The 57671-nt window shown below is 72.9% G+C and carries 44 protein-coding genes (2 of these 44 only partly in view); 13 read left to right on the top strand and 31 right to left on the bottom strand.

Annotation, left to right across the window (positions count from 1 at the left end; genetic code table 11):
* Positions 1-270: the 3' end of a Type-2Aa cytolytic delta-endotoxin gene (locus ACIBG6_RS09015; protein WP_399221900.1), read on the top strand. Its footprint begins 309 nt before the window's first position; the window shows 270 of its 579 coding nt (coding positions 310-579); its start codon lies off the left edge, out of view; the stop codon is at positions 268-270.
* 52 nt (positions 271-322) lie between these two features.
* Here ACIBG6_RS09015 and ACIBG6_RS09010 read toward each other — a convergent pair whose 3' ends face one another.
* The 3 genes from ACIBG6_RS09010 to ACIBG6_RS09000 all read right to left on the bottom strand — a co-directional run bounded on the left by ACIBG6_RS09010 (position 323) and on the right by ACIBG6_RS09000 (position 4970).
* The gene (locus ACIBG6_RS09010; RefSeq protein ID WP_399221899.1) at positions 323-2008 is read right to left on the bottom strand and encodes an FAD-dependent oxidoreductase; all 1686 of its coding nucleotides are present in this window, start codon (positions 2006-2008) and stop codon (positions 323-325) included.
* A 33-nt stretch (positions 2009-2041) separates the two neighbouring features.
* Positions 2042-2953, bottom strand: coding sequence for a diiron oxygenase (locus ACIBG6_RS09005; RefSeq protein ID WP_399221898.1), 912 nt, complete (start codon positions 2951-2953; stop codon positions 2042-2044).
* Positions 2954-3173: 220 nt separating this feature from the next.
* Entirely contained in the window at positions 3174-4970 is a 1797-nt protein-coding gene (locus ACIBG6_RS09000; protein WP_399221968.1) for a S8 family peptidase, read from the bottom strand.
* A gap of 267 nt (positions 4971-5237) precedes the next feature.
* Between ACIBG6_RS09000 and ACIBG6_RS08995 the strand changes: the two genes are divergently transcribed.
* Positions 5238-5600 carry a DUF1304 domain-containing protein gene (locus ACIBG6_RS08995; protein WP_317601598.1) on the top strand — a complete coding sequence of 121 codons (363 nt, stop codon included), beginning with the start codon at positions 5238-5240 and terminating at the stop codon, positions 5598-5600.
* A gap of 17 nt (positions 5601-5617) precedes the next feature.
* Positions 5618-6214 carry a TetR/AcrR family transcriptional regulator gene (locus ACIBG6_RS08990; RefSeq protein ID WP_399221897.1) on the top strand — a complete coding sequence of 199 codons (597 nt, stop codon included), beginning with the start codon at positions 5618-5620 and terminating at the stop codon, positions 6212-6214.
* A 67-nt stretch (positions 6215-6281) separates the two neighbouring features.
* Here ACIBG6_RS08990 and ACIBG6_RS08985 read toward each other — a convergent pair whose 3' ends face one another.
* Both ACIBG6_RS08985 and ACIBG6_RS08980 read right to left on the bottom strand, forming a co-directional pair.
* On the bottom strand, positions 6282-9293 hold the full coding sequence (locus tag ACIBG6_RS08985; protein WP_399221896.1) for a carbohydrate binding domain-containing protein: 3012 nt from the start codon (positions 9291-9293) through the stop codon (positions 6282-6284).
* 233 nt (positions 9294-9526) lie between these two features.
* Complete coding sequence (locus tag ACIBG6_RS08980) at positions 9527-9994, bottom strand: MarR family winged helix-turn-helix transcriptional regulator (protein WP_399221895.1); 468 nt, start codon at positions 9992-9994, stop codon at positions 9527-9529.
* Positions 9995-10105: 111 nt separating this feature from the next.
* Here ACIBG6_RS08980 and ACIBG6_RS08975 point away from each other — a divergent pair, with 111 nt between their 5' ends.
* Entirely contained in the window at positions 10106-11578 is a 1473-nt protein-coding gene (locus ACIBG6_RS08975; protein WP_399221894.1) for an MFS transporter, read from the top strand.
* On the opposite strand, the gene ACIBG6_RS08970 is transcribed toward ACIBG6_RS08975, so the two are convergent.
* On the bottom strand, positions 11575-12744 hold the full coding sequence (locus tag ACIBG6_RS08970; RefSeq protein WP_399221967.1) for a GDSL-type esterase/lipase family protein: 1170 nt from the start codon (positions 12742-12744) through the stop codon (positions 11575-11577). The two genes, ACIBG6_RS08975 and ACIBG6_RS08970, sit on opposite strands and share 4 nt — an antisense overlap.
* A 163-nt stretch (positions 12745-12907) precedes the next feature.
* Positions 12908-13720 carry a VOC family protein gene (locus ACIBG6_RS08965; protein WP_399221893.1) on the bottom strand — a complete coding sequence of 271 codons (813 nt, stop codon included), beginning with the start codon at positions 13718-13720 and terminating at the stop codon, positions 12908-12910.
* Positions 13721-13864: 144 nt separating this feature from the next.
* On the opposite strand from ACIBG6_RS08965, the gene ACIBG6_RS08960 reads away from it, so the two are divergent.
* The gene (locus tag ACIBG6_RS08960; protein ID WP_399221892.1) at positions 13865-14473 is read left to right on the top strand and encodes a GNAT family N-acetyltransferase; all 609 of its coding nucleotides are present in this window, start codon (positions 13865-13867) and stop codon (positions 14471-14473) included.
* Here ACIBG6_RS08960 and ACIBG6_RS08955 read toward each other — a convergent pair.
* From ACIBG6_RS08955 to ACIBG6_RS08925, 7 genes are all read right to left on the bottom strand, one after another.
* Complete coding sequence (locus ACIBG6_RS08955) at positions 14440-17238, bottom strand: fumarate reductase/succinate dehydrogenase flavoprotein subunit (RefSeq protein ID WP_399221891.1); 2799 nt, start codon at positions 17236-17238, stop codon at positions 14440-14442. The genes ACIBG6_RS08960 and ACIBG6_RS08955 overlap by 34 nt on opposite strands.
* Positions 17239-17264: 26 nt before the next feature.
* On the bottom strand, positions 17265-18083 hold the full coding sequence (locus tag ACIBG6_RS08950; RefSeq protein WP_399221890.1) for an ABC transporter ATP-binding protein: 819 nt from the start codon (positions 18081-18083) through the stop codon (positions 17265-17267).
* A complete protein-coding gene (locus ACIBG6_RS08945) occupies positions 18080-18952 on the bottom strand; it encodes an ABC transporter permease (RefSeq protein WP_399221889.1) in 873 nt (290 codons plus the stop codon). Before ACIBG6_RS08945 ends, ACIBG6_RS08950 begins: the two co-directional genes overlap by 4 nt.
* Positions 18949-20304 carry an ABC transporter substrate-binding protein gene (locus ACIBG6_RS08940; protein ID WP_399221888.1) on the bottom strand — a complete coding sequence of 452 codons (1356 nt, stop codon included), beginning with the start codon at positions 20302-20304 and terminating at the stop codon, positions 18949-18951. The genes ACIBG6_RS08945 and ACIBG6_RS08940 overlap by 4 nt, the downstream gene beginning before the upstream one ends.
* A 14-nt stretch (positions 20305-20318) precedes the next feature.
* Positions 20319-20546 (bottom strand): ferredoxin family protein, encoded by a 228-nt coding sequence (locus tag ACIBG6_RS08935; protein WP_125741086.1) that lies wholly within the window; start codon positions 20544-20546, stop codon positions 20319-20321.
* A gap of 41 nt (positions 20547-20587) precedes the next feature.
* On the bottom strand, positions 20588-21355 hold the full coding sequence (locus ACIBG6_RS08930) for a GntR family transcriptional regulator (RefSeq protein WP_399221887.1): 768 nt from the start codon (positions 21353-21355) through the stop codon (positions 20588-20590).
* 170 nt (positions 21356-21525) lie between these two features.
* Positions 21526-22434, bottom strand: coding sequence for a MerR family transcriptional regulator (locus ACIBG6_RS08925; RefSeq protein ID WP_399221966.1), 909 nt, complete (start codon positions 22432-22434; stop codon positions 21526-21528).
* A gap of 111 nt (positions 22435-22545) precedes the next feature.
* On the opposite strand from ACIBG6_RS08925, the gene ACIBG6_RS08920 reads away from it, so the two are divergent.
* Positions 22546-24072: an alpha/beta fold hydrolase gene (locus ACIBG6_RS08920; protein WP_399221886.1), complete on the top strand. Its 1527-nt coding sequence runs from the start codon at positions 22546-22548 to the stop codon at positions 24070-24072.
* Positions 24073-24105: 33 nt separating this feature from the next.
* Here ACIBG6_RS08920 and ACIBG6_RS08915 read toward each other — a convergent pair whose 3' ends face one another.
* The 5 genes from ACIBG6_RS08915 to ACIBG6_RS08895 are packed head-to-tail and all read right to left on the bottom strand — an operon-like array spanning position 24106 to position 29360.
* Positions 24106-24915, bottom strand: coding sequence for an ABC transporter ATP-binding protein (locus tag ACIBG6_RS08915; RefSeq protein WP_399221885.1), 810 nt, complete (start codon positions 24913-24915; stop codon positions 24106-24108).
* Positions 24912-25898 carry an ABC transporter ATP-binding protein gene (locus ACIBG6_RS08910; protein WP_399221884.1) on the bottom strand — a complete coding sequence of 329 codons (987 nt, stop codon included), beginning with the start codon at positions 25896-25898 and terminating at the stop codon, positions 24912-24914. Before ACIBG6_RS08910 ends, ACIBG6_RS08915 begins: the two co-directional genes overlap by 4 nt.
* 5 nt (positions 25899-25903) lie before the next feature.
* Complete coding sequence (locus ACIBG6_RS08905) at positions 25904-26773, bottom strand: ABC transporter permease (RefSeq protein WP_399221883.1); 870 nt, start codon at positions 26771-26773, stop codon at positions 25904-25906.
* Positions 26770-27723 (bottom strand): ABC transporter permease, encoded by a 954-nt coding sequence (locus ACIBG6_RS08900; protein ID WP_399221882.1) that lies wholly within the window; start codon positions 27721-27723, stop codon positions 26770-26772. The genes ACIBG6_RS08905 and ACIBG6_RS08900 overlap by 4 nt, the downstream gene beginning before the upstream one ends.
* Entirely contained in the window at positions 27723-29360 is a 1638-nt protein-coding gene (locus tag ACIBG6_RS08895) for an ABC transporter substrate-binding protein (protein ID WP_399221881.1), read from the bottom strand. Before ACIBG6_RS08895 ends, ACIBG6_RS08900 begins: the two co-directional genes overlap by 1 nt.
* Positions 29361-29491: 131 nt before the next feature.
* Here ACIBG6_RS08895 and ACIBG6_RS08890 point away from each other — a divergent pair, with 131 nt between their 5' ends.
* A complete protein-coding gene (locus ACIBG6_RS08890) occupies positions 29492-30559 on the top strand; it encodes a LacI family DNA-binding transcriptional regulator (protein ID WP_399221880.1) in 1068 nt (355 codons plus the stop codon).
* An 11-nt stretch (positions 30560-30570) separates the two neighbouring features.
* Here the strand turns inward: ACIBG6_RS08890 and ACIBG6_RS08885 are convergent, their stop codons facing one another.
* The gene (locus ACIBG6_RS08885) at positions 30571-32205 is read right to left on the bottom strand and encodes an amidohydrolase (RefSeq protein ID WP_399221879.1); all 1635 of its coding nucleotides are present in this window, start codon (positions 32203-32205) and stop codon (positions 30571-30573) included.
* A gap of 95 nt (positions 32206-32300) precedes the next feature.
* On the opposite strand from ACIBG6_RS08885, the gene ACIBG6_RS08880 reads away from it, so the two are divergent.
* Positions 32301-33017, top strand: coding sequence for a TetR/AcrR family transcriptional regulator (locus ACIBG6_RS08880; protein WP_399221878.1), 717 nt, complete (start codon positions 32301-32303; stop codon positions 33015-33017).
* Positions 33010-33903, top strand: a complete 894-nt coding sequence (locus ACIBG6_RS08875) for a DUF4232 domain-containing protein (RefSeq protein WP_399221877.1) — start codon at positions 33010-33012, stop codon at positions 33901-33903. Before ACIBG6_RS08880 ends, ACIBG6_RS08875 begins: the two co-directional genes overlap by 8 nt.
* Before the next feature lie 17 nt (positions 33904-33920).
* On the opposite strand, the gene ACIBG6_RS08870 is transcribed toward ACIBG6_RS08875, so the two are convergent.
* Together ACIBG6_RS08870 and ACIBG6_RS08865 are read right to left on the bottom strand one after the other, a co-directional pair.
* Complete coding sequence (locus ACIBG6_RS08870; protein ID WP_399221876.1) at positions 33921-35267, bottom strand: hypothetical protein; 1347 nt, start codon at positions 35265-35267, stop codon at positions 33921-33923.
* A gap of 136 nt (positions 35268-35403) precedes the next feature.
* The gene (locus tag ACIBG6_RS08865) at positions 35404-39105 is read right to left on the bottom strand and encodes a choice-of-anchor D domain-containing protein (RefSeq protein ID WP_399221875.1); all 3702 of its coding nucleotides are present in this window, start codon (positions 39103-39105) and stop codon (positions 35404-35406) included.
* Positions 39106-39328: 223 nt separating this feature from the next.
* On the opposite strand from ACIBG6_RS08865, the gene ACIBG6_RS08860 reads away from it, so the two are divergent.
* The gene (locus ACIBG6_RS08860) at positions 39329-40762 is read left to right on the top strand and encodes a chondroitinase-B domain-containing protein (protein WP_399221874.1); all 1434 of its coding nucleotides are present in this window, start codon (positions 39329-39331) and stop codon (positions 40760-40762) included.
* A gap of 44 nt (positions 40763-40806) precedes the next feature.
* On the opposite strand, the gene ACIBG6_RS08855 is transcribed toward ACIBG6_RS08860, so the two are convergent.
* Together ACIBG6_RS08855 and ACIBG6_RS08850 are read right to left on the bottom strand one after the other, a co-directional pair.
* Entirely contained in the window at positions 40807-41793 is a 987-nt protein-coding gene (locus tag ACIBG6_RS08855; protein WP_399221873.1) for a TIGR03564 family F420-dependent LLM class oxidoreductase, read from the bottom strand.
* Between the two features lie 122 nt (positions 41794-41915).
* Positions 41916-43490, bottom strand: a complete 1575-nt coding sequence (locus tag ACIBG6_RS08850; RefSeq protein ID WP_399221872.1) for a carbohydrate-binding protein — start codon at positions 43488-43490, stop codon at positions 41916-41918.
* A 362-nt stretch (positions 43491-43852) separates the two neighbouring features.
* Here ACIBG6_RS08850 and ACIBG6_RS08845 point away from each other — a divergent pair, with 362 nt between their 5' ends.
* Positions 43853-44803, top strand: coding sequence for a LysR substrate-binding domain-containing protein (locus ACIBG6_RS08845; protein WP_399221871.1), 951 nt, complete (start codon positions 43853-43855; stop codon positions 44801-44803).
* A 70-nt stretch (positions 44804-44873) separates the two neighbouring features.
* On the top strand, positions 44874-46229 hold the full coding sequence (locus ACIBG6_RS08840; protein ID WP_399221870.1) for a carbohydrate-binding protein: 1356 nt from the start codon (positions 44874-44876) through the stop codon (positions 46227-46229).
* Positions 46230-46306: 77 nt separating this feature from the next.
* Here ACIBG6_RS08840 and ACIBG6_RS08835 read toward each other — a convergent pair whose 3' ends face one another.
* The 4 genes from ACIBG6_RS08835 to ACIBG6_RS08820 all read right to left on the bottom strand — a co-directional run bounded on the left by ACIBG6_RS08835 (position 46307) and on the right by ACIBG6_RS08820 (position 51097).
* The gene (locus ACIBG6_RS08835) at positions 46307-47707 is read right to left on the bottom strand and encodes a GH1 family beta-glucosidase (RefSeq protein ID WP_399221869.1); all 1401 of its coding nucleotides are present in this window, start codon (positions 47705-47707) and stop codon (positions 46307-46309) included.
* A gap of 60 nt (positions 47708-47767) precedes the next feature.
* Entirely contained in the window at positions 47768-48697 is a 930-nt protein-coding gene (locus tag ACIBG6_RS08830; protein ID WP_399221868.1) for a carbohydrate ABC transporter permease, read from the bottom strand.
* A complete protein-coding gene (locus tag ACIBG6_RS08825) occupies positions 48694-49671 on the bottom strand; it encodes a carbohydrate ABC transporter permease (RefSeq protein ID WP_399221867.1) in 978 nt (325 codons plus the stop codon). The genes ACIBG6_RS08830 and ACIBG6_RS08825 overlap by 4 nt, the downstream gene beginning before the upstream one ends.
* Before the next feature lie 115 nt (positions 49672-49786).
* The gene (locus ACIBG6_RS08820; RefSeq protein ID WP_399221866.1) at positions 49787-51097 is read right to left on the bottom strand and encodes an ABC transporter substrate-binding protein; all 1311 of its coding nucleotides are present in this window, start codon (positions 51095-51097) and stop codon (positions 49787-49789) included.
* Positions 51098-51360: 263 nt separating this feature from the next.
* Between ACIBG6_RS08820 and ACIBG6_RS08815 the strand changes: the two genes are divergently transcribed.
* On the top strand, positions 51361-54195 hold the full coding sequence (locus ACIBG6_RS08815) for a glycosyl hydrolase (protein WP_399221865.1): 2835 nt from the start codon (positions 51361-51363) through the stop codon (positions 54193-54195).
* Between the two features lie 65 nt (positions 54196-54260).
* Here ACIBG6_RS08815 and ACIBG6_RS08810 read toward each other — a convergent pair whose 3' ends face one another.
* From ACIBG6_RS08810 to ACIBG6_RS08800, 3 genes are all read right to left on the bottom strand, one after another.
* A complete protein-coding gene (locus ACIBG6_RS08810) occupies positions 54261-55286 on the bottom strand; it encodes a LacI family DNA-binding transcriptional regulator (protein ID WP_399221864.1) in 1026 nt (341 codons plus the stop codon).
* Between the two features lie 137 nt (positions 55287-55423).
* Complete coding sequence (locus ACIBG6_RS08805) at positions 55424-56788, bottom strand: amidohydrolase family protein (RefSeq protein WP_399221863.1); 1365 nt, start codon at positions 56786-56788, stop codon at positions 55424-55426.
* A 158-nt stretch (positions 56789-56946) separates the two neighbouring features.
* Positions 56947-57671 carry the 3' portion of a GntR family transcriptional regulator gene (locus ACIBG6_RS08800; RefSeq protein WP_399221862.1) on the bottom strand. It continues 19 nt past the right edge of the window, so 725 of the gene's 744 nt are visible here — the last part of the coding sequence; its start codon lies beyond the right edge, outside the window — the gene reads right to left on this strand; the stop codon is at positions 56947-56949.

The following is a 57671-nucleotide window of genomic DNA, read 5'->3' as shown; positions in this document are numbered from 1 at the left end:
GCCTTCACCGGCCTCGCCGGGCAGGAGGGGCAGCCCGGACTCTCCTTCTACGAGGAGTCCGAGCAGCGCACCCGTTTCTACCGGGACCTGTTCTTCGCCCTCCAGGACGAGGAGACCGGAGAGGACATCTACGCCCTCGCCTTCTGCGTCGACGTGACCGTCGAGCTGCCGAAGGCCCAGGCCACCACCCTGGAGCTGACGGACGTCGTCCCCTTCGCCGTCCGGCTCAACGCGATCCTGGTCCGGCAGGCCCTGACCGTCGCCGTCTGAGCCGTGCCGGCCCGCCGTCCCGGGCCGGACACCGCAGACGGAACGTCGGACCTCAGCCCGGACGGCGCCACCGTCCGCCGCGTGCCGCCGCGACGAGTTCCTGCACCGTCGCCAGCTTGACCCGGGGGCGCCCGGCGTCCCGGCCCCGTGCCCGCTCGGCACGGTCGATGGCCGCGAGACCACGCGCGTCGACGAGACCGGCGCTGCGGCTCCGCACCAGCTTGCGGAAGGCCTGCGGGGTGCCCGTGGGGGAGGGCAGTGCGCCCGCGACCGCGTCCGCGAGCAGCGTCCCGACCGTCTCCTCCGCGCACGCCCGGTTGGCCCCGATGCCCCCGGAGGGCCCCCGCTTGATCCAGCCGACGACATAGCCGCCGGGCAGTCCGGCCACCCGACCGGCCTCGTGGGGCACGGTGCCGGTGGCCTCGTCGAAGGGCAGCCCCGCCAGGCGTACACCGCGGTAGCCGATCGCCCGGACGAGCAGGCCCGCCCCGATCTCCCTGGCCGTCGGCGATCCGTCCTCCGTCACCACCACCGCCCGCACCCGCTCCCTACCGCGTGCCTCGACCGGCGCCGAGTGGAAGCGCAGGACGATCCTGCGCCGGTCCCGCGCGGGCTCCCGCGTCCAGTCCACCGCCGCGCGGGGCACGTCCCGCAGGAGCGCGGCCTTGTCCCCGGGCGCGGCCGTGTCGATCGACTCCCCGGTCCGCGGGTCCCGATCGTCGACGAGCAGGTCCACCCCCGGCAGGTGCTTCAGGGCGAGCAGTTCGGACGACGTGTACGCCGCGTGCTCGGGGCCACGGCGGCCGAGCAGCACCACCTCCCGCATCCGCGTGCCGCGCAGGGCGGCGAGGGCGTGGTCGGCGATGTCGGTGGCGGCGAGGGAGTCGGGGTCCATGACGAGGACGCGGGCGACGTCGAGGGCCACGTTGCCGTTGCCCACGATCACGACCCGCCCGGCCGCCACGTCGACCGCGTCCGCGCCGGTCTCGGGGTGGGCGTTGTACCAGGAGACGACGGAGGTCGCGGCGACGCTGCCCGGCAGGTCCTCGCCGGGGATGCCGAGCCGCCGGTCGGCGGGCGCGCCCACCGCGTAGATCACCGCGTCGTGGTGTGCGGCGAGTTCCTCGACGGAGACGTCCCGGCCGATCTCCACGCCCAGCCGCAGCCGGACGCGAGGGTGCGAGTGGAAGCGGGCGAAGGTCTCGCCGGCGCCCTTCGTCGCCGGGTGGTCCGGCGCCACGCCGTAGCGGAGGAGACCGCCGGCGACCGGGAGCCGGTCGATCAGCGTCACCTCCGCGTTGGTGTGCAGCAGCAGGTCCTCGGCGGCGTACATGCCCGCGGGGCCCGTGCCGACGACCGCGATCCGCAGCGGGGCGAAGTCGGCGGGCAGCGAGCGGGGGAAGGAAGGGGCGCCCCAGGAGTGGAAGTTGGGCGAGGCGAGCGCCGGTGCGGGCGTCCCGTCCGCCGGGGCTGCCCGGGCTGCCCGGTCAGCGTAATACTCCGCGTTGATCGCCTCGTACTCCCGCAGCCGTCCGGTGAGGCGGTCCGCCGGGAAGATCGCGTCGACGGGGCAGGCGTCGGCGCAGGCGCCGCAGTCGATGCAGGCCTTGGGGTCGATGTACAGCATCTCGGTGGTGCCGAAGTCCGGTTCCCCGGGCGTCGGATGGATGCAGTTGACCGGGCAGACGGCGACGCACGTGGCGTCGTTGCAGCAGGTCTGGGTGATCGCGTAGGTCATGTCGTCGGCTCTGCTCTGCTCGGCTCGGAGGGGTCAGACGAGGTGGGCGCGCCGGTAGAAGAACAGCGCGGGCCGGGTCAGCATCCCGACGTCGGCCAGGAACTCCATCAGTCCGGAGCAACTGGCGCGCAGCTGTGCCTTGTAGTGCTCGTTGGCGGCAGCTTCGCGGCGGGCCCGCTCGGGGTCGAGTCCGGCCCGCACGTACACCTCCGGGTTCACCAGGCTGGTGATGATGTAGTACGCGGCGATGGCGACCACGAGGGCCTGGAAGCGGCGGCGCGCCCTGCTCGCGCGGGCGAGGTTGCGGCGCGTCTCGTCCCGGGCGAACTTCATGTGCCGGGATTCCTCGACGACATGGATATTGCTGATGGTGCGCACGAAGGGGACGACCCGCTCGTCGCGCATCCAGTCGCGCTGCATGACGTCGAGGACCTCCTCGGCGACGAGGATGCCGGCGTACGCGGCTTCGCCGAAGCCGACGGTCTTCATGAAGCGCCCGAGCTCCAGCACGGCCCGCTTCGGCCGGTACGCGGGCGCGCCGAGCTTCTCGGAGCCCCGGGCGAACATGATCGAGTGCCGGCACTCGTCGGCGATCTCGGTGAGGGCCCACTGGAACCGCGGATCGGTGTGATCCATGCGGTAGATGTCACGGAGCACCATCTGCTGGAGGATCATCTCGAACCAGATGCCGGTGCTGGCCACCGAGGCGGTCTCCTGCCGGGTCAGCTCCTTGCGCTGCTCCTCGGTCATCTCGTGCCAGTACGCGGTGCCGTAGAGGGAGTTCCACTCGGGGCTCTGTCCGTGGAAGTCCTTGTCGAGCGGGGTGTCCCAGTCGACGTCGACGGCGGGGTCGTACGACAGCTTCGCAGCGGACCGGAGCAGTCGCTCGGCCGTGGAGTCGTCGTACTGGTCCTCGGGCTCCGGGCGGACGGTGCTGCTTGCCATGGTGCGGCTCCTTGGATCGCGTGATCGGCGGATCGGGGGCTTAGCGGATCGGGGTTTATTAGACGCTGCGTCTAGCAAGCTTGTTAGACGGAACGTATAGCAAGGGTCCCGGGTGGGCCTACCCCTCGGTACGGACTTTTTCCCGCGGGCACGCGAACGGGGCCGGAGCCCAGGGGACTCCGGCCCCGTCAAGGGGTCACGCTCTGCCGGAACGGCAGTGTCAGAAGGTCAGGTTCCAGGCGTCGATCTTGCCCGTGTCCTGGCTCGCGTTGTCGTTCACGCGGAGCTTCCAGACGCCGTTGGCGACCTCCGCCGAGGCGTTGACCGTGAACGTCTGGACGATGTTGTCCGTACCGCTGCCGGTCCTGTTGTGGACGGTGTAGACGGTGCCGTCCGGAGCCACCAGGTCGACCTTCAGGTCACCGATGTACGTGTGCTTGACGTCCACGCCCACCTTGAGGGTCGCCGGGGCGTTGCCCGTCACCCCGCTGACCGTGATGGGGCTCTCGACCGTCGCGTTGTCGGCGATCGTGACATCGGTCAGGGACTCGAAGTACGCGCCGGGCGGCGGGGTGGTGCCCGCGACGGCCTTCAGGGCGTCGACCGCGCCTTCGCCGAAGAAGCCGTTCTTGGTCGTGGTGCCCTTGCAGCGGGTGTCCGAGGGGCACGCCCGGTCCGTGGCCTGCACGCCGAGCTGGTCCCGGATCTGCGCCGGGGTGAACGACGGGTTCACGCTCGCGATCAGCGCCGCGACGCCCGCCACGTGCGGGGATGCCATCGACGTGCCGTTCATGTTGCCGTACTTGCCGCCCGGGAGCGTCGAGTAGACACCGGAGGCGCCGTCGCCGCCGGGGGCCGCGATGTCGATGACGCCATTGCCGAAGTTCGAGTACGAGGCCTTGGCGCCGCCGTTGCCCTGTGCCGCGACGGTCACGACGCCCGGGAGCTCCGTCGGGATGTCGATGCAGGCATTGGTGATGGTGCGGGTGACCGGCGTCGAGTCGTTGGGGGACTCGGAGTCGGTCGTCTTGTTCGCCAGGTCGTAGTTGGAGTTGCCGGCGGCGGCCACCTGGAGCGAGCCCTTGCCCTCGGCGTACGCCTGGGCGCGGCGGACGCCCTCGATGATGGCGGCCTGGTCCACGTTGTCCGGGCAGTTGAACGCCCACGGGTCCGTGTAGTAGCTGTTGTTGGTGACCTTGAAGCCGTGGTCACCGGCCCACACGAAGCCGCAGATCGTGTTCTCCGCGAAGAACAGGCTGCTGGTCGGCTCCGCGATGCGGACCGAGGAGATCTTCACGCCAGGCGCGACGCCGATGACGCCCTTGCCGTTCTTCGCCGCCGCGATCGTGCCCGCGACGTGCGTGCCGTGGGTGCCGACGTCACGCCAGGCACCGGCGCGGGTGTCCGCCTTGCCGTAGGCGCAGGACGCCGAGTCGGCCGCGTTGAAGTTGGGCGCGATGTCCTGGTGCTGGTCGTCCACGCCGGTGTCGAGGACGCCGACCTTCACCGACGCCGCACCGGTGGTGACGGCCCAGGCCTGGTCGGCCTTGATCTGCGTCATGTCCCAGCGGTTGGACTCCGTCAGCGTCGTCGCGGACTGCGACGGGTTGGCCGGGAGGGCCGGGTTGTAGGCGTCGGCCGGGACGTCGGACGTACGGGTCGCGCCGACCTGCTGGACGCCGCCGACCGTACGCATCGACGAGGCGAACGACGCGGACGTCGAGTGCGCCACGATCACGCCGATCGCGTCGTACGTGGCGAAGACCGAACCGCCGTTGCTCGCCACGGCGCCGCTCACGGCGGAGGTGCCGCCCGGCGCGGTGATCACGAGGTAGGCGCGGGTGCCCGCGGCCCAGGCGGCGGATGCGGCGGCGGTCGAGGGGGCGGTCTGCGCCGTGGTGGCCTGTGTCGCCCCCGCCGAACGGGCCGCGACGGGCGCGGTGTCCGACGGTGCTGCCTGGGCGAATCCGGCGGGAGCGGCGAGCGCCACGGTCGTACCGAGGGTCGCGACGGCGATGGCCGAGAGTCTCAACCGGCTGGATATCTGGGAAAACAATGCGTCCTCCGATGACCCGGTGGCGCGTGTGGCGCCTGCCGGGCCCTGTGATGTGTGGGGTGGACGCAAGATCCCAGACTCGCGAGGCGGAAGGAAGCCTTCTGTCCGAGAAGCCCGTTCGCGTTACGCACTATTGACCGAACGGCGTCAAAAGCGAGGGATTTCCTGGACAGATGTCCATGTATGGTGGACACCTGTCCAGGAAGTGTGTGTGGTGAGGAGAGAGTGATGGAGACGACGGCGAACGTGCTGGTGGGCCTGGTGGCCGCCCTGCACGCGTACATCCTGGTTCTGGAGATGTTCCTGTGGGAGCGGAAGCCGGGCCGCGCGCTGTCGGGCTTCGATGCCGACATGGCCCGCGCCACCGCGCCGCTCGCCGCCAACCAGGGCCTCTACAACGGCTTCCTGTCCGCCGGCCTCGTCTGGGGACTGATCGCCGACGATCCGACGGGGTTCAGGGTCACGGTGTTCTTCCTGGGCTGCGTGGTCGTCGCGGGCCTGTACGGCGGCGCCACCGCCAACCGCCGCATCTTCGTCGCCCAGGCGCTGCCCGGTGCGCTGGCCCTCGCCGCCGTACTGCTGAGCCGGTGACCGCGAGGCCGGGAGGCGTGACACCGGGAGACGGGGCGGCGGGGGACGTGGCGCCGGGGGACCCCCGGGCCGCCCGCACGCGGGCCAAGCTGCGGCAGGCGCTCCTCGACGCGTGTGCGGAGCGTCCGCTGGCGGAGGTCACCACCGCCGCGCTGGTCCGCAGGGCCGGGGTCGGCCGTGCCACCTTCTACGTCCACTACGCCGACCTGGAGGCGCTGGCCGTCGACGCCTGCGCCGACGTCGTCCAGGACGCGGTGGATGCCCTGCACGCCTGGCGCGGCGTCCCCGATCCGGCGGTCCCGCCGCCCGCGCTGATCGCCTTCTTCGAGGGCCTCGCCCCGCACGCCCCCCTCTATCGAGCCCTGTTGAGCCCGGGCGGCGGCGGCCCGCTCGGCCGCGTACTCCATCACGACCTGCGAGCCCGCAGCCTCGCCGAGCGCACCCTGGTCGGCGCCCCTGAGCCCGAGCTGATCGCCTCGGCCGTGGCCGCGACCTTCGCGGGAGTCCTCGCCGACTGGCTGCACGGCCTCGTCGAGGGCACCCCCACCGCTGTCTCCGGGCAGGTCTGGCTCCTCCTCGTCACCCTGCACCGCACGCCCCTGCGCGCGGCGTGAGGCGGAGGGGACCGTACGGGGCGGGTGGCTCCCGCCCCGTACGGCGTCCGTCAGGTGAGGCGCGGGGCTACTTCAGGTACGGGCCCGCGGCGCCGATCTTGCCCGGGCCGTTCAGGACGTACACCCGGAGGTTGCCCTTGCCGGGCGCGCCGACCGAGAGTGTTCCGTCGGTGACGGTCTTCACGTCACCCGTGACGGCGTCGGTGTACGTGCCGTTCGGGATGCCCGCGTAGGTGGCGCCGCCGGAGATCGTGACGAGGGCGAAACTGTCCGTCGAACCGCTGGTGTAGCGGCGCTTGAACGCCATGCCGCCCTGGATGCCCTCGGTGGAGTACTGGCCCATCTGGAGGGCCGGGATCGCCCGGCGGATCTGGTTGAGCCGCTGCACGTGCTGCGCCAGGGGCTGATGGAGCGTGGTGGCCACGGCCCCGGAGGCCGACGAGACCTGGGAGAAGTCGGAGGCCGTGACGGAGCCGGCGACGTGGTCGCCGAAGTACGCGCGGCCGGTGGTGGCGAGCGGGCAGGACGGCCCGCAGTCGATCTTCTTCCCCTTCTGGAACTCGATCTCCGAGCCGTAGTACAGCGTCGGGATGCCGCGGAAGGTCCACATCAGCGACATGTTCTCGGCCCAGGCGTCGGTGCCGCCCGTGTACCGCTCGCTGGACTTGTTGGGGCCGTAGTCGTGGCTGTCGACGTAGACGACGTTGTAGGTGGCGTCGTTGTGACTGTCGTCCGAGTCCTTGCCGTTGGAGAAGGCGTTGTACGCGTCACCGAAGTTCATGTGCATGCGCATGTCGATGACGTTCATGCCGGAGAAGCGGCTGTGGTCGGGGGCGTGGTAGGCGTTCCCGTTCAGGAAGGCGTTGGTGGACGTGGGCTGGCTTCCCGTGCCCTGCTGCTGCTCGTAGTCGTACATCTCCAGGGCGGCCTTGGCGTCGTCGGCGTCGTACTCCTTGCGCTCCTTCCAGGTGAAGAACTGCGCCGAGTGGTTCACCGAGCCGCGGTTCCACTTGTCGTTGACGAAGGCGGCGACCTCGCCGAAGACGAAGAAGTTCCGTGCGGCCTCCGCGCCGTGACGCTGTGTCACCCGCTCCTGGATCGCGGGGAGAAAGCGGCGGTTCCAGGTGGTGCGGGGGATGTGCACGGCGGTGTCGACACGGAAGCCGTCGACCCCCATGTCGATGTACTTGTCATAGGCGCCGATCAAGTAGTTCTGCACGGAGGGGGATTCGGTGTTGAAGTCGGCGAGGTCCTCGTGCAGCCAGCAGGAACGCGAGTCCTCACCCTCCCAGTTGCCGATCCAGCACTGGTGGAAGAGGTCCTTCGGGAACATGCCGGACGTGGGGCTCGGCCACTGGCAGTTGTAGACGGTGTATCCCTCGGCGCTCTTGCCGCCGGTCGGCTTGCCCCAGTTCAGGCAGGTGTTGCCGGACGGCTCGGCCGTCGACCACAGGTCGCCGTTGTAGTACGACTTCCCGGACTTGGCGTCGACCGTCAGGCCGTCGTACTCGAAGCCGGGCTGCTTCTCGTCGTAGTACCAGCTCCACTGGCTGTCGCGGACGCCGTACACGGTGGGCACGAACAGGCCCTTGGCGCCCCAGCGGGAGGAGTGGTTGTAGACGACGTCCTGGTAGATCTTCATGCCCTTGGCGTGGGCGGCGTCGATCAGGTCCTGGTAGGAGGCTCCGGCGGACTCCAGGCGCGGGTCGACCTTGTAGAAGTCGTAGCCGTGGTAGCCGTGGTAGTCGTAGTCCGAGCGGTTGAGGACCACCGGGGTGACCCATATCGCCGAGAAGCCGAGGCCCTTGACGTAGTCCAGCTTCTGGATGAGGCCCTTGAAGTCGCCCCGGAACATGGGGTCGTCGTGGGCCGCGTTGCCGGACTTGGTGTGCTGGCTTCCGCCGCGGTTGTTCGACGGGTCGCCGTCGTTGAAGCGGGCGGTGAGGACGAAGTAGATCGGGTCCTTGCGCGGATCGGTGCCGAGCGGCTTCCCGGCGGCGGGGGTCTGCGGCGTGTCGCCCGTGGTCGCGGTCGCGGCGGCGGAGGCCGCGGAGACGTTCCCCGCGGCGTCCACGGCCTTCACCGTGTAGCTGTACGCGGTCCGTTCGGCGAGTCCGGTGTCGGAGAAGACGGTGGAGCCGACGTCGGTCACCACCGTGCCGCCGCTGCCGCCGGAACGGGTCACCTGGTACCTGGTCACCCCGCGGTCGTCCGTGGCGGGATCCCAGGTGAGCAGGACGGAGACGCCGTCCGCGGCGGCGGTGACCCGGGTGGGCGCCGTCGGGGCCTGGGTGTCGGGCACGGCGGCGGCGCACGGGTCGGACGCGTTCGCCGTCACCACGTTGTTCCGTACGGTGCTGACGCCCGTACCGATCGTGTAGTCCGAGCCGCGGTTGTTGTCCCAGGTGCCGTTGCCGTTGTTGAAGGCGGCCTTGAGGGAGGTGGCCGTCCCGAGGTCGACCTCCCGCTTCCACCAGCCGGCGCACGCCGCCTGCATGCCGACGCCGGGGGTCGTGGTCCAGGCGCCGCCCGCGGGCTGGTGGTGGACGTTGACGGTGGACCAGCCGAGGGCCTCGGTCGAGTAGTAGACCGTGGCCTTGGCGGAGGGCGACGGCGTGGGGGTGGGAGTGGGCGTCGGATTCGGCTCGGTTCCGGCGCAGGGGTCGGAGTGCGCGACGACCCCGTCCTTGACGGTGATGGCGCCGGTGCCGAGGGCGTAGTTCTTCCCGCCGTTGTTGTCCCAGGTGCCGCTGCCGTTGTTGAACGTGGCCTGGAGGCCCGCGGCCGTGCCGAGGGTGACGGTCTTCTTCACCCAGTCCGTACAGGCGGCCTCCATGGCGACGCCGGGGACCGTGGTCCAGGACCCGCCGTCGGCCGCGTAATGGAGGTTGGAGAGGGCCCAGTTCTTCGTCTTCGTCCAGTAGAAGACCGTGGCCGTGTTCTCGGCGGCGGCCGCGACCGGCGCGGTGCGGGGGGAGGTCGCGCCAGGGGGCGAGGCGACCACCAGGCCGAGAACGCCGGCGGCGGCCGCCAGTGCGGCGACCGGGCGGGCCGGCAGCCGTCTGCGGGTGCGTGTCATCTGAATCTCCAGGCAGGGCCGCCGCGTCACCGGTCGGAGCTCGCCCCCTGACGGGCTGTGAGGTCCTTTGGAAACACAGTCGGAAACTTTCAGAAACATCTTGCGTGGCCGGAAGTTACCGCTGCGCGGCCCGCCCGTAAAGGGATCCGACGGAAGCGGGGCCCGCGGCCGGATCGGCCACGGGCCCCGCGGGGGTGTTTCGTGATGGGTGGGGATCGGGAGGTGGTTCCCCGTCAGGGACGGGGCCAGGGACGGCCCTCCAGGTGCTCGATGTCCCGGTTGAAGCGTTCGAGGAAGCCGGCGAAACGGGCCACGTCCTCCGGCGACCAGTGCTCCATGACCCGCTCCAGGCCCTCGATGTTCGACGCCCGGTCGGCGTCGAGGCGGTGCTCGCCCTCCTCCGTGATGCGGAACTTGCGGGCGATGCCGCCGTCGGGGTCGGGGATGCGCTCGACGACCCCGGCGCGGAGCATGGCGGCGGTCTGTCGGTTGAGGGTGGAGGCGTCGAGGCCGAAGGCGTCGCTGAGCTGCCCGATGGACATCGGCCCGTGCATGCGGATGCGGCTCAGCAGGACGTACGCGCTGCGGTCGAGGTGGCCGCCGGCCGCGCGGGAGCGGGGCGCGTACAGGTGGGCGTGCCGGCCGAGCAGCATGGTCTCGAACTCGACCAGGTGAGTGGGCTTGTCCACGGGCTTGTCCATGGGGTCATTCTCTCTCGCGGCGACGTGATGTGCATCATGCACGACTTGTGTATAACGCAAGAGCTGTGCATGATGCACATCAATCATCGTGGAAAACCCGAGGGAGAACCCGTGGACGGCTCCAAGCCCGAAGCCCGCACCGGAGGCGTCGTCGGCGTCCTCGCCCTTGCGGGCATCGTGGCCGCACTCATGCAGACCCTGGTGGTGCCGCTCATCGGCGACCTGCCGAAGCTTCTCGACACCGCCCCGTCCAACGCCTCCTGGGTGATCACCGCCACCCTGCTCGCCGCGGCCGTCGCCACCCCCGTCGCCGGCCGCCTGGGCGACACCCTGGGCAAGCGCCGGGTCCTCCTTGCCTCGGTCGTTCCGCTGATCGCCGGATCCGTCGTCTGCGCGCTCGCCTCCTCCGTCGTCCCGATGATCGTCGGACGCGGCCTCCAGGGCCTCGGCATGGGCGTCGTGCCCGTCGGCATCAGCCTCCTCCGGGACGTCCTGCCGCCCGAGAAGCTCGGCGGCTCCATCGCCCTGATGAGCGCCTCCATGGGCGTCGGCGGCGCTCTCGGCCTGCCCTTCTCCGCCGCAGTCGCCGAGAACGCCAGCTGGCGCGTCCTCTTCTGGGTCGCCGCCGCCTTCAGCCTCCTCGTCGGCCTCCTGATCTGGCGCGTCGTGCCCGCGGGCCCCCGCAACCCCGCCCCCAGCCGCTTCGACGTGCCCGGCGCCCTCGGCCTCGGCGTCGGACTCGTCGCCCTGCTGCTCGCCGTCTCCAAGGGCGCGACCTGGGGCTGGGGCAGCGGCACCACCCTCGGCCTCTTCGCCGGCTCGGCCGTCGTCCTGCTCGCGTGGGGCGCGTGGGAGCTGCGGACCCGTGACCCGCTCGTCGACCTGCGCGTCACCGCCCGCCCCGTCGTCCTCCTGACCAACGCGGCCTCGGTGCTCGTCGGCTTCGCCATGTACGCGCAGTCCCTGGTCGTCCCGCAGCTGCTCCAGCTGCCCGAGGCCACCGGCTACGGCCTCGGCCAGTCGATGATGGCGATGGGCCTGTGGATGGCCCCGGCCGGCCTGATGATGATGGTCCTGGCCCCACTCGGCGCCAAGCTGTCGGCCGCCCGTGGCCCCAAGGTCACCCTCTCCCTCGGCGCCCTGGTCATCTCCGCCGGATACGCCTCCTCCCTCGCGCTGATGGGCTCCACCTGGGGCCTGCTCGTCGTGACGCTCATCTGCAACACGGGAGTGGGTCTGGCTTACGGGGCGATGCCGGCGCTGATCATGGGCGCGGTGCCGCAGGAGGAGACGGCGTCGGCCAACAGCTTCAACACCCTGATGCGGTCCATCGGCACGTCCGTATCGGCGGCCGTCATCGGCGTCGTCCTCGCCCAGATGACCACCACGCTCGGCGGCCACGTCCTGCCCTCCGAGGGCGGCTTCCGCGCCGCCATGATGATCGGAGCCGGGGTAGGCCTGGTCGCCGCGGTCGTCGCCGCACTCATCCCGGCCAATGCCCCGGCCAATGCCCCGGCAACGGTCGCGGCCGGCACCGGATCCGACAGCGAATCCGACGGCACTCCGCGCGCCGCCCTGCGCTAGGACCTGTCGAACTCTCCTCGGGAGCGGGCGCGGAACGGGCCCTCGTCGGCGAAGGCGTGGGCGGCGAAGCGTTCGCCCATCCGGCGGTACGCGGCGGGGGAGGGGTGCAGGCCGTCGGGAAGGTCGTCCACATCGGCCGGGCCGAGCAGTTCGCGTCCGTCGAGGTGGTGCAGGTGAGGATCGCGTGCCTGCCGGACCGCCACGATTCTCGCCAGCTCGTCACGGACCACCTGCAGCGACAACGCCCCACGGGCCAGATCGGCCGGGTCGCCCAGCGCCGTGATCCTCCCGTCCCGGCCGACCGCGGTCGGGCCGGGACGCGCGTCGAGTGCCGGGCAGCTCACCGGGGAGATCACCAGGAGCGGGGTGTCCGGGTGGCCGTCCCGGATCGTGTCCAGGAATCCGTGCACCGCCGGGCCGAACGTCCGCAGTCGGAAGGTGGCCATGCCCACGATGTTGACGCCCGCCTTGAGGCTGATCAGGTCGGCGGGCAGGTCGCGGATCGTCCGGGCGACATAGGGGTCCAGCATGTCGTTGCCCGGCTGGCTGAGGTTGGTCACCTCCACGCCCCCGAGCGACGCCGCCACCACCGGCCAGGTGCCGGTGGGGCCGTCGGCTTCGAGGCAGTGGCTGATGGAGCTTCCGTGGTGCACCCACCGGGGCCGACCGTCGGGCAGGGGCGCCAGGACCTCACCGTCGGCACGGAGCGCCACCAGTTCCGTGGGGGTCTGCTGCGGCAGCCACAACTCGACGTTCTTCATGCCGGCCGGCAGCCCGGCGAAACGTGCCGTTCCCGGCTTTCCCGGTATCACTCGCTGCGCGGCCCCCGGGCCCGCCATCCGCACCACGTGACCCAACGGCGCTCGTCGGCGCCCGGCAAGAGCACCGTCCACCGTCAGTTCCAGCATCCCGGTCGGCCGGGGCCGGGGGTCACTGTCGAGCTGCCCCGTGGAGGTGAGGACCTCGAACTCGAGCACCCGCGCATCGGTGCGGAACACCAGCCGCACCCCCGAAGGCAGCACCGTTCCCCCGTAGACCGACGGGTCCTGGTACTGCTCCTTGGTCCACGCCGGCAATCGGCGCGGCATCACTCCCGCCGGCGTCCTCTCCAGGTCCAGGGCACCCCGTACCTCCACCGGCCCGCCCACCAGCGGATACTCCCGCATCGTCACTGTCACCGCTCCTCGGCTCCGGCCCGTCCGGCCGGGCAGGTGCGCAGCCGGAGCCATCGGGCCCCTCCCAGAACCTAGGGCCTGTCCGCCCATCCCCGCCGGGTCCGGCCGGCTCGGCCCGCACGCTTGAGGGGTGCGAAGGCCCCCTCTGCACCGGTCAGTTCGCCCCCGTGTCCAGGGTGAACAGTGCGCCGTCCGGATCCCGTACGACCGTGCGATGGCGGTCGGCGCCGTCCGGGGCGCGCACCCCGCCCCACTCGCCGCCCGGCACCACCGAACCGCCGTGCTTCACGACCGCCGCCGTCGCCGACTCCAGATCCGGCACCCGGAACCGTACGAGCCAGCGGGGACGCAACTGCGGCCGGGGTGAGCCGGACTCGACCGGGCCGCTGTTCAGACGGGCGACGGCCTCGCCGTGCCACCGCAGCACCACCTGCTCCTCCTCGTACGAGACCTCGACGCCGGACGGGCTCCCGTCCGCCCAGCCGAGCACCCCGCCGTAGAAGACGGCCGCGTCGAAGGCGTCCCGCGTGTGCAGCTCGAGCCAGGCCGGCGCCGTCTGCTCGTCCACGCGCCAGCGCGAGATCAGCCGCCCCTCCCACACCGCGAACTGGGCGCCCTCCTGGTCCGTGGCGAGCGCCGCGCGCCCCCGGGGCGGGAAGGCGACCGGCCCCACGCCGACCGTGCCGCCGCGCTCCCGGATCCGCGCCACCGCCGCGTCCGCGTCGTCCACGGCGAAGAACGCCGTCCAGGCCACCGGCACCGCCATCTCGGAGGCCACCGCCGCGATCCCGGCCACCGGCACCCCGTCCCGCTCTCCCACCGCGTACGCGTCGCCGAGGGCGCCCCGGCGGAACGTCCAGCCGAGCACCGCCCCGTAGAACCGCTCCGCCGCGTCGAGATCGCGCGCGGCCAGATTCAGCCAGCACGGCGCGCCCACTGCCTCCGCGCTCACCGTCACTCTCACCATCTCCTCGGTCCACCGTCCACAGCGGGTCGCCCGACGCCGCCCCGCGCCCCTTCCCCGCCCGACCGCCCCGCATGCGCGCGTTCACCCATGTGCCGCCGATCACCACACACGCGGGTGCGCCGACCCGCCGGATATCGTCCGATCATGAGCACGCGGCGCGTCGAACCACCGGTCACCTCCCAGGTCACCCTGAGGGATGCCCCCGCCCACGGCACCGCCGCCCTGCTGCTGCGCCCGTGGACGTACGAGGACGCCGACGTGCTCGTACGCCACCACGCGGACGCGCTGCTCCGCTCCTGGCTCGTCACCCACCTGGACACCGTCGACGAGGCCCGGGCGTGGGTGGACGCCCAGCGCCGGGGCTGGGCGGCGGGGACCCGGGCGGCGTTCGCCGTCGTCGAGAGCGGACCGGCCGGGCCGTCCGCACCGCTCGGCCACATCGCCCTCAGCGCCACCGGCGCGGGGGCTGTGCGGGCCGGCTACTGGACCGCCGCCGAGGCGCGGGGACGCCGGATCGCCTCCCGGGCCCTGACCCTCGTCTCCCGATGGGCCGCTTACGACGGTGGTCCGTTCGCCGGACGGCCCCTGGAACTCGTGCACGCCGTCGGCAACGAAGGCTCCTGCCGGACCGCCCTCGGCTGCGGCTTCCCTCTCGTCGGCACCCTCCCCGCGGACCCGCCGCGCAGGCCCCGCGCCCAGCACCTCCACACCGCGGTGGCTCAGGGCGTACCGCGCGGCACGCGGGAGGCGTAGGCGCGGACGTCGGCGTCGGGGTCGTCGGCCGCCCTGGCGAGGGCGGCGCGGGCCGCCGGCTCGGCGCCGTGCGCGAGCAGGGAGAGGACGGCGGCCTTGCGGACGTCCGCGTTCGCGTCGCCGAGGGCCCCGGCGAGCGCGGGGACCGCCGGCGCGGGCGGTGCGGCCCGCAGCGCGGTCGCCGCACCGGCCCGGACCTGCCAGGCGGCATCGGCGAGCGCCGCCACCGCGGCCGCCGCGTACTCCGGCGGGCAGCCCGTACCCGCGAGGGCGGCCAGCGCGGCCCCCCTGACCAGTGGGTCGGGGTCGTCGAGCAGCGGGTCGAGCGGCTTCGGGGCGGGGGCGCGCACGGCGGCGAGACCACGGGCCACCGCGACCCGCACCTCGCGCGCCGGATCGGCGGCCGCCCCGGCGAGCTCCTCGACCGCGTCCACCGAGACCAGGGCACGGACGGCCTGGATACGGACCTCGACGTCGGCGTCGGCGAGCGAGGCCGCGTACAGCGCGGGGTCACCCAGCCGCAGGGCCCGCAGGACGTCGAGCGCCGCTGCGCGCACCGCCGGGTCCGGCACGCCGAGCGCCTCCCGCAGACCCGCCGCGAGCGGGGGATCGGCGGGCAGGACCTCGACCAGCTCGCGCAGCGCGGCCGCGGCGGCCGCCCGTACCCGCGGCGCCGCGTCCGCCAGGTGCGCCGCGAGCGCCGGCCCCGCCCCGGCCGGAGCGGTCTCCCCGAGCGCGGTGACGGCGGCGGCCCGGACCGCCGGGTCGGCGTCGTCGAGGTAGGGCCGCAGCGCCGCCAGGTCGGGGGACTCCTCGACGAGCGCGAGGAGGCGCAGGAGGGAGAGACGGGGGTCCGGGGCTCCGGCAGGTCCCGTCGGGTCCGGGGACGCGGTCGTGGTCGTGGGTGTGGGCGCGGCCGCGGTCCGGCGGGCCGTCGGCACGCCGTCCCGCGGCCCGGCCGTCGCCACCGGTACGAGCGCGACCTCGCCGAGCGGCCGCTCGGGACCCGCCGGCGGCGCGAACTCCGGCACCGGCACCACGTACGGCTCGACCGGCCGCGCCGTGAACTCCATCGCCCCGGAAGGGGACTTGCGCAGATCGAGGTGGTGCAGCCAGCCCTGGTCGTCCCGCTCCGGATGGTCGAGACGCTCGTGATAGAGCCCCCACCGCGACTCGGTCCTCGCCAGCGACGCCCGCGCCGCCATCTCGGCGCAGTCCCGGATGAAGCTCACCTCCGCGCACCGCATCAGCTCGTGAGCCGTACGCGCCCCCATGCCGGCGATCTCCTCCGACATCCGGGTGAACGCCTCGACCGCCAGGGAGAGTTTCGCCCCGGTCTTCGGCGGCGCCACGTAGTCGTTCACGAACCTCCGGAGCTTGTACTCGACTTGGGGCTGCGGCGGACCCTCGGGGTTCCGCAGCGGCCGGTAGACGAGTTCGTGCGCGGCGGCCAACTGGTCCGCCGGAAGCTCCCCTTCGTACGTCCGGTACCGTGCCGCGTCCTCGCCCGCCAGGTCGCCGAAGACGAACGCGCCGATCATGTAATTGTGGGGGACGGAGGCCAGGTCACCGGCCGCGTACAGCCGGGGCACGGTCGTGCGGGCATGGGCGTCCACGCGTACCCCTGAGGCCGAATGGCCGCCGCACAGACCGATCTCCGAGATGTGCATCTCGATGTCGTGCGTCCGGTAGTCGTGCCCGCGCCCCTCGTGGAAGGTGCCCCGGGTCGGCCGCTCCGTGGTGTGGAGGATCGACTCGACGGCGCCGATGGTCTCCTCCGGCAGATGGCTCAGCTTCAGGTACACCGGGCCCCGGTCGGAGGCGAGTTCGGTCGCGAACTCGGCCATCATCTGTCCCGACCAGTAGTCCGACTCCACGAACCGCTCGCCGTGCCGGTTCACCTGGTACCCGCCGAAGGGGTTGGCGACGTACGCGCAGGCGGGACCGTTGTAGTCCTTGATCAGCGGGTTGATCTGGAAGCACTCGATCCCGGTGAGCGCGGCTCCCGCGTGGTACGCCATCGCGTAGCCGTCCCCCGCGTTCGTCGGGTTCTCGTACGTCCCGTACAGATACCCGGAGGCGGGCAGGCCGAGCCGGCCGCAGGGCCCGGTGGCGAGGATCACCGCACCCGCCCGGACCGTGACGAACTCCCCTGTGCGGGTGTGGAATCCGGCGATTCCGACGGCCCGGCCGTCGTCCGGGTGGGTGAGCACCCGCACCGGCATCACCCGGTTCTCGATCCGGATCCGCTCCCGCATCTCCCGCCGCCGCAGCTGCCGGTAGAGGACCTTCTTGACGTCCTTGCCCTCCGGCATCGGCAGCACGTACGAGCCGGACCGGTGCACCTGGCGGACCGCGTACTCGCCGTGCTCGTCCTTCTCGAACTTCACCCCGTACGACTCGAGCCGCTGGACCATCGCGAAGCCGCGGGTCGCCGTCTGCCGGACGGTGGACTGGTCGACGAGACCGTCGTTGGCACGGGTGATCTCGGCGACGTAGTCGTCGGGTTCGGCCCGGCCCGGGACGACCGCGTTGTTCACCCCGTCCATGCCCATGGCCAGGGCACCCGAATGCCGGACGTGCGCCTTCTCCAGGAGCAGGACGTTCGCCCCGCGCTCGGCCGCGGTCAGCGCGGCCATGGTGCCGGCGGTGCCGCCGCCGACGACGAGCACGTCGCAGGAGAGCTCGGTCGCGTCGGCGAGGGCGGGTATGGAGAGGGCGGGTATGGAGAGGGCGGGGCCGGGGTCGGCGAGTCGGGTGCTCACGGGATGCCTTTCGCAGGGACTTTCGGTCAGAGGGAGTCGAGGACGCGGCGGCGCAGCGCGGCCGTGGCCGGAGCGTGGCGGGCGTCCCGCGACCGCGGGTGCGGCACGTCCAGGACCTCACCGGACGCGAACAGGACGACCCGGTCGCCCAGATGGAGCGCCTCGTCCACGTCGTGCGTGACGAAGACGACGGTCGCGCCCGTCCCGCGCAGGATCTCCACGAGCAGGTCCTGCATCCCGGCGCGCGTGTGCGCGTCGAGCGCGCCGAACGGCTCGTCCATCAGGACCGCGCGGGGCCGGCCGGCCAGGGCGCGGGCCAGCTGCACGCGCTGCCGCTGCCCGCCGGACAGCTGGTGCGGCAGCTTGTGCGCGTGCCCGGCGAGTCCGATCCGCTCCAGCCACTCCTCCGCCGCGCGCCGCCGCTCGGCCCGGGGAACCCGGCGGATCGCCAGCGGCAGCTCCACGTTGGCGCGGACCGAACGCCAGGGCAGCAGGGCGTCGTGCTGGAAGACCAGCGCCCGGTCGGCGCCCGGCCGGACGATCGGCTCCCCGTCCTGGGTGACGTGCCCGGCGAGAGGCGGCAGCAGCCCGGCGAGGGTGCGCAGCAGCGTCGTCTTCCCGCAGCCGGAGGGACCGACCACGGTGAGCAGTTCGCCGGGCGGGATCCGCAGGCCGGCGGGGGCTGGCACGGCCACGCCGCCCGGGTGGCCGAGCCGTACGCCGTGCAGGGCGAGCTCCGCGCCGGGGCTCGGGTCGGTGCGCGGGGTCGCACCAGTGGACGGGCCCACGGCAGCACTCACGCCACTCACGCCACTCACGCCACTCACGGCACGCACGACACTCATGACACCGGCTCCTTCTCCGCCAGGGGGACGGCGGCGGGGGTACGTCGGAAGGCCGCGGAAGCGGCGCCGCCCGGCGCGCGGACGGGCCCGGCCGTCCCGCGCGCGGTCGGGCGCGGGAGCCAGGCGGTGACACGGCGGCCGAGCACCTCGACCGCGGTGGAGGTGAGCCAGCCGAGGACGCCGATGGTGGCCATGCCGACGAACACCCCCGGGTAGTCGACGACCGTGTAGTCCTGCCAGGTGCGGTAGCCCACCCCGTACTCGCCGGAGATCATCTCCGCCGAGATCACACAGATCCACGAGACGCCGATGCCGACCGAGAGCCCGCCGAAGATCCCCGGCAGGGAGCCCGGCAGCACCACGGAGAACAGCACCCGGAGCCGGCCGCCGCCCATGGTGAGCACGGCCTCCTCCCAGACCGGGCCGAGCGCGGCCACGGCGTGCCGGGTCGACACGAGGACGGGGAAGAAGGCCGCGGTGAAAGTGATGAAGACGATGCCCTGCTCGGTGGTGGGCAGCAGCAGGATCGCCACCGGCACCAGGGCGATGGCCGGCACCGGCCGGACCACCTCCACCAGCGGGCCGAGCAGGTCGGCGGCCCACCGGGACCGGGCGACGGCCGTGCCGGCCGCCACCCCGAGCACCGCGGCGAGGAGGAAGCCCACCACGATCCGGCGCAGGCTGTGGCCGAGGTCCTGCCAGTACGTGTCGGTGCCGAGCCGGTCGGCGAGTGCCGAGGCCACCTCCCCGACCGTGGGGAACTGCTCGAACCGCAGCCACAGCGTGACGTCCTGGGCGGTCAGGAACTGCCACAGCCCGAGTGCGGCGCCGAGCGAGGCGACCCGCAGCAGTCTGCGGCCCCCGCTCACGATGCCGCCCTCAGAGCGTCCGTGTACCCGACGATCCGGGCCCCCGCGTGAGCGGAGACGTACCGCTCCGCTCCCGACCGGGTGACGAACGCCCGCGGTCCGGAACCGTCCGTGACCCACACCGCCCGGTCGGCGAACCAGAGCGTCCCGGTCACCGCGTCCGGCACGTACGCGGCCCGCACCGTGTCCGGGCCCGCCTCGCCGACGGCCTTCAGGAGCTCCCCGGGAGTCGTGAACGTCCGGGTCGTGCCCTGGCCCTTCAGCCACAGCTCGGACCTGGCCGAGCCCGCCTTCGGGTACGCGGACTCCCGGACCGCCCGGCGCAGCGGCGCCGCGTCGACGAAGGCGTCGATATCGACGTCCTCCACCAGGCCGGCGGCCTTCAGCACCGACACGTCGTCCTTCAGCGCGGCGATCAGCTCCGGGCGGAGGGCCGGGTCGAACGTCGCGATGCCCTGGGAGCCGTTGTAGAGGTAGACCACCTCGGCGGGGAGGCCGGTCTCCTTCGCCACCGACTCGGCGGCGGCGACGGGCCGCGACCGCAGCTCGTCCGTCGCCCGCCGCTGGGCCCGCAGGAAGTCGTCGAGGACCCCGGGCCGCCGGGTCGCGAAGCCCTCCCGGACGGTCACGCCGTGGAAGGTCGGCAGGTTCAGTTCGGCCCCGTCGTACAGCGCCGTGGCCTTGCCCTGGAAGGCCAGGAGACCCGGCCAGGCGACGAACTGCGACAGCGCGTCGACATTGCCCGACGTCAGGGCCGAAGCACCCACGCTGGGCTGCTGGTTGAGCTTCTCCACGCCCTTGTCGGGGTCGATCCCCGCCCGTTGGAGCGCGCGGACGAGCGTGCCGTCGGCCGCCGAGCCGACGCTGGTCGACACCTTCTTCCCGCGCAGGTCGGCGAGGGAACGGAGCGGCGAACCCGGCGCCGTCACCACGGTGTTGAGCCCGCCGCGCGGGTTGTAGCCGGTGACCGAGACCAGCCGGGTCCGCTCCTTGAGCTGGACGCCGCGCGCCGCGTTGATCAGCAGCGGGAAGTCGCCCATCGAGCCGATGTCGATCTTCCCGGCGGTCATCTGCGCGGTGATCGGGGCCCCGGTCGCGTAGTCCTGCCACACCACCCGGTAGGTGACGCCGTCCCGCTTGCCGCGGGCCGCGAGCTCCTCCTCGAAGTAGCCCAGGGAGCGCAGCAGGGTGCCGGCGGTGACGGTGTTGATGGTCTTCGACTGGTAGCCGACGGTCACCGTGACGGTCTTCGCGTCGCCCTGGTCGTCCGCGCCGGCGGCGCCGCCGCAGGCGGTGGCCAGCGGCAGCAGCAGGGCCAGGGGGAGCAGCGGACGGAGTCTCGTGACGTTCATGGGAGTTCGGCCTTTCACCGGAGCAGGTAGGGCATGTTGACGGTCACCGCGCCGGTGGGGCAGCGGGCGGCGCACGGGCCGCAGTACCAGCACTCGTCGACGTGCATGTACGCCTTGCCGTTGTCCTCGCGGATCGCGAGCGAGTCGAGCGGACACATGTCGACGCAGAGCGTGCAGCCGTCGATGCACTTCGACTCGTCGATGGTCACGGGCACGTCGGCGCGCTGGGGGACGAGAGGCACGGCTGTCTCCAGGAAGGGTCAGGTACGGGAACGAGTGGGGGTCAGAGGGAGCGGCGGAGGACGCCGCTCATGGTGATGCGGTCGCCGCGGAACCGGATGAACTCCAGGTCCACCGGCCGCCCGTCGGGCAGGTGGGTGAGCCGCTCCAGCATGAGGACGGCCGCCCCGCGCGGGGCTTGGAGCACCGCCGCCGAATGGGCGTCGGCGTTCACGGCCTCAAGGGTGATCTCGGCGTGTCCCAACGGGCCGCCCGTCAGCTGCTCCAGGAGCCGGAACACATCCGTGTTCTCCAGGTCGCAGCCCAGCAGTTCACCGCCGATGTCCATCGGCAGGTACGACAGGTCGAGGGAGAGCGGCAGGCCGTTCAGGCGGCGCAGCCGCTCGATGCAGAGCACGTCCGCCTGCTCGGGCAGGCCGAGCCGGTGGGCCACGGGACCCGGCGCACCGACCGGCCCCATGGTGCGGACCTCGTTGGTGACCCTGCCGTGTTCGTGCAGGGTCTCGGCCAGACCCTGGAGCCGCTCCAGGCCGTGCGGGAACTTCTCGCAGACGACCACCGTGCCGACCCCCGGCTGCCGGGCGACGATCTGTTCGCCGCGCAACAGGTCCAGGGCCTGCCGGACGGTGTTCCGGCTGGCCCGGAAGTCGGCGGCGAGCGTGTCCTCCAGCGGGAGGATCCCGTCGGGGAAGCCGCCGGCCAGGATCTGGTGGCGCAGCAGGTCGGCGAGCTGCCGCGCCCGGTCCGCCCGCAGGCGCCGACGGCGGGCGGCGGCGAGCGGGAGGGCGGCGGAAGCGGGTTCGGCTGGCATGCGACGGAACGTAGCGGCGGACGGGCCCGGGTGGTGTTGCCGCAGTATTGCGCCACCTGACGGTCCCTCCGTAAGCCTCTGACCTGCGGCGACGGCGGGGGAGCGGCGAGATCCGCCACCTGGCCGACCAGCTTGTGGACGCCGGGTGCCCACGATGCGGATGGGACCCGTCAGCCGGCCCGCGACTCGACCTCGGCGCGCAGGGCGACGGAGAGGTGGTGGTGGAGGGCGCCGAGGACCGGCTCGCCCGGGGCGAAGAGGCCGGTGGCGAGCTTCCAGTACCGGTGGATCGCGGGGCCGTCGGTCCGGGCGAGCAGGCCGAGGAGACGGCGGCGGAAGACGAGGGTGTCGGGGGCGCCGAGTGCCTGCGCGTAGGCGGCGACGAAACAGTCCAGAGCCTCGCCCCGCACGACGGCCGAGGACGCGGCCAGCGCGTACGCCTCGGCAAGCCCCTCGTACAGCACCGCCGGCCGGTACTCCCCGTCCGGCAGCGGCGGCGCCGGCCGGAACTCCGGCCGGTCGACGCGCGGATCCGTGACCAGCTCGTGCAGTCTGGCGAAGGCCAGCACCTGCGCGGGGCTCGGATCCCGAGGGGGCCGCGGCACCACCGAGTCGAGGACCCTCGACACGGTACGGGCCGGCAGCCGCACCGGCAGCGTCCGCCGCCAGAACCGGGCCAGGGCAGCCGTGTCGGGCGGCATGACCACGGCCCCGACCAGCCGCAACCGCTCGGCACGCTCCTCGGAGGGGCAGTCCTTGAGCAGCCGCAGGGACGCCTCGCGCCAGCGCAGCGCGGTGAGTCGGGAGTCCACCTCGCGCAACTGCCCCGTGACGACCTCCTCCAGAGCCTCGTCCCGATCGAGCACCCGCTCCACCTCGGGCACCGGCAGATCGAGCGCGCGCAGCGAACGGATGAGCCGCAGCCGGTCCAACGCCTCGGGCCCGTACCGCCGATGCCCACCGGAACTGCGCCCCGCCTCGGGGAGCAGCCCACGGTCGGAGTAGAAACGCACGGTCTTCACGGTGACCCCCGCCCGCTCGGCGAGGTCCCCGATGCTCCACAGCCCGTCGGACGACAACACGAATCGAACCCTACGTCCGTGGCGGTCCCGGGCGGCTCTTGAATCTCCCTCAGGGGGAGTTCCTAGCGTGGCCGCGACGCATTGCTCAGGAGCGACGAGGAGACGATCATGACCGCGTTCGTGCTGGTGTCGGGCCCCTTCACCGGGGGCTGGGTGTGGGACGAGACGGCCGTACGGTTGCGGGAGGCCGGCGCGGAGGCGTACCCGGTGACGCTCACCGGCATGGGGGAGAGGGGCGGCGAGGCCGGGTCCCGCGCCGATCTGGAGACACATGTCGAGGAACTGGTGCGGCTGGTCGACGGGATCGCCGCCGCCGACGTCGTCCTCGTGGGGCACGGCTACGGGCTCCATCCGGTACTCGGCGCCGCCGACCGGCGTCCGGAGCGCGTCGCCCGGATCGTCGCCCTCGACACACCGCTCCCGCAGAACCGGGAGGCGGCCGTCCGCTCCGTACCCGACCCGGAGGTCCGGGCCCTGATGGCGGACCCGGCCTGGGACGGCGGGCCCGTTCCGCCGCCGACGCGTGACACCTGGCCGCGCTGGGGCAGTACCGAGGGCGTCCCCGCCGAAGCCCTGAACCGCCTGGCGCGGCGCGCCGCCCCGCAGCCGCCGGGCACGCTCACACAGCCGCTGCTCCTGACCGGCGCGGGCTCGGCCCTGCCGGTCACCGGCGTCCTGTGCACGGCCAACGGATCGAGCATCGACCTCGTCGAGATGCTCGTGGAATCGGGCCCGCCGCAGTTCCGGGCGCTCGCCGACGCCGGGATCCGCTTCCTCGAACTGGCCACCGGGCACTGGCCGATGCTCTCCGTTCCCGGAGAGCTCGCGGCGACGCTGCTCCGCGCGGCGGCCGGAGAGGGCCACCAGGTGAGCGCCCCCGAGCGCGCCCACGTACCCGAAGGGCCGACACACCTCCTGCCGTTCCTCCTGGACGTCCCCGAGGCGCCGCGCGAACGGCGGGGACGGATCGACCTCCACCTGCCGGGAGCCGACGCACTCGCGGAGGGCCCCCGGCCGGCCGTGGTCTTCGTCCACGGCGGACCGGTCGCCCCCGACCAGCGGCCCACCCCGCGCGACACGCCGTTCTTCCTCGGATACGGCCGCTACGCGGCGAGCCTCGGCGTCGTCGGCGTGACCCTTGACCACCGCCTGCACGGCCTCGCCGACTATCCGCGGGCCGCCCAGGACCTCGTCGAGGCCGTCGCACGCGTCCGCGCCGACCCGCGCGTGGACGGGGACCGGGTCGCCCTCTGGTTCTTCTCCACCGGCGGGCTGCTCGCGGCGGACTGGCTCGCCGCGCCCCCGCCGTGGCTGCGGTGCGTCGCGGCGAGCTACCCCGCCCTCGCGCCGCTGCCCGGCTGGGGCGCGGTCGAGTCCCGCTTCCGCCCGGTCGACGTCGTCGGCTCGACGGCGGGCGGGCCGCCGGTCGTCCTCACCCGGGCCGGACGCGAACACCCCGCCTTCGCGGCGACGGTCCAGGACTTCCTGGACGCCGCCGCGAAGAACGGGGTGGAGGTCGACCTCGTCGACGTACCGCTGGGCCACCACAGCTTCGAACTGGTCGACCCGACCGACGCCTCCCGAGCCGCCGTCGAACGCGCGATGCGCTCCGTCCTCCGGCGGCTGCGGGACTGACCCCGGCCCGCCCCGCCCGGCCCCGGCGGCCCGTCAGCGAGCCGTCGCGAACCCGCCGCGCCGCGGCACCGAGTCCAGGAGCAGCCGGGTGTACGGGTGCTCCGGGGACTCCAGGACGCGCGACGTCGAGCCGGCCTCCACGACCTGGCCGGACTTCAGCACCATCACCTCGTCCGCGATGTGCCGGACCACGGCCAGGTCGTGGGTGACGAACAGGTAGCCGATGCCCGAGTCGCGGCGGATCGTGCCGAGGAGTTCGAGGATCTGCGCCTGGATCGACACGTCGAGCGCGGCGACGGCCTCGTCGAGGACGAGGACCCGGGGCTCCACGGCGAGGGCGCGGGCGATCGCCACGCGCTGCCGCTGCCCGCCGGAGAGCCCTCGGGGCAGGGCCGCGGCCTCGCGCGTGCCGAGTCCGACCTGGTCCAGGAGCTCGGAGACCCGGGCGGCGCGGGCGGTCCCGTCGAGACCGGTGTGGAGGCGGAGGACCTCGTCCAGGCAGCCGGAGACGGAGATCCGGGGGTCGAGCGAGAGGTACGGGTCCTGGAAGACCATCTGGATCTCGCGGGCCCTGGCGAGCCGTTCCGCCCGGCCCCGAGGCAGCGTCGAGCGGTCCCGGCCGTCCAGGCGGACGGTGCCGCCGTCCGGGCGCTCCAGACCGACGAGCATCCGGACCGTGGTGGTCTTGCCGCTGCCGGACTCGCCGACGATCGCGAGGGACGACCCCGGTGCCAGGGTGAAGGACACGCCGTCGACGGCCGTGTGGTCCCCGTACACCTTGCGCAGGCCGTCGACGACCAGGCCGGTCTCGACGACCGGGCCGTCCTTTGTCGACACGGTCACAGCATGATCCCTTCGTCGGCGCGGTGGCAGGCGGCGAGTCCGTCGCCGTACCGGGCGAGGACCGGCTTCTCCTGGGAGCAGCGCGGCACGGCGTGGGCGCAGCGCGGGGCGAAGGCGCAGCCCTGCGGCGTCTCGGCCAGGGAGACGGGCCGCCCCGGGATGGGCCGGGGCGCGGGGGCGCCCGGTTCGATGCTCGGCGTGCAGCCGAGCAGGCCGGCCGTGTACGGGTGGCGGGGCCGGTCGAACAGCTCGTCGGTGCCCCGCGTCTCCACGATCCGGCCCGCGTACATCACGTACACGCGGTCGCAGACGGCGGCGGCCAGTTCGAGGTCGTGGGTGACGAAGAGCATGCCCGTGCCGCGCTCGGCCCGCAGACGCGTCAGGATCCGGATGATCTCGGCCTGGGTCGTGACGTCCAGGGCGGTGGTCGGCTCGTCGGCGACGAGCAGCGCGGGCTCGGAGGCGAGCGCCGCGGCGATGACCACGCGCTGGAGCATGCCGCCGGAGAACTCGTGCGGCCGGCGGCGCAGGGCGCCCTTCGGGTCGCGGATGCCGACCGCTTCGAGGAGCTCAAGGGCCCGTGCGGTCGCCGCGGCGGGCGGGGTGCCGGCCGAGCGCAGCCCCTCGGTGAGGAAGTCGCCGACGCGGCGGAGCGGGTTCACGGAGGCCCGCGGGTCCTGGAAGACCATGGAGACCTGCCGTGCCCGCAGCGCGGCCAGCTCCGTGCGGTTCATGGCGAGCACGTCCCGGCCCGCGACCCGGACCTGGCCGGTGGTGCGCGCGCCCCCGGGCAGCAGCCCGAGGACGCTGCGGCAGGCCACCGACTTGCCGGAGCCGGACTCGCCGACCAGACCGACGCTCTCCCCGGCCTCGACCCGCAGGCTGACGCCGTCCAGGATCGGCCGTCCGGCGCGCCCCTCGGGGAGCCGGACGTCGAGCCCGTCGATCTCCAGGACCGGCGTGGTGCCGCTGTGTTCCTTCATGCCGTTCACCGCTCACGCTTCGCGATCCGGTCGGCGAGTCCCTCGCCGACGATGCCGAACGCCACCACGGCGAGCACGATGCACGCGGAGGGCGCGAGGGCGGGCAGCATCGCCCCCTGCTGTACGGCCGACTGGCCTTCGTTGATCATGGCGCCCCAGTCGGCGGTCGGCGGCTGCACGCCGAAGCCGAGGTAGGAGAGCGCGGCCAGGTCCATCAGGGCGTACCCGAAGTTCATCGCGGACTGGGCGAAGACCGTCGGGGCGATGTTCGGCAGCAGGTGGCGCAGGCAGACGGTCCAGCCGGACCAGCCCTGCACCCGGTACGCCTCGATGTACGGGCGGGCCTTCTCCTGGCGGGCGATGCCGCGCACCAGACGGCCCACGTACGGGGTGTACGCCACGGCCATGGCGATCACCGGAGCGGTCATCCCGGAGCCGACGACGGTCACGAGCAGGATCGCGAGGAGCAGCCCGGGGATCGCGAAGACCATGTCCATCGAGCGGGACAGGAGCGTGTCCGCCCAGCCGCCCCGCCAGGCCGCCACGACGCCGATGAGGGTGCCGAGGAGGGTGGAGACGGCGACGACGAGCAGCGGGCCGAGGAGGCCGGTCCGGGCGCCGTAGAGCAGCCGGGACAGGATGTCCCGCCCGGACTGGTCGGTGCCGAGCAGATGATCGGCGCTGGTCCCGACGAGGCTGGACGTCAGGTCGACGGCCTCGGGGTCGTACGGGGCGAGGACGGGCGCGAGGAGGGCGACCAGGACGAGGGCGACGAGCACCGCGACCGAGACGGTGAAGAGGGGGCCCTGGCCGAGGGCGCGCAGCCGGCGCAGGCCGGGCCTGCGGTACGGCACCGCGGAGGTGGTGGAGGTCATGAGGAGCCTTCCCCGTGGAGCGACAGCCGGGGGTCGATGAGGGGCGCGAGCAGGTCGACGACGAGGTTCACGAGGACGAAGGCGGCGACGCTGAGCAGCGTGATCGCCTGCACGACCGCGAAGTCCTGGGCCGTCACCGACGACACGAGCAGGGAACCGAGCCCGGGCACGTCGAAGGCGGTCTCGACGATGGAGGTGCTGATGAGGAGGCCGGCGAGCATCGTGCCGCCGACCGTGACGACCGGGCCGAGGGCGTTGCGCAGGACGTGCCGCCGGACCACGGTCCTGCCCGCGACACCGCGGGCCCGGGACACCTCGACGTGTTCCCGGCCGAGCTCGTCGAGCATCGCCGAGCGGGTGACCCGGGCGAGCAGCCCCGCGAAGGTCATCGCCAGGGCGAAGGCCGGCAGGGTCAGGTGGTACAGCTGCTGCGAGAAGCCCACCGGCGTGCCGCCGGGTCCGGGGAACCAGCCCAGCTGCACGGAGAAGACCGACACGAGCACGATGGCGCTCACGAAGGACGGGGTCGCCGTGGCGACACCGGTGCCGATGAGCACCGTCCGGTCCAGCGGGCCGGGGCGCAGCGCTGCGAGGATCCCGGACCCCACGCCGATCAGCGTGACGAGCAGCGCCGCGTACGCGACGAGCAGCGCCGTACCGGGCAGCCGGGAGGCGATGAGGTCGGTCACGTCCTGGTGGAACTGCGCGGAGGTGCCGAAGTCGCCCGTGAGGACGCCGCCGAGCCACTTCGCGTACTGGACGGCCAGCGGGTCGTCCAGGTGGTACTCGGTGCGCAGGGCCGCCACGGCCTCGGGCGTCGCGGGGCGGCCGTGGAGCAGGAAGGTCACCGGGTCGCCGGGGGCCAGGTGGATGGCGCCGAAGACCACGAGCGAGGTCACGAACAGCACCGCCACCAGCCCGAGGAGCCGGCCGACGAGGTATCGGGTCATTACTTCGCGGCCCCGATCGTCGCGGCCCACGGGTAGTACAGCTGGGAGATGCCGGTGGGGGCACCGGTGATGCGCTTGCCGAGGAAGACGCTGTAGGGCGCCTCGTAGACGGGGATGCTCGGCAGCTCGCGCAGGGCGATCTTCTGGAGCTCGGCGGTCTTCTCGGCGCGCTTGGCCGGGTCGGGCTCCGAGTTCGCGCGGTCGAAGGCGACGTCGTACTCGGCGTTCGACCAGTTTCCGTAGTTCCCGAAGTCCCCGGTGCGGAAGTACTGGTAGAACTCCAGCGGGTCGGGCGTGTTGTCGTACCCGTTGGTGATCACCAGGTCGAGGCCGGCGCGCGCGTCGGGGTCGACGAAGATGCTGCTGTACGCCTCGGGGGCGACGGACTTCAGCTTGACGTCGAGGCCGATCTGCCGGCCGGCGGCCTGGACGGCGTTGGCGACGACGCTGATCTCGGGCGCGAGCGTGCTGGTGACGAGGGTGATGGTGCGACCGGTGGCTCCGGCCTCCTGGATGAGCTTCTTCGCGGCGGCGATGTCGTACGCGGGCTCGGGCAGCGTGTCGTACAGCGAGGCGGTCTTGTCGGGGACGAGCGCCCAGGCGCCGCGCGCGGCGGGGGCCTTCGCGGGGACGCCGACCCCGCCGGCCGCGGCCTTGATGATGTTCTTCCGGTCCAGGGCCATGGAGAGGGCCTGGCGGACCTTGAGGTTGCCGAGCGGGCCGTGGAAGTCGAGGACGGCGAGGTCCGCGGCAGCGGTGTTCGGGCCGAAGAGGACCGAGCCCTTGCCGCTGGAGCGCAGTTGCTGGAGCGAGGACGAGGGCACCATGTAGCCGCCGTCGGCGGTGCCGGAGAGGAAGGCGTTCGTGCGGGCCGCCGGGTCCTCGATGAAGGTGAACTTGACGGACTCCGACTTGGGGGCGAGCTTCGGGTCCCAGTAGGCGGCGTTCTTCTTCAGGGTGATGCCCGAGCCCGCGTCCCAGGATTCGAGGGAGAACGGGCCGGTGCAGTTCACGCCGCCCTTGGGGGTGCCGTAGTCCTTGCCGGCCTTCTTCAGGTACGCGGCGCTCTCGATGGTGCCGGGGGAGGCGGCCATCAGCTCGTGCAGCAGGACGTCGGCCTTGCCCAGGCGGAGGGTCACCTCCAGCGGGCCGGTCTTCTCGATGGTGTCGACGTTCTTGAAGGCCGAGCCCCACGGCGATCCGGTCGCCGGGTCCATCTGGCGCTTGAGGGAGGCCACGACGTCGTCGGCGGTCATGGTCGTGCCGTCGTGGAACTTCACCCCGGAGCGGAGGGTGTAGACCAGCGTGCGCGGATCGGGCTGCTTGTACGTGACCGCGAGACCGGGCTCGATCTTCATGTCGGGCGTGACGCGGAAGAGCTGCTCGCAGACGTTGGCGAGCACGGTGTTCGGCGGGTAGTCGTACGCCAGGGCGTAGTCGAGCGTGTACGGCTCGGCGTACAGGGACCAGGTGAACGAGTCCAGGGTGCCCTTCGCGGGCGGGGAGGTCGGGGTGACCTCGTAGCCGGGCCCGCCGCCGGGGGCGGCCTGGGGCTTGGCGGCGCCGGAGCAGGCGGCGGTCGTGGCGGCGAGGGCGGCGGTACAGGTGAGGAGCGCGATGGTTCTCGACATGCGCATGCAGACCCACCCCTTTACGGGTGTAGTGACGGGCGCTGGGGGGATGGAGCGAGTATTAATGCGGGAACGTTCCCGCACAAGGTCCTGCGGGAACGGTTTTGCAAAGGTCAGGAGGGTGGCACCATCGCTCCATGACCTCTGGATCACGGCACGGCGGGCAGCCCTCTTCACCCACCCCGCGCGTCCGCCTCGTCGACGTCGCCCGCGAGGCGGGCCTGTCCAAGACGACCGTCTCGGCGGCTCTCAACGACACCGGAAGGCTCTCTCCCGCCGTACGGGAGAAAGCCCGCGAGACCGCACGCAGAATGGGCTATCGGCCCAATGCCACCGCACGCCAACTACGCGCGGGACGAGCCAAGTTGATCGGATACGTGGTGGGTGAGACGGCCGACGTCACCTCGGTGTTCCTGGAATCGCCGTACTTCGCCCGGCTGACCGGGGCCACGGCGGCGACCGCGCTGCGACGCGGCTACGCCATGGTCCTGCTGCCCACCGGATCCCTGCAGAGCGAGTGGGCCGACCTGCCGCTCGACGCCGTGGTCGTGACCGACCCCGGTGCCGACGACCGGATCGTCGACGACGTGCTCGCCGCCGGGATCCCCGTCTTCAGCGACCGCTCCGTGGAGGGGCGGCCCGGGGCGTACTGGGTGGACGTCGACACGAGCGCCGCCGTCCGCACCGCCCTGGACCACTTCCTGGAACAGGGCGCCCGGAGGCCGGTCCTCGTCGTACCCGACAGCACCACCCGCTTCCATGACGAGGTCTTCGCCGCCCACCGGGAGTGGTGCGCGGAGCACGGCCTGCCGGAGCGGGTCGTACGGGTCGGGGAACCCGGCAACGGACCGGTGGTCCACGCCGTCGAGACCGCCCTCGCGGGAGGCCCGGCGGGCGAGGACGGCGACCGGCCGGACGCCCTCCTCGTCGTCGCCGAGGCGAGCCCGCCCCTCGTCCTGGAGGCGGCGCGCCGCCACGGCTACGACGTACCCGGCGATCTGCTCCTCGTCTGTGTGAGCGAGGACGTCACGGCCGAGCACACCGAGCCGCCCGTGACCACCCTGAGCCTGCGGCCCGAGGCGATCGCGGAGGCGGGCATCGAGCACCTGGTGAGGGTCCTGGAGCACGGCGACCGGGAACCGGCCGGGACACTCGTCCCGACCCGTCTCGACGTCCGGGCGTCCTCGGTGCGGCAGCACGGGTAGCCCCGGGCCCGTCAGCTCGCGTGGACGAGCTTGCCGCCGACGTACGTCCGCTCCACCCGGGCCTGGCCGATCTCCTCCGGCGGCGCCGTGAGGATGTCGCGGTCCAGGACCACGAGGTCGGCGAGGTTCCCGGCGCGCAGGCTGCCCGCGTCGTCGTGACCGTTCACATGGGCGGTGCCGGCGGTGTAGGCGGCCAGCGCGGTCGGGAGGTCCAGCCGCTGCTCGGGGTAGAAGACCGGCGCGTCGGCGGACTCCGGGTCCCGGCGGTTCACGGCCACGTGGATGCCCGCGATCGGGTCGGGGCTGCTGACGGGCCAGTCGCTGCCGGCCGCGAGCGTGGCCCCGGCGCGGACGAGACTGCCGAAGGGGTACTGCCAGGCGGCACGCTCCGCGCCGAGGAACGGAATCGTCAGCTCGTCCATCTGCGGCTCGTGGGCCGCCCACAGCGGCTGGATGTTGGCGATGGCACCGAGCGCGGCGAAACGGGTCAGGTCGTCGGGGTGGACGACCTGGAGGTGCGCGAGGTGGTGACGGTTGCCGCGGCGCCCGTTGACCCCCATGGCGGCCTCGATCGCGTCGAGGGCCTCCCGGACGGCGCGGTCGCCCAGGGCGTGGAAGTGGACCTGGAAGCCGAGGGCGTCGAGCTCGGTCACGTACCCGCGCAGCGCGTCGGGGTCGACGAAGCTCAGCCCGGAGTTGGCGGTGGCGCAGCCACAGCCGTCCAGGTACGGGGTGGTCATCGCGGCGGTGAAGTTCTCCGCGACGCCGTCCTGCATGATCTTGATGGACGTGGCGCGGAACCGGCCGGCGTTCAGCTTCGCGCGGCGGGCCACCAGCTCGGGGATCTGCTCGGCGCCGCGGTCTCGGTCCCACCAGAGCGCGCCGGTCACCCGGGCGGTGAGCGTGCCGTCCAGCGCGGCGGTCATGTACGCGTCCGAGGGGTCGGGCTGCCCGTGGAACTCGCCGAGCATGGCGTCCTGCCAGCCGGTGACACCGAGGGAGTGCAGCAGCGACTGGGCGCGGTGGAGCCCGGCGAGCCGGTCCGCGTCAGAGTTCGGCGGCACGAGGTGGCCGACGAGGCCGGAGGCGCCCTCCTGGAGCATGCCGCTGGGGGTGCCGTCCGCCTCCCGCTCGATGCGGCCGTCGGCGGGATCGGGGGTGTCGGCGGTGATCCCCGCGAGTTCGAGCGCCCGCGTGTTGGCCCAGGCGCCGTGGTGGTCACGGTTCAGCAGCAGGACCGGCCGGTCCGGCACGATCGAGTCGAGCAGCTGCCGGGTCGGCAGACCGCCCTCGAAGCTCTCCATCGACCAGCCGCCGCCGGAGATCCACTCACGGTCCGGGTTGGCGTCCGCGTAGGCACGGACCAGGCGCAGGTACTCGTCGACGCTGACGGTCTCCGACAGGTCGCACTGGGCCAGCTCCACCCCGGCGAACACTGCGTGGACGTGCGCGTCCTGGAAACCCGGGACCAGCAGCTTCCCCGTCAGGTCGACGACCTCCGTGTCCGGGCCGATGAGCTCGCGCACCTCGTCGTGGCCGACGGCGGCGATCCGCTCGCCGATGACGGCGAGCGAGGTCGCCCGGGTACGGGCCGGGTCCACCGTGAAGACGGGACCGCGGGTGAAGACCAGATCGGCCTTGGCCATGCGAATGCTCCAGAACATGAGGCGGCAGGTGGTTGGGCGCTATGGAAGCGGCAAGGCTGTTTACACGTCAATGGTGTTGACGTAAGGTCCCGGCCATGTCCGAACGCGTGGTCCCCGAAGGCAGCCGGCAGCGCCGCCGCCCCACCAAGCAGGGCGCCGTCCTCTCGGAGCAGCTGATCGTCGAGACGGCGCTCCGCCTCGTCGCCCAGCACGGCGCCGAAGCCCTGTCGGTACGGAGGCTGGGCGCCGCGCTCGGCGCCGACCCCAGCGCGCTCTACCGCTACTTCCGCAACACCGACGCCCTCCTCCTCGCGATCGCCGACGAGCTCATCGGTCGGGCGCAGGAAGGCTGGACGGCGACGGGCGACTGGCGGCAGGACCTCCGCTCGATGGGCCAGCGGATCCACGCCTGCTACCTGTCCCATCCGCAGGCCGCCGTCCTCGGCGCGTACCGCACGACCGGTCGCCCCCACGAGACCCGGGCCGTCGAGCGGATCCTCGGCATCCTCCGCTCCGCGGGCTTCCCCGACCCCCTCGCGGTGCGCATCTACCACGCCTTCGTCGACCAGGCCCTCGCCTTCGCCGCCCAGGACGCCGCCGCGGCGGCCCTGCCGCCCGCCGCCAGGGCGGGGGACGAGGCGGTCTGGCAGTCGGTGTACGGCAGACTGTCGTCGGACACCCACCCGAACATCGCCGCGACCTACCCGCTGCTCGCCGCCGACATGCAGGACAGCGGCTACCCCTTCGCCCTGGAGCTGATGCTCAGCGCGGTGGCGGCACTGCGCCCCCAGGAGGCCGCCCCGCATGCGTAGCGCCACGTTCCCCGCCGCCCTCGCCGGTCTGCTGCTGCTCACGGCCTGCGGCACGGAGCAGGCGGGCGGCGGCCCGTCGGGGCCGTCCGCCACGGCGGCGGGCTGCGCGGCCCGGCCGGGCGACGGCTCGACGGAGGACGGGGTCACCGTCACGGGCATGGGCGAATCCGCGGCTCCCGGCGCCCCCGTAGGACAGACCGACCCCTGCGCCGAGTACACGGTCACCAGCGCCGAGACCGCACCCTTCACGTACACGATCGCCTTCTCGTTCCTGACGGAGAGCGGCCAGGCGATGACGACCGTCAAGGAGACCGTCCCCGCCGTCGGCCCCGGCAAGACCGTCCGACGTACCGTCACCGCCGCCGACGTCCCCCCGGACGCGGCCGCCGGCGGACGGTTCAAGGTCCTCACGGTCCGGAGCGTCCCGACCGCCGAAGCGCCCTCCGCGTCGGGCCCCTGCCCGCCCTCGGGCGTGCGCGTGTACGCCGACGACGGCGACTCCGCCATGGGACTCCGGGTCGTCGGCCTCCACCTGGAGAACTGCGGGACCGCCCCCTACGAGCTGAACGGCTACCCCCGGATCGGGCTCGCCGACGAGGACCACGCACCCGTCGACAGCGTGCGACTCCTCCAGGGCGGCGAGCGGATCGCCGGCGCGACCGGAATGGAGGGACCGGCGCGGCCGCTCGTCCTCGCGCCCGGCGAGCGCGCCTACTCCGGCCTGGTCTGGCGCAACACCGTCGAGGCCGGCGATCCCGTGAACGCCCCCTACGCCCGCGTCTGGGCCAAGCCCGGCGCCGCCCCGGTCATGGTGACGCCCGAGCTCGACCTCGGCACGACGGGGAAGCTCGGCATCGGCCCCTGGAAGAAGGACGGCACTCGCTAGGCCTGTCCGGGCGCCCGTCAGGGATGGGAGAACACACCGACCATGCGGGTGCCCGGATTGCTGCTCAGCCCGACGATCGCGCCGCCGTCGGCCCGGTTCGCCCGCGCGTGCGTCCCGGCGTACCCGTCGTCGGTGAGGAAGACCCCCAGGACCGCGATCCACTCCTCGACGGCCCCCGTCGCCGGGTCGTAGACGGGCTCGGACCGGGGGACGACCCGCTCCTGGGCCACGTAACCGCCGTGCTCGACGGCGACGGACAGCGCCGCGCGCCACTCCGCTTCGGTGCTCTCCCAGCCGACGAACGTGTCCAGACCGCCGTACCCGGCCCCGGGCTTGAGGATGAGCTCCTCCCGCCGCTCCCGGCAGAGGTCCACGATCTCCGCGACCCCGGCAGGACCCGCGGCGCTCACCGTGCGGCTCCACGGCAGCAGCCGCTCGACCAGAGCCCGCTCGTCCGCGTCGAAGGCAGTGCTCCAGCGCGGGTCGGTGAGCAGCGAGAGCGCGCTCTTGTTCCCGTAGAAGCCGCTCTCCAGGGTCGTGAACAGCACGGTCCTGCCCGCCTCGTGGGCGCGGAAGAACGGCTCCGCCACCTCGGGCCCCGCCGGATCCTCCAGCAGCTGACCGGCCGCGAAGTTCCGCACGACCAGGTCGAGCGGAGTCCCGTCCAGGGTCAACTTGCCGTCGGCCCGGGTGCGTACGTCCCCGACCTCGCCGATCCGCAGGTCGAGACCGTGCGCGGCCATCGCCTCCTGCGTGGCGACCATCATCCGTCCGTACGCGGCGACCCCGCCGCGCCCCTCGATGAGCCCGACGACCGGCTCCCCGCCGCCCGACAGCGCCGGCTTCGCCCGCTCGCGCAGCACCGCCGCCATCCGGGCCCCGATGTCGACGTGGCCGAGACCGTGCTTCCGCGCGAAGGCGCCGAACTCCGGGACACCGAGCAGCCCTTGGTTGAACACGGCCAGTTCGAGCCCGCCCACCTCGCTGCCGAGGTTGAACTCCAGGAGCTTGTACGAGGTGCCGTCGTGGTACGCGTCGGCGCGGCCCAGCCTGTCGGGTACCCCGGATCCGCCCCGGCGGAGCAGCGACACGAGCCGGGGGTCGATCCCGATGGCCGCCCCGTACCGCTCCATGTCACCGTCGAAGAGCCGCCGCGGCAGCGACACCAGGAGGTCGAACAGGCCCCCCAGGTCCCGCGCGAAGGCCTCCGTCTCCGCGGCGTCCACGAACCAGGGCCGGTGCAGCAGGTACGACCGCCAGGCCTTCTCGAACCCCGGGGGGAAAGCGGCCCGGGCGACGGCCTCGCCGAGGGTACCGCCCCCGCGCAGGCACTCGTCCAGGTATATCCGGCTCAGTTCGGTCATGGGTATCGCTCGCCTCACGGAAGTGATCGGGTACGTGCTCCGAAAGGCGAGCAGACTACCGCGCCCGTCCGGCATGCGGACAGATGCCGGGGCGGGGCGCCGGTCACCGGTGCGGGCGGCGCCCCGGCGCCCCCGCTCAGTAGCCCACGCGGACCCCCGACACCTCATGACGATCCGTCAGGCCGCCGGTCGCGCCGCTGAATCCGACCAGGACGTTCTTCGGCAGCGGCACCGCCACGTCGATGACCTGGACCCCGTCGACGAGGACGAGGAGCCGCCCGGCGGCGGTCACGTTCACGTCGACCACGTGACTGCCCGTACGCAGCGCGGGGACGGCGGTCGAGGTCGCGGCGTACCGCAGCGTGGACGCCGAGCCGCTCGTGGCCACGCCGACGAAGTTCGACGACGGCTCGCCCGGGTTGCGGTAGGTGTCCAGGGCGACGGCCACGCCGGGCAGCCCGCTGTAGCCCAGCCCGCCGCCCCCGAAGCCCAGCGCCTTCGGCGTGGTCCGGGTCGCGTCGAGGAGCAGCAGGGCGAGCCCGTCGGCGCCGGTGCCACCCGAGAGCGTCGCGGTGAAGCGGGCCCGCAGCCGGGCCGACGGCACCGCCGTGGCCTGGATCGCCGACCCCTTGACGTACGCCTGGGCGGGGTTGAGGACGAGGCTCGTCCCGGACAGGGCGGCGGCGCCGTTGTACGACCAGCCGTTGGGCCCGGGCGGCGGCAGCGCGTACGACGGGGAGGTGATCGCCGCGCCGCGCACGGCGTGGATGTCGGTCAGGCCGCCCGTCCCTCCCGTGAAGGCGAGCAGCGCCGCCGGCGGCAGCGAGGCCACCGTCGTCCGCAGCCGCTGGGTGCCGTCGACGGAGACCGTGACCGTCTTGCCGGTCACCGCGACGGTGACCGTGTGGGTGCCCGCGCGCAGGTTCGGGACGCTCGACGTCGTCGCCGCGTACGTGAGGGCCGAGCCGCTGCCGCCCGTCGCGACACCGACGAAGTTGGCCGACGGGTCCCCGGGGTTGCGGTACGTGTCGAAGGCGACGGCCACCCCCGGGAGCCCGGCGTAGCCGAGGCCGCCGCCCACGCCGCCGAGCGCGGTCGGCGTCGCCCTCGCCGGGTCGAGGAGGGCGAAGGTCAGGCCGTCGGCGCCGGTGCCGCCGCCGATCACCGTGGTGAACGAGGCCTTGAGGCCGTCGGTGAGCACGGGGACCGGCCACACCGCCGAACCCCGCTGGGACGCGCTCGCCTGCGTGAGCTGGAGGTCGTCGCCGGAGATCCCGGCGGCGCCGTTGAGCCGCCAGCCGCCCGCGCCCGGCGAGGGCACGGTGACCCCGGTGCCCGCCACCCCGGTACCGGTCAGCGCCTCGTTGCGAGGGCCCCGCCCGTCGTCCGAGGTCAGCTCGTACGCGGCCGTCACCGCCCCGATCGAGGTGGGCGAGAAGGTCACCGCCTGGTGGACCACGTCCTCGGGGCCGAGGACCTGGCCCTCGCTGATCGGGTTCGTGACGTGGAAGGGAGCCGCGGGCGGTTTCGCCTTGGTGATGGTGAGCGGGATGTTGCCGGTGTTGCTGATGTCGAAGGTCCTGGTGACCGACTGACCGACCTTCACCTCGCCGAAGGCCGTGGAGGTGGGCGTGACCGTGAGCTCCGCCCGACCGGTCACCGCCGTGCCGGTCACGGCCACGGACGCCGTGCCGTTCGACCCGCCGACGGCGAGCGTTCCCGTGTGCTCCCCGGCGGTCGTCGGGGCGTACGCCACCTGCACGGTGACGGACTGCCGGGGCTTCACGACCGTGCCGACGGCCGGCGGGTCCGCCGCGCTGAAAGGGGCGCCGGGGACGGAGACCGCGGAGATCGTCTCGTCGGCCGTGCCCGTGTTCGTGAACGTCACGCCGAGCGACTTGCTCGTCGACGTCGGCAGCGTGCCGAAGTCGAGCGCGCCCGGCGAGGCGAGGAGCCCGGGCCGGGTGCCGTATCCCGTGAGCCCGAGCGCGCTGTCGCCGAGGTCGGTGGCGAAGGTCAGCGCCGAGGTGTCCGGGCCGGGCGCCGTGGGGGAGAACGTCACCCGCGCGGTGTGGGTCTCGCCCGCCCGCAGTGCGCGCGGCAGCCCGGCCGAGGTCGCGGAGAACGGGCCGCCCGCCGGCGTGCTCACCCCGGTGATCGTCACGTCCCGGGTCGCCGTGACCGTGGCCGTGACGGTCCCCGCCGAGCCGACCGCCACCTCGCCCGCGTCCACCGGCTCACCGGTCAGCGCGGTGTTGGCCGGACGCCCGAAGGCGAGCACGTGCCCGTCCCGCGTCCCCACGTAGATCCGCCCGCCGTCGGTCGCGGGCACGGCGAACTTCGACGCCACCCCGATCGGCGCCGACCAGCGCAGCCGCAGCGCCCCGTTCACGGGCACCGCGTCGTACGCCCGCAGCTGCCCGTTGGCGCCGCTCGCCCCGTCCGACGCGATCGCCCACACGAGCGCCGAGCCCGGATTCGTCCCCGTCGAGGTCACCACCGGAGAGCCCGAGGTGTAGCCGAACCGCTGCGCGCTGCTGCCCGTGTTGGTGAGACCTGGGAGACCCGAGCCGGTGAGCCCGTACGCGAAGGCCCGCAGCGGGCCGCCGCTGCCGATCGTGTACACGTAACCGCCCTGCCCGCCGTACACCGCGGGATGCCCCCAGACACCCTCGTACGGACCGAACGCGCCGAGCACCTTGTCGGTGCCGCCAGGACCCTGGCTCCGGCCCCCGAGGTCGTCCCGGTCGAGCAGGAACAGCCGCCCGTCCTTGCCGATCTGGACGAGCAGCCGCGGATGCCTGCTGGTGCCGAACACCGGACCCGGGAGGGCCACCGGGCCGCCCGAGCCCAGGTCGGTGTCGTTCAGATCGAGCTGGGAGGCGTTCGCGGGACTGAAGAAGTCCTGCGCCGACATCGTGCCGTCGCTGTTCACCCCGAGCCGGACCACCGACTCCGCGAGCTGACCCGGCGGCAGGCTGCCGGGGCCCGGCGCCGGCGAGACGCCGTTCCCCGTCGAGAACAGGATCCGGCCCGGGCCGTCGGAGACGAGACCCCCACCGCTCATCCAGACCCCGGCCATGCCGTTGGCGGAGGAGTCCTCGGTGGCCCACAGCGTCGTCCGGCGCGTCGTGGTGCTGACGCCCATGACGTACCCGACGTACGGCCCCCGGTCGCAGTGCGAGGCGAAGGCCGCGTAGACGGAACCGCCCATGAGGAGCAGCCCCGGCCGCTGCCCCGCCGTGTACGGGTTGAACGCCCGCCCCGGGTCGTTCACCGGCGCGCCCGTCACCTTCACCGGCCAGCCCGCGCGCTCGGCGCCGGTCACCGGGTCCAGCGCGTGCACGTACCAGTTGGGGTGCTGGACGTCCGGCCCGTCGTTCACCTTCGCGGTCAGGTACACGGCGTTGCTCGCGGGGTCGTAGACCGGCGTGGCGGTCACCCCGATGTTCGGCACCAGGTCCCCGCAGCTGATCGCCGAGGCCGGCCAGGGGGCGCCGAGGTCCTTGGTCCAGCCGATCCCCCCGGTGGCCGCGTCGATCCCGTACACCTTGTTGTTCTCGGTGGCCGCGACGAGCGTGCGCCCCACGACCAGCGGCTGCGCGTACACCTGACCGTCGACGGCGGTCGAGAACTGGAGGCCGAAGTCCGAGCTGGACACCTGGTCGGGGGCGAGACCGGGCTCGTCCCGGTCCCAGCCGGTCCGCAGGTCGTCATGGGAGATCGTCGTCTGGTCGGCGGGGAGCGCACCGCGCACCGCCGGAACCCAGGCACCGGCCGCACCCACCACCAGGCACATCGTCAGCAGTCGGGCGATCGCCCTGCGTCGGCCGGCCATCTCTCCCCCTTCACCTGGTCGAGCGGGCACGGAGACCGGGTGCTCCGCAGGGGCCATCGTGAACCGGCCCCGAGGGGGAACGGGCCGCCGCCCGTCCTCGCCCGTCGAGGTCCACCCGATCGGCCGCCGTTAGCGGCACGCAAGCGGAACGTCAGCGGCCGGCGCGATGCTGGGGCAGTTGCCGTACCGTCCGGGCGCCAACGGGTCCATCACAGGAGGCATCATGCGGCGTCGTACGTTTCTCAAGGGAGGCTTGCTGGGAGCGGCGGTCGCCGCGGTACCGCTCGAAACCCTCCTCGCGACCGGTGCCTCGGCCGCCACGGAGACCCGGGTCACCAGCCTGAGCGGCCTCCAGAGCGCGATCGACCGCGCGGCCGCCGGGGACCGGATCGTCGTCGCCAACGGCACGTACACCGTCCCGTCCGGTGGCGCGATCAGCGTCTCGGGAAGGAACGGCACGAGCAGCGCACCCATCACCATCGTCTCCGAGTCGCGCGGCGGCGCCGTGCTCCAGGGCGAGCGCAGCTTCGTCATCGGCAACTCCAGCAACATCGTCATCAGCGGCTTCGCCCTGCGGCAGAGCACCACCCTGGAGATCCCGGCGGACAGCCCACGCATCCGGCTGACCCGCAACGACTTCCGGTTCGCCGACATCAGCGGACTCGACTGGGTCGTCGTGCGCGGCGACGACGCCAAGATCGACCGGAACCACTTCCACGACAAGACCACCGAGGGCATCTTCGTCGTGGTCGACGGCCCCGGCACGGCCGCCATGGCCCAGCGCCTCCAGCTCTTCAAGAACCACTTCTCCGACCACAGCTACACCGGTGCCAACGGCGGCGAACCGATCCGCCTCGGCGTCAGCAGCCGCGCGCTGGCCGGAGCGGACGCGATCGTGGAGTACAACCTCTTCGAGCGGTGCGACGGCGACCCCGAAGCCGTCTCCGTGAAGTCCTCCGGCAACACGATCCGGTACAACACGATCCGCGACAGCCGCGGCGGCATCGTGCTGCGCCACGGCAACGGCTCCACGGTGGCGGGCAACCACATCCTCGACGGCATCGACGGCGTGCGCGTCTACGGAAACGACCATTTCGTCGTCAACAACTACCTCGCGGGCCTCTCGGGCCGGGCCCTCGTCATCGGCAGCGGCTCCACCCGCGACCACCACGAGGGCGAGACCACCGAGGAGCGGCGCGGCAACGACGCCTGCGACCGCGCGGTGATCGCGCACAACACCCTGCGCGGCAACAAGAGCACGCTCTCGGGCGAGACCCGGGACCACGCGCCCCAGGACGTGGTCATCGCCGACAACCTCCTGACCGGGGACGTCGGCAGCCTCGTCGCGATGGGCGCGACCACCCGTTTCACCTGGCAGAGCAACATCCTGTGGGGCGCCGCCGCCGACGGGAACCTGCCCGCCGCGGGCTACGTCCGCGTCGACCCGCGCCTCCAGCAGGGGACCGACGGCGTGTTCCGCCTCGCGGCGGGCAGCCCGGCGATCGGGGCGGCGACGCTGACGGGCGTGACCGTGGCCGAGGACCTCGACGGCCACGCCCGCGGTTCCGCCCGGGACATCGGCGCGGACCAGTACACGACCCTGGCCCCGGTCCGCCGCCCCCTGACGACCGCGGACGTGGGCCCTAACGCCTCCTGACGGAGGGGACGGACCGACGTACGAGGGGGTGATGCCGGAGGGCTTCACCCCTTCGCGTCGGACCCCTTCGCGTCGGAGCCACTCGTGGCGGACCCGCTCGTGTCGTGTGCCCTCGACAGCTCGCCGAGGAGTTTCCACGTACGGCCGCGGTCCGCGTCGCCGCCCAGGTGCGTCGCCGTGAACACCACCTCCGTCGCCCCCGCCTCGCGGTAGCGCCGCACCTCGGCGGCGACGGTCTCCTCGTCGCCGATCACCGCCAGGTCGGCGGCGCGCGTGCCGCCGGAGCGTGCGATGACCCGCTGGTAGGAGGGGATCCCGTCGAAGAGCGAGAGGGCTTCCACCGCTTCCGCCCGTACGGCGTCGGTGTCTGCGGTGACGACGCCGGGGACGATGGCCACGATCCGGGGCGCCGGCCTGCCGGCAGCGGCGGCGGCGGCGGTGACGGCGGGGACGATGTCCTCGGCGAGCGCGCGCGGCCCGGCCAGGAACGGCAGGATGCCGTCGGCGAGTTCACCGCTGACCCGCAGGGCCTGCGGCCCCATGGCGGCGACGAGGAGCGGTACCGGCGGCTGGGCCCCGGGCACGGCCGCCGGCCACGGTGTCGTGGCCGTGAGGAGCTCGCCGTGGAAGTCCGCGGAGCCCGTCTCGACCAGGCCGCGCAGCGCGGTGAGGAACTCCCGGAGCAGCCGGACGGGCCGCTCGTACGGAATGCCGAACGCGTCCTCGGTCAGGTGCTTGGTGCCGAGGGCGAGCCCGAGGTGGTAGCGCCCGCCGGTGGCGGCCTGCGCGGTCTGCGCCTGACTGGAGACGATCAGCGGGTGGCGGCCGAAGACGGGTATCGCGGAGGTCCCGACCTGCAGTCCGGGCACCTCGCGCCCGACGATCGCGGCGAGCGAGGGGGAGTCGTACGCGAAGGACTGGCCGAACCACGCCGAGTGCAGTCCGGCGTCGCGGGCCTCCCGCGCGAGGAGCACGGTTTCGTCGATCGGGAGCTGGCGGGTGGTCGTGCTGAGGACTACTCCGATGGTCATGTCAGGGCCAACAGGCCTGTCTCACAAGGGAATTCCCGCTCCCGTACGACATTCGTGTGTCGGCTCTGTGAACGGCGTACGGGAGCAGGGACCTTGGCGGGACGGTCGGTCGCGGCGGTCGGCTACAGGGTGACGGCCTTGCCGCCGAGGGTCACGGCGAGACGGCCGTCCGTGGCGTACGACCAGCTCAGGGCGCCGGAGTACGCCGAGCACCGGGAGCCGTTCGTACCGGACCAGAACTGGTTGGAGCCGTCGGCGTCCCCGATGGTCCGGTCGTTCGTGCCACTGGCGCTCCGGCACGAGGTGTTGTTCCGGAAGACCGAAGTGCCCGCGTCGAACGAGTAGTTGCGCTGGGCGTTGTCCACGCTGAGGTTGTTCGACACCGTCATCGTGCCCGGGTTGCTGTTGTACGTGAAGCCGTGCTTGCCGTTGCGGTAGGCGATGCTGCGCCGGACGACGTGATCGACGGCGATGTCCTCACCGCCCAGCTTGTAGCCGTTGCGGTCGCCGCTGGCGTTCTGGGTGCCGTCGGAGAGGGTGCCGTTCTCGTAGGCGAGGGAGTCCTCGATGGTGACGGTCCCGATGGGTCCGGTGTCGGTCTTGGTGTAGAGGTCCCAGCCGTCGTCGATGTTGTGGTGGGCGACGGCGTAGCGGAAGACGTTCCCCGGGCCGACCGTGAGCTTCGCCGCGAAGCCGTCGGCGTCCTCGCCGTCGGAGTCGGCGTTGTCGTGCGACTCGGCGCTCAGGACGAGGTTGTTCGACGGCCACTGGCTCTGGGGCGTGGTGGACGCGATCCGGGAGAGCTGGAGCCCCGAGTCGCGGTTGAAGCGCGTCACGGTCCGCTCGATGACGTTGTGGCTGCCGCCGACGAAGATGCCGTTGTCCCCGGCCCGTTCGACGACGAGGCCGCTGACGTGCCAGTAGGAACCGTTCACGGCGAGCCCGCGGTTCGCGGGGTCCTCGGTCATGGCCGAGAAGTTCAGCACCGGCCTCTCGCCGGGGTAGGCGGAGAGCTTCGTGCGGGCGGCGGCCGTGCCGTTCTGGCCGGCGGGGATGGTGACCGTCCGGGAGTGGTTGTACGTGCCGCCGCGGAGGTAGATCGTGCCTCCGGACGTGACGCGCGCGATCGCCGAGCCCAGCGTGGTCGGGGCCGAGACGGTGCCGGCGGCGCCGTCCGTGCCGTTCGGTGCCACGTAGAGCGCGCTGCCCGACGGCGGTGTGGTGGTGCCGGCCGTCTCGACGTCGAGCCGGTCGATGTTCGGCAGGCCGGCGGCGCCGGTCGGGTCGAACCGGACCGTGTTGGCCCCCGCGCCGACCGGCACGGTGAACGTCTTCGTCGCCCAGGTCGTCCACGCGCCCGTCGCCTCGTACGAGGACGTCGAGACCGCCGATCCGTTCACGGTGAGGGCCGCGGGCCGTGCGGTGGTGGTGCCGTTGGCGAAGCGGAAGGTGAGCGTGGCGGTGCCCGCGGCCGGGGCGTTCACGGTGAACTGCGCGTAGGCGCCGGCCGCGTTGGTGCCGTTGCAGAATCCGGTGCCGGTGAAACCGGCCCAGTCGGAGTCGATCGTGCCGGTGCAGACCGCGGGCGAGGCCTCCGCCTCGTAGGTGGTGGTCGCGGCCTGCGCCGTCGTGCCTGACAGGGCGACGAGCGTGCCTGCCAGCAGGCTGACGCACGCGATGACGGGTCCCGTTCGCATCGTTGCTCTCCAGTGTGAGGGGCGTGTGAGGGACTTTCATGGGCGGGAAGCACGGGTCAGAAAGCGCTTTCCGTGGGACGCTAGAGGTCTGCCGTGGACGCGTCAATAGATGTGTATGTGATTGCAGTTCATGAATATGAACGATGGTTAAGGTCCTGGCGGGACGGTGCACGGCGCCGCGTACGGTGAACGGATGATCAGGACACCAGAGGCGTTCGCGCGGACCACCGTCGAGCGCGAGGGCGAGCCCGGGACGGCGTGGCTCGCCGACCACCCCGCGGCGCTGCTCACCGAACCCGCCTGAGGCGCCCGCGTCCGTCGCTGGTCTGGACCTATCGGGGGCGGGGCGTCAAGCTCTCGGTATGGACTTGGAGTTGAGGCACCTCAAGGCGATCAGGGCCATCGCGGACGCGGGCAGTCTCACGCGCGCCGCCACCGCGCTCGGTCTCGCGCAGCCCGCGCTCAGTGCCCAGCTCAAGCGGATCGAACGAGCCCTGGGCGGCGCGCTGTTCGAGCGGGGACGGGAGGGGGTGCGGACCACGGCGCTCGGGGACCTGGTCCTCGACCGCGCCCGGGTCGTCCTGCCCGCCGTGTGCGAGTTGCAGGAGGAGGCGGTGCGGTTCGCCCGGGAGGGCGCCGGCGGCTACCGGCTCGGCGGCACCCACGGCCCGCTCCTCGGGGGCCTCGTGGACCGGCTCGCCCGCACCGAGCCCGGCTCGCCGGTGACCACGCACACCTCCTGGTCGGAGCGGGAGATCGCCCGCGGGGTCACCGCGGGACGGCTGGACTTCGCCCTGGTCGGCGTCTGCGGCGAAAGCGCGCCGCCCGAGGCGGGACGGCTCGCCTGGACGGAGGTGGCCCGCGACCCGGTGTACGTGATGCTGGCCGCCGACCACCCGCTGGCGTCCCGTACCGAACTCGACCTGGCCGAACTGGCGGTGGAGGCCTGGACCGACGTCCCCGGCGACGGCTGCTTCGGCGACTGCTTCGCCGCCGCTTGCGTCCGCGCGGGCTTCACCCCGGCCTGCGTGTACGAGACGGACACCGCCTCCTGCGTGCACCTGGTCCAGGTGGGGCGGGCCGTCGGCCTCTGCCGGGCCACCTTCCCCGCGACACCGGGCATCGTGACCCGCCCCCTGTCCGGCGCCCCGCTCGTCTGGCGGCACCTCCTCGGCTGGCACCCCGAAGGGCGCGCGGCCGGTCGGGCCGCGACCGTCCTCCACCACACCCGGGCCGCCCACGCGGAGGCGCTCGCCCACAGTGCGGGCCGGGCCGGTGCCCCTGGGCATAACGCCGTGGCAGGGGCCGACTGACAACTCCCGCCGCCCCCTTCGGGATCCCTACGGTTTCGGCAGATCCCCCACCGAACCGAGGAGACACCCCATGCTCCGACGACACGCCCGCGCGGCGTGTACCGCGCTGGTCGCCGCCGGGATGGCGCTGGCCGGCCTCCAGGCCGGGACCGCCACCGCGGCCCCGGACGGAAACCCGACCGGGAAGACCGCCGCCCGGACCCTCGCCGCCGACGCCGCCCAGCCCGAACTCCTCGCCGCCATGCAGCGCGACCTGGGACTCACCCGCCCCCAGGCCCTGACCAGGCTCGCCAACGAGGCCGAGGCCGGTGCCACCGCCGCCCGGATCCGCCAGGGCATCGGCGGCGCCTTCGCCGGGGCCTGGGTGGACGGGGCGGAGTCCGGCACCCTGACCGTGGCCACCACCCGCGCCGCCGACGCCGCCGCGATACGCGCCACCGGCGCGAACGCCCGGCTCGTCCCGCACAGCCTGACCGCACTGGAGCGGGCCAAGCAGGCCCTGGACCGGGCCGCCACCGCCGAGGCGCCCGTCCGGTACGTCGACGTGCGCGCCAATGTCCTCGTCGTCGAGGAGACCCGGGCCGGCGCCGGGGCGCGACTCGTCGACGCCACCGGAGTCCCGCGCGACCTCGTACGGGTCGTGAGGACCGACCGGGCACCCCGCCCGCTGTACGACATCCGCGGCGGCGACGCGTACTACATGGGGGGCGGCGGCCGCTGCTCCGTCGGCTTCGCGGTGACCCGCGGCACGACCCAGGGGTTCGCCACGGCCGGACACTGCGGCCGCGCGGGCACCACGACGAGCGGCTTCAACCAGGTGGCCCAGGGCAGCTTCCAGGGCTCGGTCTTCCCCGGCAACGACATGGCCTGGGTGGCCGCCAACACCAACTGGACCGCCACCCCGTACGTCAAGGGCTCCGGCGGCGCGAACGTCCAGGTGACCGGGTCGGTCCTCCAGCCCGTCGGCGCGTCCGTCTGCCGCTCCGGCTCGACCACCGGCTGGCACTGCGGCACGATCCAGCAGCACAACACCAGCGTCACCTACCCGGAGGGCACGATCTCCGGCGTGACCCGCACGACGGTCTGCGCCGAGCCCGGCGACTCCGGAGGCTCGTACATCTCCGGCAGCCAGGCCCAGGGCGTCACCTCGGGCGGCTCGGGCAACTGCTCCAGCGGCGGCACGACCTTCTTCCAGCCGCTGAACCCGCTGCTGCAGAATTACGGCCTGACCCTGAAGACCACCGGGACCGACCCGGGCCCCGGGCCCGGCGAACCGCAGCCGGGCGGCACCTGGGCGGCGGGCAAGGTCTACGCGGCCGGTGACACGGTCACGTACGGCGGAGCGACCTACCGCTGCCTCCAGGGCCACCAGGCCCAGACCGGGTGGGAACCGCCGAACGTCCCCGCCCTGTGGCAGCGCCAGTGACCCACTGACCCACACCGGGCGGTGACCGGGGGTGCCGCGGCCCCGAGGGGGGTGCCACGGCACCCCCCTCGGCGTTCTCAGCCGCCGAGGCCGCCCCGGGCGATCACGTCCGCGTACCAGCGGGCGCTGTCCTTCAGCGTCCGGCGCTGCGTGGCGAAGTCCACGTGCACGATGCCGAACCGCTTGCTGTAGCCGTACGCCCACTCGAAGTTGTCGAGGAGCGACCACAGGAAGTAGCCCCGCACGTCCGCCCCGTCCGCGAGGGCGCGGTGCACCGCCGCCAGGTGCGCGTGCAGATAGGCCACCCGCTCGGGGTCCTTCACGTTCCCCGACGGGTCGGCGTAGTCGTCGTACGCCGCGCCGTTCTCCGTCACCACCAGGGGGACGCCCGGCAGTTCGTCCCGCAGCCGGACCAGGAGCTCGTACAGCCCGTCCGCGTCCACCGGCCAGTCCATGGCCGTGCGCGGCCCGGGAGCCGGCTCGAACCGTACGTGCCGCTCGGCGCCCGCCCACGGCGAGGGGGACTCGGAGCTCCCCGCCGCGACGACGGCGGGGGAGTAGTAGTTGATGCCCAGCGAGTCGATCGGCGCGGCCGTCGTCGCCAGGTCCCCGTCCTCGACGAAGGACCAGTCCGTGATCCCGGCCGTGTCGCGGACCAGGTCCTCGGGGAGCCGGCCGTGGAAGACCGGGTCGAGGAAGATCCGGTTGCCGACGGCGTCGATCCGGCGGGCCGCGTCCCTGTCCTCGGGCGACTCCGAAAGGGCCCGCACCGCATGCAGGTTGAGCGTCAGCGACACCTCCGCTGAGGCGGGCAGCGCCCCGCGCAGCACCCGCGCCGCCAGACCGTGGGCCAGGTTGAGGTGGTGAGCGGCGCGCAGCGAGGCGAGGGCGTCGGTGCGCCCCGGGGCGTGCACGCCGTTGCCGTAGCCGAGGAAGGCGGCGCACCAGGGCTCGTTGAGCGTCGTCCAGGTCGCCACCCGGTCGCCGAGGGCCTCCGCCATGACGCCCGCGTACTCGGCGAAGCGGTACGCGGTCTCCCGGGCCGGCCAGCCGCCCGCGTCCTCCAGTTCCTGGGGCAGGTCCCAGTGGTAGAGCGTCGCCACGGGCCGGATGCCGGCCTCCAGGAGACCGTCGACGAGCCGCCGGTAGAAGTCGAGCCCCTTGGTGTTGACCGGCCCTCGACCGGTGGGCACCACCCGGGGCCAGGCGACGGAGAAGCGGTAGTCGGTGACGCCGAGCCGCCGCAGGAGGGCGATGTCCTCGTCGAGCCGGTGGTAGTGGTCGGCGGCGATGTCACCGGTGTCGCCGTTGCGCACCGTGCCGGGGATGCGGCTGAAGGTGTCCCAGACGGACGGCGTGCGGCCGTCCTCGGCTGCGGCACCCTCGATCTGGTACGCCGCCGTGGCGGTGCCCCAGCGGAAACCCTGCGGGAACCGGAGAGCGGTCTGGCTGTCGGGGCGAGCGTCGAGCGCGGTCATGAGGTGGGAACTCCCGGTGGTGAGAGGTCTGTTGGCGAGGAGTGTCGAATGGGGGAGGGGTCAGCCCTTGACCGCGCCCTGCATGATGCCGCCGACGATCTGCCGGCCGAGCAGGCCGAAGACCAGCAGCACGGGCAGGGTGCCGAGCAGCGTGCCCGCCATGATCACGGACTGGTCGTGGACGTAGCCGCCGCCGAGCTGGCGCAGCGCGACCTGGACCGTCGGCTCGGAGGAGGTGAGGGCGACGATCGGCCAGAAGAAGTCGTTCCACGCGGCCATGAAGGTCAGCAGCCCGAGCACCGCCATGCCGGGCCGGGCGATCGGCACCACGATCGACCAGAAGATCCGGGCGGTGGACGCGCCGTCGACCCGGGCCGCCTCGATCAGCTCGTCCGGCAGCGTCTGGACCAGGTACTGCCGCATGAAGAACACGCCGAACGCGGAGACGAGGCCCGGCAGGATCACCGACTGGAGCTGGTTCACCCACCCGAGCTCGGCGATCATCATGAAGAGCGGGATCACGCCGAGCTGGGGCGGGATCATCATGGTGCCCACGGTGAGCGCGAGCAGCGCACCCCGGCCGCGGAACCGGAGCTTGGCGAAGGCGAAGCCGGCGAGGGTGCAGCAGAGCACGGTGCCGAGGGTGATGGAACCGGAGACGATGAGGGAGTTCAGCAACGCCTTGCCGATGTCCGCCTCTTCGAGCACGGCCTCGAAGTTGCGGATCAGGTGCGGGCCGGGCACCAGGGACGGCGGGACCTGCGCCAGATCGGCGTTGGAACGGCTCGCCGCGACGAGGGTCCAGTAGAACGGGAACGCCGAGACCAGGACGGCGACGATCAGGATCGCGTAGGCGACGGGCCCCGCGTGCAGGGTGCGGCCCGCCCGCGAGGGGCGGCTGCGCCGGGGCCGGGGCCGGGGCATTGGGGCGGCCGGGGCGTCGCGCCGCGCCGGAACGGGCGGGATCTCGGTGGTGCTCGGCGCGGTCATCGGCCGGCCTCCTTGCGGGAACGGCGGCGCGCTATCAGGGCGTTGACCCCGACCAGCACCACGATGAGCAGGAACATCACCCAGGCGATGGCGGCGGCCCGGCCCAGGTGGAAGAAGCCCCAGCCCTGCTCGTACATGTAGAGACCGAGCGTCTGGTACTGGTGCGAGATGCCGCCCGAGATAGACCCTTCGAGCAGCAGGGGCTCCCCGAACAGCTGGGTCGCGCCGATGGTGGAGACGACGACGGTGAAGACGATGGTGGGCCGCAGCCCGGGCAGTGTGACGTGGAGGAACTGGCGCCAGCGCGAGGCGCCGTCCATCGCGGCCGCCTCGTACAGCTCGTCGGGGATCGACTGCATGCCGGCCAGGTAGATCAGCGCGTTGTAGCCGGTCCAGCGCCAGACGACGACGGTCGAGACGGCGATCTGTGAGGCGACCGTCCCGGTCTGCCAGTCCACGGGAGCGATGCCGACGACGCCGAGGACGTAGTTGATCAGACCGAAGTCGCGCCCGAAGAGCTGGGCGAAGACGAGGGTGGCGGCGGCGACCGAGGTCGCGTACGGCAGCAGGATCGCGGTCCGCAGGAAAGTGCGGCCGCGCATCCGGTAGTTGAGGAGATGCGCGAGCCCGAGGGCCATGACGAGCTGCGGCACGGTGGAGAGCACACCGATGGTGAAGGTGTTGCGCAGCGCGGTCCAGAAGAACTCGTCGCCGAGCAGCGCGGTGTAGTTGCCGAGCCCCCGCCACTCCATGTCGCCGGGCGTCTGGAGCTCGACCCGGTACAGCGAGACGTAGGCCGTGTAGACCAGCGGGAAGACGCCGAAGGCGGCGAACAGGGTGAAGAACGGGGCGATGTAGGCGTACGGCGAGGCCTTCCGCCAGGCCCGCCGGACGGCCGGTTCCCGCCGGGGCGCGGGGAGGGACTTCGGCGGTGCCGACGCCGGCGGCGGTGTCGCGGGTGCGGTGAGGGTCACGGTGCGGCCCTTCGGGAGGAGTCGAGACGGGTGTACGGCGGGGGCGGGGGCGAACGGGGAACGCGGGGCCGGACGGGCGTACGCGGGGGAGCGGGCCGCCCGTCCGGCACCGGGATCAGCCGAGGGTGTTCGCGACACCCTTCCGCGCGTTCTCCCACGCCTTCGCGGGCGCGGTGCCCTTGCGCTCGACCTCGCTCAGCGCGTTGGTGATCTGCTGGGCGATGTTCTGGTCGTGCACACCGAGGACCTGCACGGGGGCCGCCTTGGCCGCGTCACCGAAGATCCGGCCGATCGGCGCGTTCGAGAAGTACGGGTCCGTGGCGGCGGCGACCTTCTCGATCGCGCCGGTGGAGGAGGGGAAGTTGCCCTGCTTCTCGAAGAGCCTGGTCTGCTGCTCGGGGGCGGTGAGCCACTTGATCAGCTCGTACGCCTCCTTCTTGTGCTGCGCGGCCTTCGGCACGGCGAGGTAGGAGCCGCCCCAGTTGCCGGCGCCGCCGGGGAGCGCCGCGACGTCCCACTTGCCCTTGCCGCTCTCGCCGGCCTGGCCCTTGATGTAGCCGAGCATCCAGGCGGGGCAGGGGATCGTGGCGAAGGAACCGGCGGCGAAGGCCTGGTTCCACTGCGGGGACCACTGGTCGAGCTCGGCGCTCAGCCCGCCCTCGGCGGCCTGGACGGAGTGGTCCCAGGCGGCGCGCAGGGCGGGGTTGTCCTCCCAGATCAGCTTCCCGGAGGCGTCGTAGTACCGCTCCTCCTCCTGCCCGATCATGATCGAGTAGAGGCTGCCGATGCTGTCGAGCCAGGCGCTCTTGCCCGGGGCCTTCGCCTTGTACTGCTTCCCGAGCGCCAGATAGCCGTCCCACGTGGACCACCGCTTGGCGAGCTCCTCGCGGTCGGTCGGCAGCCCGGCCTTCGCGAAGAGGTCCTTGCGGTAGCACATCGCCTCGGGGCCGACATCCGTGCCGAGCCCGAGCACCTCGCCGTTCTTCCCGGTGGCCGCCGCCCACTTCGCCTCGGCGAACTGCCCCTTGAGGCCGTCGGCCCCGTACTTCTTCAGGTCCTCGAACTTGTCGGCCTGCTGCTGCGTGACGGAGGCGATCCGGCCCACCTCGATGCCCTGGACGTCCGCGAGCCCGCCGCCGCCGGCGAGCCGGGTCTGGAGGGACTTCCAGTAGTCGGCCTCGTCCTCCGTGTCCGTCTGCTTGATCGTGACGCCGGGGTGGAGCTTCTCGTACTCGGCGTACAGCCCGGCTTCCTTGTAGCCGAAGGAGCCGAAGAGGTCGACGGTGATCGTGACCTCTCCGCCCGCGCCGTCCGTGGCCGCCCCGTCCGACGAACCTCCGCAGGCGGCGAGCAGCGCCCCGCTGAGGACGACCGCGCCGAGGCGGACGGCGACGGTGGTGGATCTGGCGGCTCGGTCGATGGGCATGGGGGCCTCCCTTGGCTCCGGGGCGAGCGAGAGAACTGGTTGAGAGCGCTCTCAAGAATGCGGTTGGAGCGTGCCTGCGCTCCGGGTGTCCCGTCAAGACTTGAAGGCGTAACGGCTTGGACTCGGGCCCAACTGCCGTCCGTGTCCCCTCTCTTGACACCCAGGTTTCGAGAGTTTTACGTTTTCGGCCATTCGGTGCGCTTGAGAGCGCTCTCGAAGGCCGTCCGTGCTCGATCCGTCGTGACGACATGAGGTGCCCGTTCATGCCAGCCCCCCGCACCAGGCTCACCCCCCGCACCAGGCTCACTCCCCGCAGCCGTCCATCCCCCCGCAGCCGACCGGTCGCCGTACTGGCCCTGGTCTCCGCCCTCGCCGCCCTGGGACTCGGCCCCGCCGCCGGCCCCGCGGCCGCCGCCACCGTCCCGGTGGGCGCCGGCAGCTATTCCGACACCCGCCCCGCCGGTACCTCCGGCCCCACCACCAACACCGGCGCACCGGTCACCCCCAAGGTCACCGCCGCCGCCCAGGGCAAGCCGGTGCCCACCAACGACTGGTGGTCCTCCCTCGCCTTCCAGCGCTACGGGGACAACCCGTACTCCACCCCCATGTACGGCCATCCGCTCACCTACCAGGCGACCGCCGGCGGCCTGGACATCGGCTACCCGACCAGCGCCGCCGTCGTGGGCGACGGCCGCCAGTACGAGTACGCCCACAAGCGCGACCTGACCCTCGGCCTCACCGGGCTCAACTCGCCTGACACCAAGGCCGACGCCTGGTCCGACTGGACGGTCACCCCCTACTGGTCCGACGGCGCGCGCACCCTGCGCACGACCATCGGCCACGGCATGCCCTTCGTGTACGCCAAGGGCACGGGCGGCGACGCCCGCATCACCACCGCCACCGCACCCACCGTCTTCGCCGACCAGGGCAACGTCCTCGGCATCACCGTCGCGGGCCACCACTACGCCCTCTTCTCGCCCACCGGCACCGACTGGAACGTGTCCGGCTCCACCATCACCGCCGGCCTCGGCGGCAAGGACTACTTCTCCGTCGCCGTGCTGCCCTCCACCGACGCGCTCGCGACCTACCGGAAGTACGCGTACAGCTTCGTCACCGGATCCACGGTGAACTGGAGCTACGACGCGGGCACGGTCAGGGCCACCTACAGCCTCACCACCGAGGCGAAGGAGGGCGCCGAGCGCGGCTCCCTCCAGGCGCTCTACCGGCACCAGTGGCTGCACACCACCGACCCGCTGACCCCGTACACGTACGTCTCGCCCCGCGGCACCATGAAGGTCCGGGAGTCGGCCTCCTTCACCACCACTCAGAAGGCGGCCGCCACCCTGCCCGGCCTCCCGGGCGGCGCGGGCGTGGACACGGCCCGGCTGCGCGGCTACCTGAACGAGGTCGCGAACTCCTCCGACCCGTTCTCCGGCGCCGTCGACACGTACTGGACGGGCAAGGCCCTCGGCAAGCTCGCCCAGCTGGTGCCGCTCGCCGACCAGATCGGCGAGGGCGCGATCCGCGACAAACTGCTCGGGCTCATGAAGGGCCGCCTCCAGGACTGGTTCACGGCCGGCGGAGCGAGCGAGTTCTCCTACGACCAGGCATGGAAGACCCTCACGGGCTATCCGGCCTCCTACGGCAGCGACACCGAACTCAACGACCACCACTTCCACTACGGCTACTACGTGTACGCGGCCGCGATCGTCGCCCAGTACGACCCGGCCTGGGCCGCCGACTCCGCCTGGGGCTCCATGGTGAAGACCCTGGTCCGCGACACCGCCAACCCCAGCCGCACCGACGGCGCCTACCCCTTCCTGCGCGGCTTCGACGTCTACGCCGGGCACAGCTGGGCCAGCGGCCACCAGGGCTTCGCCGCCGGAAACAACCAGGAGTCGTCCTCGGAGTCGACCAACCTCAGTGCGGCGCTCGTCCTGTGGGGCTCGGCGACCGGTGACACCGCGCTGCGCGACCTCGGCACGTACCTCCTCACCACGGAGGGCGAGGCCATCGCCCAGTACTGGTTCGACGCCGACCAGCAGGTCTTCCCCGCGGGCTTCCAGCACGACACGGCCGGCATGGTGTGGGGCAGCGGCGCCGCCTACTCGACCTGGTGGACCGCCAACCCCGAGGAGATCCACGGCATCAACGTCCTCCCCGTGACCGGCGGTTCACTCCACCTCGGCGGACACAAGGACGCCGTCCGGCGCAACATCGCCGAGCTGGAGCGCGAGAACGGCGGACCCGCCGTCGAATGGCGCGACATCCTCTGGGAGTTCCAGTCCTTCGCCGACCCGGCCGCCGCGAAGGCCAAGTGGGACGCGGGCCACGCCGGATACACCCCGGAGGCGGGGGAGTCCAAGGCCCACACCTACCACTGGCTCACCACCCTCGACACGCTCGGCGCCCCCGACGCCTCCGTCACCGGGTCGCTGCCCACCTCGGCCGTCTTCACCAAGGGCACGACGCGGACGTACGTGGCCCACAACCACGGCTCGACCGCCCGCACGGTCACCTTCTCCGACGGCAAGTCCTTGTCCGTGCCCGCGCGTTCCACCGCCACGGGCAACGGCACGGGCGGAGGCACGGACCCCGACCCGGAGCCGGAGCCCGGCACCGGGAACACCTTCCAGCTCCGCACCGGCGGCACGCTCACCACGGCCACCGGCGCCACGGCGGGCAGCGACACCGTCCTCTCGGCCCAGGGCGGCAACCACGACGGCACCCCGAACCGTCCGGTCGTCTACGAGGTCAAGGGCGTCAACGGCACGCTCAAGGCGGGCGGTTCCACCGCCTTCCGCCTCCAGCTCGACGCCGGTACGTCCGTCGGCCTGGGCCAGCAGGCCCGTATCAGCTACGACCTCACCGGCGACGGCACCTTCGAACGAACGGAGACGTACCACTACTTCGCGACCGACCCGGTGACCGGCTGGGAGGAGTACGCCCAGTCCCGCGGCCTCAAGTCCGCCACCGGAACGCTCGGCAACCTGAACGGCGGGACGGTCCGCCTCGAGGTGTGGAGCGCGATAGGGAACGGCGACGCGCGCGTCCAGACCGGCACGGACCGGTCCGTGGTCGTCATCCCGTACGACTGACCCGACACCCCCACAGGAGCGGCGGGCCCGGAGACACCTCCGGGCCCGCCGCTCCGCGCGTTCCCTCAGGCCGAGTCGCGGCGCACCAGCGACGTCGGGGTGATCACGGAGCCGGGAGCCGCGCCGCCGGGCCCGTCGAGCAGCCGCATCAGCAGCTTGACCATCAACCGGCCCATGCCCTCGATGTCCTGACGGACCGTCGTCAGAGCCGGCGTGGTCCGGTCGACCACCGAGGCCATGTCGTCGAAGCCGACGACCGCCACGTCCTCGGGGACCCGCACCCCGCGCTCCCGCAGGGTGCGCAGCGCACCCGTCGCCATCAGGTCGTTCGCGACGAAGACACCGTCGACGTCCGGCCGCCGGTCGAGGAGCTCGGCCATCGCGCGGGCGCCGCTCTCCTCGGTGAAGGAGCCCTGGCACAGGAGGTCCGGATCGGCGTCGGGAAGGACGTCGTGGTAGCCGTGGAGCCGATCGACCGCGGACGTCTGGTCCCGGGGCCCGGCGATGTGGGCGACGGCCCGGCGGCCCAGGCCGACGAGATGCCCCACGGCCTCCCGGGCGCCGCCGCGGTTGTCGCAGTCGACGAACGGCACGGCCGGGTCGGTGCCGGGGGCGGGGCGCCCGCCGAACACCACCGGGATCCGGGCCCGGTCGATGAGGGCGGGCAGCGCGTCGTCGCTGTGCAGGGAGAACGCCAGCGCCCCGTCGACGTGCCCGCCGCCCAGATAGCGCGCGATCCGCTCGTGGTCGCCCGGACCCTCCACCCACAGCAGCACCAGCTGGGCGTCGTACGCCGTCAACTCCCGGCTGATACCGCGCACCTGCTGCTCGAAGAACGGATCGGAGAAGATCCGGAACTCCGGCTCCTCGATGATCACGGCCACCGCGCCGTTGCGCCGCGTGACCAGGGTGCGCGCCGCGTGGTTCGGCACGTAGCCGAGCTCCTCGACCGCCTGGTTCACCTTGTCGACCAGCGGAGCGCGGACGCCCGCACCCCCGTTGACGACGCGGGAGGCCGTGGCGCGGGACACACCGGCGCGTGCGGCGACGGCTTCCAGCGTGGGGCGGGACCCCGTGGTCTGATCGGGCAAGGCGGTCGCTCCTCGTCTGCGTCTGCTGAGCTGCGGTCCGACGCCGACCAGGATATCTGTACCGCTCAGGTGTTGAGAGCGCTCCCAAGACGAATGTCCCGCGCTGACCACCGCTCTCGCCGTACCGCCCCCTGGGGTCAGGCGAGGAACTCGCCGTTGCGGGCCACCACGGCTCCGCCGTGCACGACCATGTCCCGCTGGGGCATGTCCACGACCACCTGCGGCAGGCATTCGCCCCGTACGAGGACGAAGTCGGCCGGGGCGCCGGGCGTGAGGTCGGCGTGCGCCAGGCCCATGACGTCCGCGCCGCCGTGGGCAGCGACGCGGTAGCAGTCCTCCAGCTCCTCGTCGAGGCGGACGTCCCGCACCCACCCGAGGAGCTGCGCGCGGTGCAGCATGTCCGCGTTGCCGAAGGGGCTCCACGAGTCGCGCACGCCGTCGGAGCCGAGCCCGACCCGCACGCCGTGCTCGCGCAGCCGGGCGATCGGCAGCACCAGCGAGTCGGAGGGCGCCACCGTGGTGAGGGCGATGTCCTGGGCGCCGAGGTCGGTGGCGAGTGAGCCGAGTTCGCGGTCCGACAGGCCCGGCAGGCAGAAGACGTGGCTGACGGTGACCTTGCCGGCGAGCGACAGGGCCCGCGTGCGGTCGATGATGCCGCGCATCGCCTTGAGGCCCTTCTCGCCCTGGTCGTGGAGGTGGATGTCCACGCCGACGCCGTGGCGGTCCGCGATGCCGAAGACGACGTCGAGCTGTGCGTCGAGGGCCTGGTCGAAGCCGATCGGGTCGATGCCGCCGATCATGTCGATGGTGCCCTCGCGCGCCGCCCGCTCAAGGAGTGCCGCCGTGCCCGGCGTACGGATGACGCCGTGCTGCGGGAAGGCCACGATCTGGACGTCGAGCGAGTGGCGCAGCCGCTCACGGGCCTCCGCCACACCCTCCACGCCGGCCAGGCCGTAGGCCGGGGCGACATCGGCGTGGGCGCGCATCGCCCGCGTACCCCGGGTGACGGCGTGGGACATCAGCCCGTACGCGCGTTCCGCGACGGGGCGGCGCTGGGCCTTGAACAGCTCGACGTCCTGGGCGACGTAGTCGGCGATGCCGCTCGCGGGGCGCCGCGACACCCAGGAGCCGCCCCAGGTCGTCTTGTCGGGGTGGATGTGCGCGTCCACGAGCGAGGGCAGCGCGATCCGGCCGCCGCCCTCGACGACCTTCGCGCCACGCGGCGCAGGGCCGTTCGCGATGCGGCCGTCGACGACCACCAGGTCGGTGGCCTTCGCCGCGCCGAACGGGCGGACGTTCCGGAAGACCACGGCCTTGGCATGGCGGCCCGCGGCGCCGGACACGGCGGCCTCGGAGTGCGACGGGGTCGCGGCGTGGGCGGAGGACGAGGGGGCGGCCATCGCGGCCGTCGTACCAGCCAGGGCGGCGGCACCGGCGAGCATCGTGCGCCGGGAGAGGGCGGCAGGGGTGGAGGAGAACGGCGGGGTGCCTTCGACACGCATGGGAGCTCCTTGGGGAGAGGGCCGATGGGCTCCCTATTTTTGTATACCAAGCGAACGGCGCCGGACAAGGGCGTGATCGAGAGACGACGAAATCCGCACGTCACGACACTCGTGCGCGTCGGCGAGGTGGGGTTGAATCCGTCTTGGTATACAAATACTCAGGCGTCGCCGAAGAGGGAACGCAGCGCGACGGCCCTGCTGTCCCGTACGTGCAGCAGCGTGCTCGCCGCCGCGGCCTCCGCGTCCCCGGCGGCGATGTGCCGGAACATCTCGGCGTGCTGGGCCCGCATGTGCGCGGGCTCCTCGCGCAGGCCGAACAACAGCCTCAGCTGCCAGCTGAGCTGCTCCATGGTGCGGGCGAGCAGCGGATTGCCCGCCAGTTCCACGATGCCCTCGTGGAACGCCGTGTGGGCGGCCACCTCGCGCGTCCCCTCGCCCGCCGCCGCCGCCGACTCGGCCTGCCGGAGCGTCGCCTCCAGCGCGGCGAGCTTCTCCGTACGGCCCTCGGCGCGGCCCTCGGTACGGCTCTCCGGACGTTCCTTGGTGCGGCCCCCGGTCAGGGCACGCGCCGCGAGCCGCGACGCCTGCACCGCGAGCGGCTCCCAGACCTCGTACAAATGCTCCACGTCGACGCGTTCGAGGCGCCGCACCCGCACCCCGCTGTGCGGGAGCAGTTCGAGGAGGCCCTCGGCGACGAGGGCGCGCAGCGCCTCGCGCACGGGGACGCGGGACATGCCGAGCTCTTCGGCGACCTCCCGCTCGACGAGCCGAGCGCCCTGCGCGTACCGCCGGTCGACGATGCGCTGCAGCACGGCCTCACGAGCCCGCGCGCTGAGCGAAGTCGCTCCGGCCCTGCCGGTCTCCGTCACTGGCCGAGTCCCTT

The sequence above is a fragment of the Streptomyces sp. NPDC050842 genome (assembly GCF_044456565.1).
Lineage (GTDB): Bacteria > Actinomycetota > Actinomycetes > Streptomycetales > Streptomycetaceae > Streptomyces.
The sequence above is the reverse complement of the archived record's forward strand: the minus strand, read 5'-3'. Positions and strand labels throughout refer to the sequence as shown.

Excerpts from the sequence above, each read along its gene's own strand:
- ACIBG6_RS08830 (WP_399221868.1), bottom strand. The coding sequence starts at position 48,697 with ATGACCGCGCCGAGCACCACCGAGATCCCGCCCGTTCCGGCGCGGCGC.
- ACIBG6_RS09010 (WP_399221899.1), bottom strand. The coding sequence starts at position 2,008 with ATGACCTACGCGATCACCCAGACCTGCTGCAACGACGCCACGTGCGTC.
- ACIBG6_RS08820 (WP_399221866.1), bottom strand. The coding sequence starts at position 51,097 with ATGCCCATCGACCGAGCCGCCAGATCCACCACCGTCGCCGTCCGCCTC.
- ACIBG6_RS08860 (WP_399221874.1), top strand. The coding sequence starts at position 39,329 with ATGCGGCGTCGTACGTTTCTCAAGGGAGGCTTGCTGGGAGCGGCGGTC.
- ACIBG6_RS08985 (WP_399221896.1), bottom strand. The coding sequence starts at position 9,293 with ATGACACGCACCCGCAGACGGCTGCCGGCCCGCCCGGTCGCCGCACTG.
- ACIBG6_RS09005 (WP_399221898.1), bottom strand. The coding sequence starts at position 2,953 with ATGGCAAGCAGCACCGTCCGCCCGGAGCCCGAGGACCAGTACGACGAC.
- ACIBG6_RS08880 (WP_399221878.1), top strand. The coding sequence starts at position 32,301 with ATGTCCGAACGCGTGGTCCCCGAAGGCAGCCGGCAGCGCCGCCGCCCC.
- ACIBG6_RS08805 (WP_399221863.1), bottom strand. The coding sequence starts at position 56,788 with ATGCGTGTCGAAGGCACCCCGCCGTTCTCCTCCACCCCTGCCGCCCTC.
- ACIBG6_RS08905 (WP_399221883.1), bottom strand. The coding sequence starts at position 26,773 with ATGACCTCCACCACCTCCGCGGTGCCGTACCGCAGGCCCGGCCTGCGC.
- ACIBG6_RS08855 (WP_399221873.1), bottom strand. The coding sequence starts at position 41,793 with ATGACCATCGGAGTAGTCCTCAGCACGACCACCCGCCAGCTCCCGATC.
- ACIBG6_RS08895 (WP_399221881.1), bottom strand. The coding sequence starts at position 29,360 with ATGCGCATGTCGAGAACCATCGCGCTCCTCACCTGTACCGCCGCCCTC.
- ACIBG6_RS08900 (WP_399221882.1), bottom strand. The coding sequence starts at position 27,723 with ATGACCCGATACCTCGTCGGCCGGCTCCTCGGGCTGGTGGCGGTGCTG.
- ACIBG6_RS08815 (WP_399221865.1), top strand. The coding sequence starts at position 51,361 with ATGCCAGCCCCCCGCACCAGGCTCACCCCCCGCACCAGGCTCACTCCC.
- ACIBG6_RS08950 (WP_399221890.1), bottom strand. The coding sequence starts at position 18,083 with ATGAGTGTCGTGCGTGCCGTGAGTGGCGTGAGTGGCGTGAGTGGCGTG.
- ACIBG6_RS08885 (WP_399221879.1), bottom strand. The coding sequence starts at position 32,205 with ATGGCCAAGGCCGATCTGGTCTTCACCCGCGGTCCCGTCTTCACGGTG.
- ACIBG6_RS08980 (WP_399221895.1), bottom strand. The coding sequence starts at position 9,994 with ATGGACAAGCCCGTGGACAAGCCCACTCACCTGGTCGAGTTCGAGACC.
- ACIBG6_RS08890 (WP_399221880.1), top strand. The coding sequence starts at position 29,492 with ATGACCTCTGGATCACGGCACGGCGGGCAGCCCTCTTCACCCACCCCG.
- ACIBG6_RS08870 (WP_399221876.1), bottom strand. The coding sequence starts at position 35,267 with ATGACCGAACTGAGCCGGATATACCTGGACGAGTGCCTGCGCGGGGGC.
- ACIBG6_RS08845 (WP_399221871.1), top strand. The coding sequence starts at position 43,853 with ATGGACTTGGAGTTGAGGCACCTCAAGGCGATCAGGGCCATCGCGGAC.
- ACIBG6_RS08995 (WP_317601598.1), top strand. The coding sequence starts at position 5,238 with ATGGAGACGACGGCGAACGTGCTGGTGGGCCTGGTGGCCGCCCTGCAC.
- ACIBG6_RS08960 (WP_399221892.1), top strand. The coding sequence starts at position 13,865 with ATGAGCACGCGGCGCGTCGAACCACCGGTCACCTCCCAGGTCACCCTG.
- ACIBG6_RS08920 (WP_399221886.1), top strand. The coding sequence starts at position 22,546 with ATGACCGCGTTCGTGCTGGTGTCGGGCCCCTTCACCGGGGGCTGGGTG.
- ACIBG6_RS08850 (WP_399221872.1), bottom strand. The coding sequence starts at position 43,490 with ATGCGAACGGGACCCGTCATCGCGTGCGTCAGCCTGCTGGCAGGCACG.
- ACIBG6_RS08865 (WP_399221875.1), bottom strand. The coding sequence starts at position 39,105 with ATGGCCGGCCGACGCAGGGCGATCGCCCGACTGCTGACGATGTGCCTG.
- ACIBG6_RS08875 (WP_399221877.1), top strand. The coding sequence starts at position 33,010 with ATGCGTAGCGCCACGTTCCCCGCCGCCCTCGCCGGTCTGCTGCTGCTC.
- ACIBG6_RS08835 (WP_399221869.1), bottom strand. The coding sequence starts at position 47,707 with ATGACCGCGCTCGACGCTCGCCCCGACAGCCAGACCGCTCTCCGGTTC.
- ACIBG6_RS08930 (WP_399221887.1), bottom strand. The coding sequence starts at position 21,355 with ATGCCAGCCGAACCCGCTTCCGCCGCCCTCCCGCTCGCCGCCGCCCGC.
- ACIBG6_RS08840 (WP_399221870.1), top strand. The coding sequence starts at position 44,874 with ATGCTCCGACGACACGCCCGCGCGGCGTGTACCGCGCTGGTCGCCGCC.
- ACIBG6_RS08970 (WP_399221967.1), bottom strand. The coding sequence starts at position 12,744 with ATGCGGGAGTATCCGCTGGTGGGCGGGCCGGTGGAGGTACGGGGTGCC.
- ACIBG6_RS08940 (WP_399221888.1), bottom strand. The coding sequence starts at position 20,304 with ATGAACGTCACGAGACTCCGTCCGCTGCTCCCCCTGGCCCTGCTGCTG.
- ACIBG6_RS08910 (WP_399221884.1), bottom strand. The coding sequence starts at position 25,898 with ATGAAGGAACACAGCGGCACCACGCCGGTCCTGGAGATCGACGGGCTC.
- ACIBG6_RS08965 (WP_399221893.1), bottom strand. The coding sequence starts at position 13,720 with ATGGTGAGAGTGACGGTGAGCGCGGAGGCAGTGGGCGCGCCGTGCTGG.